The organism is Paraburkholderia phenazinium, assembly GCF_900100735.1.
In the GTDB taxonomy this organism is placed as follows: domain Bacteria; phylum Pseudomonadota; class Gammaproteobacteria; order Burkholderiales; family Burkholderiaceae; genus Paraburkholderia; species Paraburkholderia phenazinia.
The window spans coordinates 168,418-225,646 of sequence record NZ_FNCJ01000008.1 but is presented as its reverse complement, the minus strand read 5'-3'; the positions used below and the strand labels follow the sequence as shown (position 1 = coordinate 225,646).

General features: G+C 62.3%; 54 protein-coding genes (1 of these 54 cut by a window edge). 38 read left to right on the top strand and 16 right to left on the bottom strand.

Going from position 1 to position 57,229, the window contains the following annotated elements; genetic code table 11:
* The 6 genes from BLQ92_RS19600 to BLQ92_RS19575 form a co-directional block, all read right to left on the bottom strand.
* A protein-coding gene (locus BLQ92_RS19600; RefSeq protein ID WP_090686194.1) for an MFS transporter crosses the window boundary here: on the bottom strand, positions 1–824 show its 5' portion. The gene continues 439 nt to the left of window position 1, outside the view; 824 of the gene's 1,263 nt are visible here — the first part of the coding sequence; it begins with the start codon at positions 822–824; its stop codon lies beyond the left edge, outside the window.
* A 61-nt stretch (positions 825–885) separates the two neighbouring features.
* The gene (locus tag BLQ92_RS19595; RefSeq protein WP_090686193.1) at positions 886–1,701 is read right to left on the bottom strand and encodes a siderophore-interacting protein; all 816 of its coding nucleotides are present in this window, start codon (positions 1,699–1,701) and stop codon (positions 886–888) included.
* Between the two features lie 53 nt (positions 1,702–1,754).
* Positions 1,755–2,507: a PadR family transcriptional regulator gene (locus BLQ92_RS19590; RefSeq protein ID WP_090686192.1), complete on the bottom strand. Its 753-nt coding sequence runs from the start codon at positions 2,505–2,507 to the stop codon at positions 1,755–1,757.
* Positions 2,508–2,567: 60 nt separating this feature from the next.
* Positions 2,568–4,121 carry a pyridoxal phosphate-dependent decarboxylase family protein gene (locus BLQ92_RS19585; RefSeq protein WP_244106481.1) on the bottom strand — a complete coding sequence of 518 codons (1,554 nt, stop codon included), beginning with the start codon at positions 4,119–4,121 and terminating at the stop codon, positions 2,568–2,570.
* A gap of 157 nt (positions 4,122–4,278) precedes the next feature.
* Positions 4,279–4,650, bottom strand: coding sequence for a dihydrofolate reductase family protein (locus tag BLQ92_RS19580; RefSeq protein WP_090686190.1), 372 nt, complete (start codon positions 4,648–4,650; stop codon positions 4,279–4,281).
* A gap of 245 nt (positions 4,651–4,895) precedes the next feature.
* Entirely contained in the window at positions 4,896–5,549 is a 654-nt protein-coding gene (locus BLQ92_RS19575) for an ureidoglycolate lyase (RefSeq protein WP_090686189.1), read from the bottom strand.
* A gap of 258 nt (positions 5,550–5,807) precedes the next feature.
* On the opposite strand from BLQ92_RS19575, the gene BLQ92_RS19570 reads away from it, so the two are divergent.
* Positions 5,808–6,215, top strand: coding sequence for an ACT domain-containing protein (locus BLQ92_RS19570; protein WP_090686188.1), 408 nt, complete (start codon positions 5,808–5,810; stop codon positions 6,213–6,215).
* 57 nt (positions 6,216–6,272) lie between these two features.
* Here BLQ92_RS19570 and BLQ92_RS19565 read toward each other — a convergent pair whose 3' ends face one another.
* From BLQ92_RS19565 to BLQ92_RS19555, 3 genes are all read right to left on the bottom strand, one after another.
* On the bottom strand, positions 6,273–7,484 hold the full coding sequence (locus BLQ92_RS19565) for an ABC transporter substrate-binding protein (protein ID WP_090686187.1): 1,212 nt from the start codon (positions 7,482–7,484) through the stop codon (positions 6,273–6,275).
* A gap of 244 nt (positions 7,485–7,728) precedes the next feature.
* Positions 7,729–8,643 carry a glutaminase gene (locus BLQ92_RS19560; RefSeq protein ID WP_090686186.1) on the bottom strand — a complete coding sequence of 305 codons (915 nt, stop codon included), beginning with the start codon at positions 8,641–8,643 and terminating at the stop codon, positions 7,729–7,731.
* 101 nt (positions 8,644–8,744) lie between these two features.
* Positions 8,745–10,316, bottom strand: coding sequence for a DHA2 family efflux MFS transporter permease subunit (locus tag BLQ92_RS19555; protein ID WP_090686185.1), 1,572 nt, complete (start codon positions 10,314–10,316; stop codon positions 8,745–8,747).
* A 284-nt stretch (positions 10,317–10,600) separates the two neighbouring features.
* Between BLQ92_RS19555 and BLQ92_RS19550 the strand changes: the two genes are divergently transcribed.
* From BLQ92_RS19550 to BLQ92_RS19540, 3 genes are all read left to right on the top strand, one after another.
* Positions 10,601–11,269, top strand: coding sequence for an alpha/beta hydrolase (locus BLQ92_RS19550; RefSeq protein ID WP_090686184.1), 669 nt, complete (start codon positions 10,601–10,603; stop codon positions 11,267–11,269).
* Between the two features lie 204 nt (positions 11,270–11,473).
* On the top strand, positions 11,474–12,526 hold the full coding sequence (mreB, locus tag BLQ92_RS19545; protein WP_090686183.1) for a rod shape-determining protein: 1,053 nt from the start codon (positions 11,474–11,476) through the stop codon (positions 12,524–12,526).
* A 288-nt stretch (positions 12,527–12,814) separates the two neighbouring features.
* Positions 12,815–13,612, top strand: coding sequence for an alpha/beta fold hydrolase (locus tag BLQ92_RS19540; RefSeq protein WP_090686182.1), 798 nt, complete (start codon positions 12,815–12,817; stop codon positions 13,610–13,612).
* Positions 13,613–13,711: 99 nt separating this feature from the next.
* On the opposite strand, the gene BLQ92_RS19535 is transcribed toward BLQ92_RS19540, so the two are convergent.
* A complete protein-coding gene (locus BLQ92_RS19535; protein ID WP_090686181.1) occupies positions 13,712–14,113 on the bottom strand; it encodes a hypothetical protein in 402 nt (133 codons plus the stop codon).
* Between the two features lie 420 nt (positions 14,114–14,533).
* On the opposite strand from BLQ92_RS19535, the gene gltA reads away from it, so the two are divergent.
* The 21 genes from gltA (at position 14,534) to BLQ92_RS19435 (ending at position 36,943) form a co-directional block, all read left to right on the top strand.
* Entirely contained in the window at positions 14,534–15,835 is a 1,302-nt protein-coding gene (gltA, locus tag BLQ92_RS19530) for a citrate synthase (RefSeq protein ID WP_090686180.1), read from the top strand.
* A gap of 310 nt (positions 15,836–16,145) precedes the next feature.
* Complete coding sequence (locus tag BLQ92_RS19525; protein ID WP_090686179.1) at positions 16,146–18,419, top strand: amylo-alpha-1,6-glucosidase; 2,274 nt, start codon at positions 16,146–16,148, stop codon at positions 18,417–18,419.
* Between the two features lie 77 nt (positions 18,420–18,496).
* Positions 18,497–19,357, top strand: coding sequence for a MurR/RpiR family transcriptional regulator (locus BLQ92_RS19520; RefSeq protein ID WP_090686178.1), 861 nt, complete (start codon positions 18,497–18,499; stop codon positions 19,355–19,357).
* 299 nt (positions 19,358–19,656) lie between these two features.
* Positions 19,657–20,715, top strand: coding sequence for an NADH-quinone oxidoreductase subunit B family protein (locus tag BLQ92_RS19515; RefSeq protein WP_090686177.1), 1,059 nt, complete (start codon positions 19,657–19,659; stop codon positions 20,713–20,715).
* 35 nt (positions 20,716–20,750) lie between these two features.
* Positions 20,751–22,565: a nickel-dependent hydrogenase large subunit gene (locus BLQ92_RS19510; RefSeq protein WP_090686176.1), complete on the top strand. Its 1,815-nt coding sequence runs from the start codon at positions 20,751–20,753 to the stop codon at positions 22,563–22,565.
* The gene (locus BLQ92_RS19505; RefSeq protein WP_090686175.1) at positions 22,562–23,128 is read left to right on the top strand and encodes a NifU family protein; all 567 of its coding nucleotides are present in this window, start codon (positions 22,562–22,564) and stop codon (positions 23,126–23,128) included. The genes BLQ92_RS19510 and BLQ92_RS19505 overlap by 4 nt, the downstream gene beginning before the upstream one ends.
* Entirely contained in the window at positions 23,128–23,763 is a 636-nt protein-coding gene (locus tag BLQ92_RS19500) for a DUF5947 family protein (protein ID WP_090686174.1), read from the top strand. Before BLQ92_RS19505 ends, BLQ92_RS19500 begins: the two co-directional genes overlap by 1 nt.
* Entirely contained in the window at positions 23,756–24,454 is a 699-nt protein-coding gene (locus tag BLQ92_RS19495; protein WP_090686173.1) for a DUF6084 family protein, read from the top strand. Before BLQ92_RS19500 ends, BLQ92_RS19495 begins: the two co-directional genes overlap by 8 nt.
* On the top strand, positions 24,451–25,860 hold the full coding sequence (locus tag BLQ92_RS19490; RefSeq protein WP_090686172.1) for a hypothetical protein: 1,410 nt from the start codon (positions 24,451–24,453) through the stop codon (positions 25,858–25,860). Before BLQ92_RS19495 ends, BLQ92_RS19490 begins: the two co-directional genes overlap by 4 nt.
* Positions 25,857–26,405, top strand: coding sequence for a hydrogenase maturation protease (locus BLQ92_RS19485; protein WP_090686171.1), 549 nt, complete (start codon positions 25,857–25,859; stop codon positions 26,403–26,405). The genes BLQ92_RS19490 and BLQ92_RS19485 overlap by 4 nt, the downstream gene beginning before the upstream one ends.
* A gap of 51 nt (positions 26,406–26,456) precedes the next feature.
* A complete protein-coding gene (locus tag BLQ92_RS41425; RefSeq protein ID WP_425194933.1) occupies positions 26,457–26,558 on the top strand; it encodes a DUF6893 family small protein in 102 nt (33 codons plus the stop codon).
* Between the two features lie 22 nt (positions 26,559–26,580).
* Positions 26,581–29,076, top strand: coding sequence for a carbamoyltransferase HypF (gene hypF, locus BLQ92_RS19480; protein WP_218133044.1), 2,496 nt, complete (start codon positions 26,581–26,583; stop codon positions 29,074–29,076).
* A 34-nt stretch (positions 29,077–29,110) separates the two neighbouring features.
* Complete coding sequence (locus BLQ92_RS19475; RefSeq protein ID WP_090686301.1) at positions 29,111–29,386, top strand: HypC/HybG/HupF family hydrogenase formation chaperone; 276 nt, start codon at positions 29,111–29,113, stop codon at positions 29,384–29,386.
* Between the two features lie 10 nt (positions 29,387–29,396).
* Positions 29,397–30,086, top strand: a complete 690-nt coding sequence (locus tag BLQ92_RS19470; RefSeq protein WP_090686169.1) for a D-sedoheptulose-7-phosphate isomerase — start codon at positions 29,397–29,399, stop codon at positions 30,084–30,086.
* Positions 30,083–31,252, top strand: a complete 1,170-nt coding sequence (gene hypD, locus BLQ92_RS19465; RefSeq protein WP_090686168.1) for a hydrogenase formation protein HypD — start codon at positions 30,083–30,085, stop codon at positions 31,250–31,252. The genes BLQ92_RS19470 and hypD overlap by 4 nt, the downstream gene beginning before the upstream one ends.
* Positions 31,252–32,379, top strand: a complete 1,128-nt coding sequence (hypE, locus tag BLQ92_RS19460) for a hydrogenase expression/formation protein HypE (protein ID WP_090686167.1) — start codon at positions 31,252–31,254, stop codon at positions 32,377–32,379. Before hypD ends, hypE begins: the two co-directional genes overlap by 1 nt.
* An 88-nt stretch (positions 32,380–32,467) precedes the next feature.
* On the top strand, positions 32,468–32,788 hold the full coding sequence (locus BLQ92_RS19455) for a hydrogenase maturation nickel metallochaperone HypA/HybF (RefSeq protein WP_244106287.1): 321 nt from the start codon (positions 32,468–32,470) through the stop codon (positions 32,786–32,788).
* On the top strand, positions 32,788–33,705 hold the full coding sequence (gene hypB, locus BLQ92_RS19450) for a hydrogenase nickel incorporation protein HypB (protein ID WP_090686165.1): 918 nt from the start codon (positions 32,788–32,790) through the stop codon (positions 33,703–33,705). The genes BLQ92_RS19455 and hypB overlap by 1 nt, the downstream gene beginning before the upstream one ends.
* A gap of 216 nt (positions 33,706–33,921) precedes the next feature.
* The gene (locus tag BLQ92_RS19445; protein WP_090686164.1) at positions 33,922–34,971 is read left to right on the top strand and encodes a C45 family autoproteolytic acyltransferase/hydrolase; all 1,050 of its coding nucleotides are present in this window, start codon (positions 33,922–33,924) and stop codon (positions 34,969–34,971) included.
* A 34-nt stretch (positions 34,972–35,005) separates the two neighbouring features.
* On the top strand, positions 35,006–36,358 hold the full coding sequence (locus tag BLQ92_RS19440) for an aspartate aminotransferase family protein (protein ID WP_090686163.1): 1,353 nt from the start codon (positions 35,006–35,008) through the stop codon (positions 36,356–36,358).
* Between the two features lie 30 nt (positions 36,359–36,388).
* Entirely contained in the window at positions 36,389–36,943 is a 555-nt protein-coding gene (locus tag BLQ92_RS19435; RefSeq protein ID WP_090686162.1) for a carboxymuconolactone decarboxylase family protein, read from the top strand.
* Positions 36,944–36,951: 8 nt separating this feature from the next.
* On the opposite strand, the gene BLQ92_RS19430 is transcribed toward BLQ92_RS19435, so the two are convergent.
* On the bottom strand, positions 36,952–37,944 hold the full coding sequence (locus tag BLQ92_RS19430) for a GSU2403 family nucleotidyltransferase fold protein (RefSeq protein ID WP_244106279.1): 993 nt from the start codon (positions 37,942–37,944) through the stop codon (positions 36,952–36,954).
* Between the two features lie 374 nt (positions 37,945–38,318).
* Here BLQ92_RS19430 and BLQ92_RS19425 point away from each other — a divergent pair, with 374 nt between their 5' ends.
* Positions 38,319–38,744, top strand: coding sequence for an OsmC family protein (locus BLQ92_RS19425; RefSeq protein WP_090686160.1), 426 nt, complete (start codon positions 38,319–38,321; stop codon positions 38,742–38,744).
* Between the two features lie 65 nt (positions 38,745–38,809).
* Here the strand turns inward: BLQ92_RS19425 and BLQ92_RS19420 are convergent, their stop codons facing one another.
* The 4 genes from BLQ92_RS19420 to BLQ92_RS41100 all read right to left on the bottom strand — a co-directional run bounded on the left by BLQ92_RS19420 (position 38,810) and on the right by BLQ92_RS41100 (position 41,817).
* On the bottom strand, positions 38,810–39,424 hold the full coding sequence (locus tag BLQ92_RS19420) for a hypothetical protein (RefSeq protein WP_090686159.1): 615 nt from the start codon (positions 39,422–39,424) through the stop codon (positions 38,810–38,812).
* A 44-nt stretch (positions 39,425–39,468) separates the two neighbouring features.
* Entirely contained in the window at positions 39,469–40,260 is a 792-nt protein-coding gene (locus BLQ92_RS19415) for a molybdopterin-dependent oxidoreductase (RefSeq protein WP_090686158.1), read from the bottom strand.
* 2 nt (positions 40,261–40,262) lie between these two features.
* On the bottom strand, positions 40,263–40,856 hold the full coding sequence (locus tag BLQ92_RS19410) for a cytochrome b/b6 domain-containing protein (RefSeq protein WP_090686157.1): 594 nt from the start codon (positions 40,854–40,856) through the stop codon (positions 40,263–40,265).
* A 193-nt stretch (positions 40,857–41,049) separates the two neighbouring features.
* Positions 41,050–41,817 carry a helix-turn-helix transcriptional regulator gene (locus BLQ92_RS41100; RefSeq protein WP_090686156.1) on the bottom strand — a complete coding sequence of 256 codons (768 nt, stop codon included), beginning with the start codon at positions 41,815–41,817 and terminating at the stop codon, positions 41,050–41,052.
* Positions 41,818–42,058: 241 nt separating this feature from the next.
* On the opposite strand from BLQ92_RS41100, the gene BLQ92_RS19400 reads away from it, so the two are divergent.
* Positions 42,059–43,813: an NAD(P)/FAD-dependent oxidoreductase gene (locus tag BLQ92_RS19400; RefSeq protein ID WP_090686155.1), complete on the top strand. Its 1,755-nt coding sequence runs from the start codon at positions 42,059–42,061 to the stop codon at positions 43,811–43,813.
* Positions 43,814–44,334: 521 nt separating this feature from the next.
* Here BLQ92_RS19400 and BLQ92_RS19395 read toward each other — a convergent pair.
* A complete protein-coding gene (locus BLQ92_RS19395; protein WP_090686154.1) occupies positions 44,335–45,045 on the bottom strand; it encodes an autoinducer binding domain-containing protein in 711 nt (236 codons plus the stop codon).
* 70 nt (positions 45,046–45,115) lie between these two features.
* Here BLQ92_RS19395 and BLQ92_RS19390 point away from each other — a divergent pair, with 70 nt between their 5' ends.
* The 11 genes from BLQ92_RS19390 to BLQ92_RS19340 all read left to right on the top strand — a co-directional run bounded on the left by BLQ92_RS19390 (position 45,116) and on the right by BLQ92_RS19340 (position 57,204).
* The gene (locus tag BLQ92_RS19390; RefSeq protein ID WP_090686153.1) at positions 45,116–45,565 is read left to right on the top strand and encodes a DUF4902 domain-containing protein; all 450 of its coding nucleotides are present in this window, start codon (positions 45,116–45,118) and stop codon (positions 45,563–45,565) included.
* Positions 45,566–45,773: 208 nt separating this feature from the next.
* Positions 45,774–46,439, top strand: coding sequence for an acyl-homoserine-lactone synthase (locus BLQ92_RS19385; RefSeq protein ID WP_090686152.1), 666 nt, complete (start codon positions 45,774–45,776; stop codon positions 46,437–46,439).
* Between the two features lie 399 nt (positions 46,440–46,838).
* Positions 46,839–47,756 carry an alpha/beta fold hydrolase gene (locus tag BLQ92_RS19380; RefSeq protein ID WP_090686151.1) on the top strand — a complete coding sequence of 306 codons (918 nt, stop codon included), beginning with the start codon at positions 46,839–46,841 and terminating at the stop codon, positions 47,754–47,756.
* Positions 47,753–48,322: a methyltransferase family protein gene (locus tag BLQ92_RS19375; RefSeq protein ID WP_090686150.1), complete on the top strand. Its 570-nt coding sequence runs from the start codon at positions 47,753–47,755 to the stop codon at positions 48,320–48,322. Before BLQ92_RS19380 ends, BLQ92_RS19375 begins: the two co-directional genes overlap by 4 nt.
* Before the next feature lie 20 nt (positions 48,323–48,342).
* Positions 48,343–49,689: a glycosyltransferase gene (locus BLQ92_RS19370; protein WP_090686149.1), complete on the top strand. Its 1,347-nt coding sequence runs from the start codon at positions 48,343–48,345 to the stop codon at positions 49,687–49,689.
* Complete coding sequence (locus BLQ92_RS19365) at positions 49,686–51,266, top strand: DHA2 family efflux MFS transporter permease subunit (protein WP_090686148.1); 1,581 nt, start codon at positions 49,686–49,688, stop codon at positions 51,264–51,266. Before BLQ92_RS19370 ends, BLQ92_RS19365 begins: the two co-directional genes overlap by 4 nt.
* Before the next feature lie 22 nt (positions 51,267–51,288).
* On the top strand, positions 51,289–52,227 hold the full coding sequence (locus tag BLQ92_RS19360; protein WP_090686147.1) for a glycosyltransferase family 2 protein: 939 nt from the start codon (positions 51,289–51,291) through the stop codon (positions 52,225–52,227).
* Positions 52,227–53,780, top strand: a complete 1,554-nt coding sequence (locus BLQ92_RS19355) for an efflux transporter outer membrane subunit (RefSeq protein ID WP_090686146.1) — start codon at positions 52,227–52,229, stop codon at positions 53,778–53,780. The genes BLQ92_RS19360 and BLQ92_RS19355 overlap by 1 nt, the downstream gene beginning before the upstream one ends.
* Positions 53,781–54,980 carry an HlyD/EmrA/EmrK family protein gene (locus BLQ92_RS19350; RefSeq protein WP_090686145.1) on the top strand — a complete coding sequence of 400 codons (1,200 nt, stop codon included), beginning with the start codon at positions 53,781–53,783 and terminating at the stop codon, positions 54,978–54,980.
* A 69-nt stretch (positions 54,981–55,049) separates the two neighbouring features.
* On the top strand, positions 55,050–55,676 hold the full coding sequence (locus tag BLQ92_RS19345) for a TetR/AcrR family transcriptional regulator (RefSeq protein ID WP_090686144.1): 627 nt from the start codon (positions 55,050–55,052) through the stop codon (positions 55,674–55,676).
* Positions 55,677–55,707: 31 nt separating this feature from the next.
* On the top strand, positions 55,708–57,204 hold the full coding sequence (locus BLQ92_RS19340; protein ID WP_090686143.1) for an MFS transporter: 1,497 nt from the start codon (positions 55,708–55,710) through the stop codon (positions 57,202–57,204).
* Positions 57,205–57,229: the final 25 nt, after the last annotated feature.

Here is a 57,229-nt window from a genome sequence, read left to right as displayed (position 1 = left end):
TCGGCGAGGCGGCCGATGGCGCGCGAGGTAAAGAATGTCGCGAAGCCGCCGCCCATATAGATCCACGACAGATGCGCAGGCGGCACGCCGTGATTCAGCACCAGCATCGGCGCGATAAACGGGATCACCATCATATGCGACAACATCATGATGAAGGTGAGCGCAAACGCTTTCAGATGACGCGGATTGCTGAGCAGGCGGCCGAGATCGGGCAAGACCTGGCGCAACGGCGGCGGCCGGCGGCTCAAGTGTTCAGCGAGCGGCGGCACGATCCGCGCGCCGCCAAACCAGATCAGCACGGAGAGCACCACCAGCAGCATGAACGGCGCTGCCCAACTGAAGTGTGCCCCGAGCATTACGCCGGCCGGCACGCCGGCAATTGCGGCCAGCGAGAAGGAGGTCATGATGGTGCCGGTGGCCGCACCGCGCCGCTGAACCGGGATTACATCGCTGACGATCGCCATGATCACCGAGGCGAGCACGCCGCCCGTGATGCCGGCAAACGCGCGTGCCGCGAGCAACAGCGGATAGCTGCTGGCAAGGGCGCAACCCAGGTTGGAAAGCGCGAACAACGCATAGACGATGAGCAGCAATTTGCGCCGGTCGAAGCGGTCGATATAAGTGGCGGCGAACAGGCCCGAGAGTCCCGAACACCATGAATAGGCCGACACCGCCGTCGCGAACGCCGCCGGCGTGATGCCGAAGGTGTGCATGATCTGCGGTCCTAACGGCATCATGATCATGAAGTCCATGATGATGGTGAACTGCGTCAGCGCGAGCAGCCAGAGTAGACGCCGTTCGTGCTTGGTGCTGATGGAGTACATCGGCAAGATCCTTGAATAGGTAAAAGCCAGCCGTACGGCTGGCGACAGGCACTGCGCGGTTTCAGTCGTCGAGGTTTTCGTGAACCGCTTCGGCGCCCTGTTTCCAGTAGCTCGCTGCGCGGATCCGCGATTTGTCGACGCCGCGTTCGGTGCACAGGTGATAACGGACTGCGCGCATCGTCGCCGATTCGCCCGCTGCCCACACATAGCCTTCGCCGTCCGGCAGATAGGTGTCGCGCACCGCTTGCAGCAGCGCATCGCCGCGATACGGCGAATCGCTGCGGTAGCACCACACGGCATGCAACTCGGCGTCGGTGTCGAATTCCATGCGCGCCGACGGATCGGCCACTTCGAGCACCGCTGCCACGCGCGTACCGGCGGGCAGCTCCTGCAGACGCCGGGCAATCGCCGGCAGGGCGGTCTCATCGCCAATCAGCAGATGCCAGTCGAAGCCGGTCGGAATCACCAGCGAGCCGCGTGGGCCGCCCACGCCCAGATACTGTCCGACCTTCGCCTGGGCCGCCCAGCTGGCGGCCGGTCCGGCTTCGTGCATGGCGAACTCGATATCCAGTTCGCGCGCGTCACGGTCGTAGCGACGCGGCGTGAAATCGCGCGCCACCGGGCGCGGTTGATCCTCCGGGAAGACCGGACCGTTCGGGCCGGCGCTCGGCAACACAGGCTTGTCGGCGCCCGGTGCGGGGAAGAAGACCTTGATATGGTCGTCGAACGACGCCGATACGAAGTCTTGCAGATCGTCGCCGGTGAAGGTGACGCGAATCAGGTGAGGCGTCAGCGGTTGAACGCGCTTGACTTGCAGCAGACGAAATTTCAGGGGGTGACGTACGCGGGAGACCGCGAGATCGGACCTGGTCAGCATAAGTGTTCTCTCCAATTATGTCGGGTAGCGCTGGGGATGCCGGCCGCAGGGGCTCAGAGATCGCCCGCGCCGGTGTCGGGGGCGTTAGCTGTACCGGCAGCGCCTGGATTGCCTTCGATTTCAGCGGTGGCGCGCGCGAGAATGGCCGCGATGCGGCGTTGCTCGGCGGCCGGCACGTTGTCACGGCGGAACAAGGCATGCTTGAGCGCGCGGCGTGCTTCGATCAACTCCGGCAGCCAGCCGCCTTCGCTCGGGTCCAACGGCTCTTCGCCGGCAAACGCGCGCCGCACCGAATCCATCTTGCGGGCGATATGGGTCAGCTTGGCGAGCATCAGTTCGGCGCGTTCGCGGTTGTCAGCGAGGTGCTGGCGGCCGGGTTCGGCCAGTTCGTAGCGCTTGCGGTTGCCTTCGAGCTGGACTGTGACGTAGCCCAGTTCTTCAAGGTAGGTCAGCGCGGGATAGACCATGCCCGGGCTCGGGCTATAGAAGCCGTTCGAGCGCGCTTCGAGCGCCTTGATCAACTCGTAGCCGTGGCTCGGCTGGGCGTCCAGCAGGGCCAGCAGCAACAGTTGCAGATCGTCCGAGGTGAATTTGCGGCCGCGCGGGAAACCGTCGCCGTCACCGCCGCCGAAACCCCCAGGGCCGCCACCGAAGCCACCAGGACCGCCGCCGAATCGGCCGCCGCGCTCGCCGCCGCGGTGGTGGTGACGGCCAATTGCATGCCACAGCGCGTGCAGTGAGAAACGGTCGGGGGAATACTGGCCGTCGGTGTCGTGGTGACGGCGGGAGTGATGGGAATGACGCATCTGGGTACTCCGTGTTGTATCTTAAGATGTGTCGTAAGATATATATCTAAAGATAGTTTGTCAAACACGAAATGTGGGGCGGGATCGGGGGCTGTCGTGCCTGTCGCCACGATCGAGCTCTCGCAACGCTTGTGCTACAGCAGCAATCGCACGCGCCACATCCTGCCCGTTGGTCTGCCAGTTGCATACAGACACTCGCATGCAGCGCTTCCCGCGCCAGGTGGTGTTGCTGAATAATGCTTCGCCGCTAGCCAGAACCGCATTGGTGAGCGCATCAGTCCATTCGTCGTGGTCACTCTCCGTGGCTCCCGGCCGGGGATCCAGAAAGCGCACCAGCCCCTGATTGATTTGCGGCTCCCACATCAACTCGGCGCCGGGAAGAGCGGAGATGCCGGTCACGAGGCTATGCGCCGCATCGCAACAACCATCGATCAAAGCGGCAACGCCACGGCGACCCAGTTGGCGCAGCGCGGCATAAGTCGCCACGCCTCGTCCGCGTCTTGACCAATCCGGATTCCAGTCCTTTTGTTCGCGAACCTGATCGTTGTGCGATATGTAGCTTGCTTCGTAGGACATCGCATTACGATGCGCCTGCGGATGCGCAACGAAGGCAAAACCGCTGTCGTACGGCACGTTTAGCCATTTGTGCCCATCGGTCGACCACGAATCGGCATGCTCGACGCCCGACAGCAGATGTTTATAACGTGCACTGACGTTAGCCCACAGGCCGAAAGCTCCATCGACATGTACCCATGCGTTATAGCGATGCGCGAGTGGAATCAGGTCAGCGAAGCAGTCATACGCACCAATGTTGAGGTCGCCTGCCTGCAGCAAGACAATCGTGGGCGTGTCCGGGGAATTCTCCAGTGCCAGCTCGAGCGTTGCCGCATCCAGTTGACCGGCCTGGTTGGTGCGCAGTCCTGTCACCGAATCTGTTCCCATCCCTAGCAAGCGCGTTGCGCGCGTGATGCTGCCGTGAAATTGATCGCTGCTCAGGATACGGATCTTCGGCGCGCCGAAGAGGCCGTCCCGTTCAACCTGCCAACCCCGCTTCGCGAGCAATGCGTTTCGCGCTGCCGCCAAGGCGGTCACGTGCGCCATCTGGCAACCACTAGTCAACGCAAAGCTGGCGTGATCCGGCAAACCAAGCAAGTCTTTTAACCAGTCGCCGCATGCCTCTTCAATCACCGCTTCCGCGGGGCTGCATGCGTACGATGCGGCATTTTGGTCCCAGGCGCTGGTCAACCAGTCCGCCGCCAAGGCGGCGGGCAACGAGCCGCCTATCACCCACCCAAAAAATCGGCCGCCGGCACTGCCCATGATGCCTCCGGCGGTGTCGGCGACCAGTTCATCAATCACCTGCTCCGCGGGCATGCCCTCGCTGTTGAGCGGTTTCAGCAGGCGTTCGCGTAACGTATGCAAACTTGCGCGAGCCGCGACAGGGCTATGCTCCAGGCTTTCCAGATGCGCCAACGAGTGATTCAGAGCGTGCTCAAGTGCCGGGCGAAAAGCGGATGTCTCGTTCATGCGGAATTCCAGCGTAGAGGTGACTGGGTGATAACCACGCGTGCTGGCGCAGCTTGCGCTACAGGCGCGGGTTCGAATATTCGACATTCGCTCCAAGTTTAGCCAGGCAGCACGCCTTTGGTTGGCAGTTTCCTGAATCAGCGAACTCACACTACCGACCCATAGGACATTCGGCGGAAGGCCGTAGCCCTCCGCTGCTGCTATCGGGTCTCGCGGTCGTTTCTTGTCGTCCGCGCGCGACGATTCATGCCGGCTGGTAGACGGCCGCCACGACGCCAGAGCTGAAGGGAGTCGCGCTGATCAGGCGCAGATCAACCGGGCTGCGCAGTCCGGAGAACAGCTGTTGGCCTCGGCGCAGTGCAACCGGATGAATGACCATTCGATATTCGTCAATGAGGCCGGAGGCAACGAGGCTTTGGGCGAACCGAGCGCCCCCTTGCGCAAGGATGAAGTTGCCCGGCTGTTCCTTCATCTTCAACACGAGCTTTCTTTTTGTTGCCGTTGAGCTGGCCATAATGCCTCCTGAGTCTTTCGGTGGTTCCTGGAGCGAGGATTCCAATGTCGATTTTGGCCTCGTCGCATAGCTACGACGAACGACAGGGGCACGATTCGACATGGTCCGAAAAACAGGTTCAGAGGACCTGCGGTGGGTTCGACGCGGGGTTGATATCCGAGTATCCGCAAGCGGCTAACTGCCCGACGAATGGTTTGAATTTGCTCTCGAGTATCGCCAGTGGCCGCGATGCGACGGGGTATCGGCGCGTGTCTCAAGAGCTAGCAGAGGGCTCCTGAGTGACTGCTTGTGGCCGATAGCCTTGGGTGCCAGATATTCCAGCGAGGATCGCCGCCTCGACCAAACGGTTAGGCGTCGCTGGCGATCGGCGCCTCGAGAAGGCAACCAAACTCGCGGGCAAAGTCGACAGAGACGCGCGCATGGACTGCGCCTTGCTTGTCAAAGAACCGCTGCGTCCCGCCAAGACTGAACACACCTTCATGCCAGATGTTTGGGTGGATGTAGAGACCCTGCTGTCCATCGAAGCGAAAGCACACGAACTTCTCTGGCGCAATGTCGTCCCCGGGCAATGCCAGTGGAACGTAGAACGGACGATGGTCGAGCGGAAAGAACAGTTGCCCGCCATCCGGGTGGTAGTTCGCGTGCCAAAGCAACATGCGTTCCGGGGCATTGACGCTGTCTTCGCGGGCTGCTTCAGGCTCCCTTGCGTACGCAAGGATGTAGTGACCGCCCACGGCCTCGTTTCGACCGTAGAGAATATCTCCTCGCCATTCGCTCACAAATGTGCCCTCGGTTGTGCCGGCCTCATCACCGGTTCCGGGGTCGATGGGCCTGGTGCCCACCGCCGGCCACTGCACAATCTCGATCGGGCACTCGCTCGGGTCTGTCACAAGCCTCCCAAATCCTTCAAGCGTTGCAGGGGTCGCGTCGACCACAGGCATCGACACGCGCCGGAGGCCGGGAGGAAGGGCGGGCTTGAGGTAATCGATCTCTTGGGACATCGGCACACTTTACACGGGTTGAAGATGCTGACGCAGATGCTCGAACAAGGCGTTTAGCCGACCTTTGTACACCTGAAAACGGCCACTGCGGCAACGTCGGACCGAACGGCAGATACGGGTCGCGCGCCAACGATCATCGAAGGGTGGCGGTAGGCCCGTCCATTCATTCGACAATAGCCTCAAATCGGTCGACAATCCGCAACGTCCACGAACCAACGAAGGCTGAATGACTTCGAGCGATGTTGCACAGGAGCTTACATGAATCCAGTTTCCGATCTTTCTGTTTTATTAAAGACGTTGGAGCCGGTGCTTAATCCGGGCGTGTTTGTATTTGCTTCGGTCAAGGACGGTCATGCCATTGATCCGGCCGTCATCGTTGCTTCAATCCGGGAGCCTGAGGGTTTGTCGGTCATTGTGAGCGAGACGGACGCGGCGATCAGCGGCTTGAATGCGTTGTTCAAGTGCGCCTGGATTACGTTGACCGTGAATTCAGCCTTGGATGCAGTGGGGTTGACCGCTGCCTTCGCCAGTGCATTGGGTCACTCAGGCATTAGCTATAACGTGGTGGCGGGCGCGTACCACGATCATATTTTTGTTCCTCTCGAATCGGCACAGACGGCAATGCAGGTACTCCATCAGTTGCAGATGGATGGCGGCATCGCGTAACGACTAACAGGTTGAGGCGGAACAATCAGCGGTGCGGCCAACTTGAGACCGTCGAGTTCAGTCGCCGGCGATATCGCCGGTCGGCACCCATTGCTGCCCGTTGAAGCGGACGAGATAAAGCTGCTTGATCGGGCGATAGTCGGTAGGCGATGTCGAAATCCGAATGCCGGGCCGCAGCATGCCCAGCTCGAGGTTCAGGCTTGCGGCCTGCTTCATCACGTTCTCCCGGGTCAGATCGTTGCCGCATTGCTTGAGCACCGCGACCAGAGTCTGCGCGACTTCATAGCCGTAGACGTTGTTGGCGTCACGCTCGTTGGCTTCGGTGTTGTATTGCTTCATCCAGGCGAGAAACGCGCGCACGTCGGGGTCCTGCCTGGAACGAGGGTCGCTCCAGCCTTTCGAGCGCGCGTTCGTGATGATGCCGTTGGCTCTCTCGAGACCCGCAGGTTCGATAAACGCCGCGATGGACAGCGACCCGTTTGGAATGAACTGCAACGGGTGCCAATCGATGTCGTAAGCCTTGCGTATCGCTGCGGTCGCGAACTGGCCGAATGTCATGTTCAAGAACACGTTGGCGCCCGAGTCCTTGAGTGCGGCGACATGCGCGCCGATCCCGGCCGGATCGCCATACGAGAACACCTCTTCCTTGACGATCATCGTTGCCGCCTTTTCGCCCAGCGCTTCGCGAATGGCGCTCACATATTCGTGTCCTGCTTCGTCGCTACCGTAGAGCACGCCGATCTTCGCGTCGGGCTTGTTGCGCAGGATGTACCTGGCATAGGCGGCCGCCTCGGTGTGGCGCGAGGCTTCCCAGCCCATCGTCCAGGGGAAGTGCTGTGGATCGTCGAACGTCGATGCGTTGCTCGCGACGAAGAGCTGCGGCACATGTTTCTCGTTCATATACGGGCGGATCGCGAGATTGCTCGCTGCGCCGAACACGCTGACTAGCAGCAGCACCTGTTCTTCGTCGACGAGTTTGTGCGCGAGCGCGACCGCGGTCTGCACGTTCGAGCCGCTGTCGACGCTTACGAAATCTATCTTGCGGCCGTTGATGCCGCCTTCGTCGTTGATCTTCCGAAAGTACGCCGCCTCGGCGCGCGCGACCTGGCCGTATTCGGCGAACTCGCCGGTGTAGGCCGTCACGTTGCCCACTTTGATCTCGGTATCGGATGCGCCAGGATCGTATTTGCCCTGTGCCGATGCAACGGGGCACGCCATGCATGCCGCCATGAACGCGAGCGAGGCGAGGTGGAACATGTGGCTGTTCATACGGGTCGCCTCCGTTCGACTTATTGCGTGCTATGGCGAGACGGGCGCGGCGGCTGGTGATGCGCGCCGCCCCGCTTTCATCTTAGGGCGGGGCGTGAGGGCGGTCTAGCGCGCTTTGAGGGGTAGTCCTCGTTTCGGTGCAAAATCTGCGGTCAGTTCGACGATGCGAGGTAAACAGTCATTCGGCATCAGTCACTCATGTGATCAATAGAAACAAACCGGCGAGTGATCCGCGTCGGGGCGATCAAAAAATCGACTGCCCAGTGAGCGTGGTTAGCCATTCCAGCGACTTCACACCCGCAAGCGAGTTGCCGTTCGCATCGAGCCCCGGCGACCACACGCAAACCGCCATTTCCCCCGGCAGCACCGCGACGATCCCACCACCAACCCCGCTCTTCGCCGGCAAGCCAACGCGAAAGACAAAGTCTCCGGCAGCATCGTAAGTACCGCAGGTCAGCATCAACGCCGACAGGCGCTTCGCCGAGCTCGCATCGAGGATTTGCTCGCCCGACACCGGCGCCACGCCGCCATTGGCGAGGAAGAGGGCGGCTTTCGCCAGCTCGACGCAGCTCATCGAGATCGCACATTGCCGGCAATACGCGTCGATCACCGCGTCGACCGGCATTTCCATATTGCCGAAGCTTGCCATGAAGTGCGCCATGGCCTGGTTGCGGTGCGCGTGTTGCAACTCGGACTGCGCGACGCGCAAGTCGTAGTCGATCGTCACCTCGCCGGTGAGCCGCCGCATAAACTCCACCAGCGCCGTCTCCGCCTGTACGAAGCGGCGGCACAGCACGTCGGTCACGACCAGCGCGCCGGCGTTGATAAACGGATTGCGCGGCTTGCCTTGCTCCGATTCGAGCTGCACCAGCGAATTGAACGGCGTGCCCGACGGTTCGCGGCCGACGCGCTGCCACAGCTCGTCGCCGAGCAGCCGGAACGCCATCGTGCAGGCGAATAGCTTCGAGATACTCTGGATCGAGAAGCGGGTGTCGGCTTCGCCCGTGCGGAAGACCTCGCCGGCCGTCGTGACGATGGCCATGCCGAAGCTATTGGCCGGGACTTTTGCCAGTTCGGGAATGTAGTCGGCAACGCGGCCGGTTCCCAGATAGGGCTGCAGATCGCGATGAATCTGTTCGAGGATGCCTTGGTAGTTCATGAGCAGGAGCGAGCGTGGGAGCCGCGATTTTACTGGCAAGCCGCCGCAAATGGCGAATCGGCCAGAGCATGGCCCGGCCGATCACCTTGTTCGCGTCGTGCTCAGTGAGCTCCGGCCGCGTCTGCTCCGCCGCCGCCCTTGGAGGGCCGCGTAATCCAGATCAACGGAATGATCAGAATAAAGATAATCGCCGACACAAAGAAAATATCGTTCAGCCCCATCATTGCTGCCTGCGTATTCACCGTGAAGTCGAACAGCGCGTGCGCCGACTGGGTGTTCAGATGCAGCAGCGACTGGGTCGAATCGATCTGCTGGTTAAACACCGGATTGTCGATCGTGGCCTGCTCCGTCAGCCGCGCATGGTGGAGCACCGTGCGGTTATTCCACTCATTGCCGGCAATCGAGGTACCCACCGCGCCGCAAAACACCCGCGCAAAATTCGACAGACCCGCCGCCGCCGGGATCTTGTTTGGCGGCTGCCCGGACAGAATGATCGCGGTCAGCGGCACGAAAAACAGCGCCATCGGAATGCCTTGCAGCAGGGTTGGGATCACCAGATGCCAGGTGTCGATCTCGATCACGTACTTCGAGCGCATATAGAACACAATCGCAAAGCCGATAAAGGCAAGCGTGGCGATGATCCGGGCGTCCGAGCGGGGCAGAACCCGGCCCATGACCGGCGCGAGAATCACCGCGAACACGCCGAGCGGCGCGGTCACGAGGCCGGCGTCCACCGAGCGGTAGTTCAGGTACTCCTGCATCCATTGCGGTAGCAGCACGAGATTGCCGAAGAACACCCCATAGGCCACCGAGATCGCAATGGTGCCGCCGAGGAAATTGCGCTGCTTAAAGAGGCGTAGGTCGACGATCGGATTCTCCTCGGTCAGCTCCCAGACAAGGAAGAACGCAAAACTGATCACTGCGGTAATGCCCAGAATGACAATCACCGGCGAGGAGAACCAGTCGAGATCCTTACCCTTGTCGAGCATCACCTGCAAGGAGGCGACCCAGGTGACCAGCAGGCCGAGGCCAACCACGTCGATCGGCGGCTTGCGGGTGGCCGTTTCGCGGGTGCGATAGATCATCCACGTGACCCCGGCGGCGAAAATGCCCACCGGAATATTGATGTAGAAAATCCACGACCAGCTATAGCTATCGGTGATCCAGCCGCCGAGCGCAGGCCCGGCAATCGGGCCGACCGTGGCGGTCATGGCCCATAAGGCGAGGGCGGTGGACGATTTCTCCTTGGGATACGAGCCGAGCAGAATCGCCTGCGACAGCGGAATCAGCGGGCCAGCCACCGCGCCTTGCAGCACGCGTGCGAGCAGCAGGATGGGCAGCGTCGGGGCGATGCCGCACAGCCACGACGACAGCACGAACATCAGGATGGCGCCGACGAACAGCTTGACCTGGCCGATGCGCTGCGTGAGCCAGCCGGTCAGCGGAATCGACACGGCATTGGCCGCGGCGAATACGGTAATCACCCAGGTGCCTTCGTCCACCGACACGCCGAGGTTGCCCGAGATGGTCGGAATCGCGACATTGGCGATGGACGTATCGAGCACGTTCATGAAGGTGGCAAGCGCGACCGCGATCGTCGCCAGCACGAGCTGGCCGCCTTTGAGCGGCGGTGGCGGCGGGGGCGATGCGGGCGCAGTGGCGGGCTGGCTCAATCGATTCTCCGGAGCAGGGTAATGAGGCGATGCGGTTGCGCGGTGCCGGCTTGCGGGAAGGCGAGCGACAAGCCCTTCGCCCAGCAGATGCAAAACAGCTACCGGCAGCCTACCAGCATTCCCTCAACAGGGTTGTCGGCGGCGGCACGAGTTAGCTTGGCAAAGGCGGCAAAAAGCGACGCGAAAGCGTATGCTCGCGGCTGTGAACTGAATGGTGTGGCGGGTGTGGCGTTTGCCAAGCACACGCCTACGCAGATAAAGGATCGGAAAGAAAAGGAATCGCGATGGCCTGGAAACAATTCGAACACGGCTGGCGCCTCGCGCCCGCCGCTGCTCCCGCAGACAAACCGGCGCGTGCGCTGGTCGTGCTGCTGCACGGCGTGGGCAGCAACGCGCAGGACCTATTGCCGCTAGCCGATAGCTGGAGCAAGGCGCTGCCGGATGTTGCCTTTACCTCGCTCGACGGTAGTGAGCGTTTCGAGGGCGGCTTCGGCGGCCGGCAGTGGTTCAGCTTGCGCGATGTGAACGAGGCCAACCGTATTGGCCGTGTCGCCGACGCATATCCGGCGCTGCGCCGCATGCTCGACGCCGAACTGGCGCATTGGCAGCTAGCTTTCGATAAGCTTTCGCTGGTGGGCTTCTCGCAAGGCTCGATGATGGCGCTTCATCATGCAGCGACCAGCAACGACGCGCCTGCTGCGGTGGTTGCCTACTCCGGCCGGCTCGCCTCGCCGATCACCACGGCGGCCCGCACACCGTTGACGCTGGTGCACGGCGTCGAAGATCCGGTGATTCCGGTGCTGGAGCTCGAGCGCGCGGCCCACGCTTTTAGCGACGCGGGCTTTGCCGTCGGCGCATTTGCGCTGCCGGGTATTGGTCATACGATTTCGACCGAAGGCTTGATACTGGGACGCGATGCACTGGTGCGTGCACTCGGTGCGAAGGCGGCCTGAAAAATGCGGAAATGAAGCCGCAATTGTAAAGTCGCCCTAAAGAATTTGATCTGCTTGCCGTTAATGGTTCATTAGCGTGAAAATCACGCGCGCCGTATCGGAATCCCGCCACGCCCTCAAAAGCGTCAAGTGGATCGCCGTGCGGCACGGGGAAATCATCGCAGCGTCCCACAAGGGCGATAACGACCAAAGCAGAGCCTATATATGGCCAGATCGAAGCCGCACCATTCGTTGTTCAGGGGCTTGTTCCGTCACACCGTGGCGGTCGACCTCGGCACGGCTAATACGCTTATCTATACCGACGACGGCGGCATTGTGCTTAATCAGCCGTCCGTGGTGTGTTTCCAGAAGCGTCTCGACGCGGGGCGGAAGCGGGTCGCGGCAGTCGGCAGTGAGGCCAAACAGCTCCTCGGCCGCGCACCCAACAATCTCGAGACCGTACGGCCGATGCGCCACGGCGTGATCGCCAATTTTTCCGCAGCCGAACACATGATCCGGCAGTTTGTCGATATGGCGCGGCCGCGTCCGTTCTTCGGCCGCCGCGCGGCTTTCACGATCTGCGTGCCGGCCGGCGCGACCCAGGTGGAGCGGCGCGCGATCAAGGAAGCGGCGGTCGCGGCGGGCGCATGGAAGGTCAGCCTGATCGGCGAATCGCTGGCTTCTGCTGTCGGCGCGGGCTTGCCAGTGACCTCGGCTACCGGCTCCATGGTGGTCGATATCGGCGGCGGCACGACCGAAGTCGGTGTGATCGCGCTGGGCGGCATGGCCTATAACGGCTCGATCCGCGTCGGCGGCGACCAGTTCGACTCGGCGATCGTCAACTATGTGCGTAACCTGTATGGCGTGGTGCTGGGAGAACAGACCGCGGAGCACGTCAAAAAGACCATCGGCTCGGCGATGCGCGATGTGCCGATGGAGCGCATGAACGCGACCGGCCGCAGCGTCGACGACGGCTTGCCGCGCACGGTCGAACTGAATAACCACGATATCGCCGATGCTATCGACGGGCCGCTGCGCCACGTGATCGGCGCGGTGAAGTCGGCGCTCGAAAACGCGCCGGCCGAACTGGTGACGGATATCGCCGACACCGGCATTGTCCTGACCGGCGGCGGCGCGCTGCTTGCCAACCTCGGACGGCGTTTGACTGCCGAACTCGGGCTCGCAGTGCGCGTGGCCGACGAGCCGCTCACGTGCGCGGTGCGCGGCGCCGGGGCCGCTGCGGAAGCGGGCTTGCTCGACGAGCTCGTCTACGAATAAGCGTGACCACCAGCCTGCGGCCGCGGCCGGCGGGCGTGGAGGCGTGAAATAAAAGCGGGGGCGCACGGCACGCAGCGGCTGGGCGCGCGTCGCGACCTGTGTGACAATACTGCCTCACCCGCTGACCCTGTCGCCCCAACGGGGCTGCACGGCGCACTTCGTTCCACTTCACCTTAGAAGAACCGGCACGCCTGATGGGCGCTCGCCGTGTTGTCCCCGAATCGACCCGTGACTCATCCCACTCCTGTTTTATCCCCGTCGTTTATCGAATTGTCGAGCGGCTTGCGCATGCCTTATGTTGTCGAAGGCGAGGGCGAACTGCTGCTGTTCGTGCATGGCTCGCTGTGCGATTTCCGCTATTGGCAGCCGCAACTCGACGGGTTGGCGAAGCACTATCGCTGCGTCGCCGTCAGCCTGACACACTACTGGCCGGTCACCGATACCGAGGCCGACCTGCCGTTTAGCTGGAACGATCACGCGGATGAACTGGCCGAATTCATCGAGCGCTTCGGCGCAGGGCCGGCGCACGTGGTCGGCCATTCGCGCGGTGGCTGTGTGGCGTTTCATTTTGCACGGCGCCATGCGCAGCATCTGCGCACCTTGACGCTCGCCGACCCCGGCGGTCCCTTGCAGATTGCTGGGCGGCCGACTGCCGTTTTGCCGGAAACGGTCAATGCGTTGCGTGCGCGTGCCGCTCAGTTGATCGAGGAGGGGAATGTGGACGCGGGTCTGCAACTGTTCGTCGATTCAGTGAGCCGCCCGGGTTTCTGGGCGAAAAGCACGCAGGCGTTCCGCACCATGGCGATCGACAATGCGCACACATTGGCGCGCCAGTTCCGCGATCCGCTGCCCGCGTACGTGCCGGAAGAAGCCGCACAGGTGCGCTGCCCGGTGTTGCTGATCGACGGGGAAAAGAGTCCCGAGATGTTCCGGCGTGCCGCGAATGCGCTTGCTTCGTGGTTGCCGGAGGCGCGGCGCGAGACTGTGCGCGGCGCGTCGCACGGGATGAATCTCGCACACCCCGCGGCGTTCAATCGCTATGTCGACGAGTTTATCCGCAACGTAGGCGCGGCAGGTCAGGGCTGATCGAACGGCTGGTCCTGGACCAGGCGGCATGCTCCATGCCGCTGGCCTGCGCGGCTGGCCCATGCCGCCGCCGATCAGCTCGCGGCATGGCCGCGGCGCTTAACCCTTGCGGTGAGCGTCCGCGTCGAGCGCAACTTCGGCGGCTTCGCCGACCAGGCCGTGGTAGTACAGGTGCACGCCGATCGCGAGCGAGTCGTTGCGGATTTCCTGGAAGGCCTTCCAGGCCTTGACCGGGTCTTTGAACACCAGGTAGTGTGCTTCATTGGCCACGAGGCCCGCGACTTGATGCAGGCCATGGCCGTGCAGCTTCGCGACGAGTGCGTCGAGGCTGTGGTGCGTGCGCGCGTCCGTGCGCGGGTACAGCATGTGCAGCACCGCGACGTTTTGCGTCTTCAGTGCAGCCGACAAGGCCACCACGATGTCCTGATGGTTCAAGGCGGTGACGATGCTGTCTTCCGTGTGGTCGTGATCCGGAAACAGCGTTTCGAGAGAGGCATTCATCTGCTAATCCTGTTCTTCTGACTGGATAAAAAGACCTGCCGCGAACGGCAGGCCAAAAACATCGATGTGTGTTTTGCAGGGGAAGCAAGACACGGTGTGAGTATCGCAGACGGAGCGCGCTTATGCTGCGTAACCGTTGCAAAACATTGTTGCGCGAACCACGCTGCCTTTCATTTAGCTGGCAAAACGCGTGGCCGCAATAGATGGGGACCGGGTGCCGGTTTTAAAGCGGATTAAAAGCACATTCCAATTCGATTAACAACGAATGTTGCTTAGGTAGAGATGGATTGTTGCGGTCAATCGCCGCAATTAATTGACGCCGGAGCCGTAAAATGCGTAGCCATGAGCCGGAGCATGGCGAGCAACGATAGCACTCGTAGTCCGGCACGTGTGCGATGTGATAGCAAAAGGAAAGCGTAGATGAACGACTCGAAGACACACGCAACGCTGAAGTTTTCTGACAGCGACCAGACCATTGATCTGCCGATCTACAAGGGCACCCTTGGCCCGGACGTGATCGACATCCGCAAGCTGTACGGCCAGACTGGCAAATTCACGTACGACCCGGGCTTTATGTCCACGGCGGCGTGCAATTCGGCCATCACGTATATCGACGGCGACAAGGGCGAGCTGCTGTATCGCGGCTACCCGATCGACAACCTCGCGCAGAATGCCGACTTCCTCGAGTCCTGCTTCCTGCTGCTGAACGGCGAACTGCCGAACGCCAAGGAAAAGGAAGCGTTTGTTGCCAGCATCAAGCAGCACACGATGGTGCACGAGCAGATGCACTTCTTCTTCCGCGGTTTCCGTCGCGACGCGCACCCGATGGCGATTCTGGTGGCGGCAGTCGGCGCGCTGTCGGCGTTCTATCACGACTCGCTCGACATCAATAACCCGCAGCACCGCGAAATCTCGGCGGCCCGCATGATCGCGAAGCTGCCGACGCTGGTGGCGATGGCGTACAAGTACAGCATCGGCCAGCCGTTCGTGTATCCGAAGAACGACCTGTCGTACAGCGCGAACTTCATGCACATGATGTTCTCGAACCCGTGCGAAGAGTACAAGGTCAACGACGTGCTGGTGCGCGCACTCGACCGTATCCTGATCCTGCACGCGGACCACGAGCAGAACGCGTCGACCTCGACGGTGCGTCTGGCGGGTTCGTCGGGCGCTAACCCGTTTGCGTGTATCGCAGCCGGTATCGCCTGCCTGTGGGGCCCGGCACACGGCGGCGCGAACGAAGCGGCGCTGAACATGCTGGAAGAGATCGGCTCGGTCGACAACATTCCTGAGTTCATCAAGCAGGTGAAGGACAAGAACTCGGGCGTGAAGCTGATGGGCTTCGGTCACCGCGTGTACAAGAACTACGACCCGCGTGCCAAGCTGATGCGCGAAACCTGCCACGAAGTGCTGGAAGAGCTGGGCCTGCACGACGACCCGCTGTTCAAGCTGGCCATGGCGCTGGAAAAGATCGCGCTGGAAGACGAATACTTCGTGTCGCGCAAGCTGTACCCGAACGTCGACTTCTACTCGGGCATCGTGCAACGTGCACTGGGCATCCCGACCTCGATGTTCACGTGTATCTTCGCGATGGCGCGTACGGTGGGCTGGATTGCGCAATGGAACGAGATGATTGCCGATCCGGAGCAGAAGATTGGCCGTCCGCGTCAGTTGTTTGTTGGGGATACGGCGCGGGTAGCGAAGCCGGTCGCACAACGTTGATTGATTGAAGGGCTGGCTTGAGCACAACTCAAGTGCAGACCCATAGCGGGCGTTGTCTCCAGATAGGGGTACAGCGCCCGCTGTCCGTTTACGCCAGGATTGGCGCCTGGGGTACGCCGACACTTACGCCAAAACTGCATGACGCGTGCCACCTGCGCTTATGCACCGTCGCGGCGCCCCGCCCGTAGCGATTTGTTACGCCTTCGACCCACCCCACTAGCTCAAATCCACCACAGTCCTGTGTTAAGTTCATCCGACGGGCGCAGACCCTCTACAATCGGAACGAAGCCCATAGCACAGGAGCAAGCTGATGCAGCAACCCGAAGCCCTTGGTGGACTCTCAGGCGGCGTGGACCATGTCGAACACGAACCGGATGGCGCATTTATCCCGCCGGAAAACCTCAACGTCGCCAGCGCGAACCAGTTCGTGCTCAAGTCGGGCGACACCTTTATCGTTAACGACCCGCTCGGCGACATTACCGGTCATGACGACGGCCTGTTCGTCAACGACACGCGGGTGCTCTCGCAACTGCGGTTGACCTTCGGCGGACGCGCACCGTCGCTGCTCTCCGGCAGCGTCAGCAGCGACAACACCGCATTCACCGCGCATCTGACCAACCGGCCCTTGCCGCCGCTCGGTGGCGACAGCACCCCCGAGGGCGTGATTCACGTCGAGCGGGTGCGCGTGTTGTCGGGCACCGTGCTCAACGAAGCGATCGAACTGACCAACTACGGCACGAAAGACGCGGTCGTGCCGCTTTCCATTTCTTTCGCCAGCGACTTCCGCGACATGTTCGAAGTGCGCGGCCTGAAACGCGACAAGCAGGGCAGCATCGAACCGGCGCGCGTCGAGAACGGCGAGGTGCTGCTCGGCTACGTGGGGCTCGATAACGTCGCCCGCAATGTCGGGATCGCGTTCTCGCCGACCCCGGACAAGCTTTTCGCCAACCGTGCCGATTACACCGTGAACTTGCCGGCCCAGGCGTGCGTGTCGATCTACCTCGCGGTGGACGTGCAGGTGAAGGCCGAAAAGCCGGTTGCCAGCGCGGATGTGGCGAAGTCGGCCCATGCGTTGAGCGAGGCGCACCTGTCGCAGATCGACACGGTGCGTCCGCGCGTCGGTCGCGCCGCCGTGCGCGCGGCGCTGGTCGACGCCCACCTGGTGATGCGCGAGCGACGCCGGGCGACGGCGCGAGTACGCTCGAGCAATCCGCTGTTTAACGCATGGATCGACCGCTCGCTCGCCGATCTCGGTCTGCTCACCACCGATCTGGAAACCGGCCCTTATCCATATGCCGGGATCCCGTGGTTTTCGACCCCGTTTGGCCGCGATGCGCTGATTACCTCGCTGCAGACCCTCTGGCTGCAGCCGGGCCTGGCGCGCGGCGTCCTGCGCTTTCTTGCCGAGCATCAGGCGCGTGAGAATTCGGCGTTTCGCGATGCGGCGGTCGGCAAGATCATGCATGAGATGCGCAAGAGCGAAATGGCGGCTACCGGCGAGGTGCCGTTCGCGCTGTATTACGGCGGGGTCGACTCCACGCCCTTGTTTATCGTGCTGGCCGGCGCTTATGTGGCGCGCACCAACGACGTCGCCCTGATCGACGAGTTGTGGCCGGCGCTGGTGCGCGCGGCGCAATGGGTCGCGGGCGTGTGCGACAAGAACCGCTATGGCCTGCTCGACTATCAGCGCGAATCGGATGGTGGTCTCGCGAATCAGGGCTGGAAGGACAGTCACGATTCTGTCTTCCACGCTGATGGGCGTTTCCCTGACGGCCCGATTGCGCTCGTCGAAGTGCAGGCCTATGCGAGCGCCGCGTTCGACACCATGGCGCACTTCGCCACGCTGCGCGGTCAGGCCGACGATGCGGCCGGTTACAGCCAGCGCGCGAAGCACATCCGCGAATGCGTGGAAGAAAAATACTGGATGGAAGAGGCGGGTTTCTATGGCATCGCGCTCGACGGCCATGGCGAACTTTGCCGAGTGATGGCTTCGAATGCCGGGCATCTGCTGGCCTTCGGTCTGCCGTCGCGAGAACGCGGCGAAGCGGTGGTGCGCGGCCTGGAATCAACGCTGTTCCACACCGGCTGGGGCGTGCGTACCCTCGCTGCAGGACAGGCGCGCTTCAACCCAATGGCGTATCACAACGGCTCGGTCTGGCCGCACGACAACGCGCTGTGCGCCCGCGGCGTGGCGCGTTACGGCGGCAAGGCGACTGCGGTGAAGCTGCTGCAGGCGCTGTTCCAGGCGGCGGTCAATTTCGACATGCGTCTGCCCGAACTGTTCTGCGGCTTCCCGCGCCGGCGTGGCGAGCCGCCTACCGCGTATCCGGTGGCCTGCTTGCCGCAGGCATGGGCCGCGGGTTCGCCGTTCATGATGCTGGAAGCATGTCTGGGCGTCACGGTGGACGCAGCAAGGCGCGAAGTGCTGATCGAACAGCCGATGCTGCCTGAAGGTATCGACTGGCTGGAAATCGGCGATATGCGGGTTGGCGATTCGAGCGTGACCATCACGTTCCGGCGCGTGGCCGGCAAGGTGGTGGCCTCGGCCGAACAGGGCGACGTGCGGGTTGTGGCCTTGTTGTAAAGGTAAGGTAGGCGTCGTGGTGCATGCGGTAGCCCGGGTGGTAACATTTGTTGTCAACTTACTTCCCGGTCCATCGCATGCCCGACAGTTTCGACCAGCTCGCCGCCCTGATCCGGGCGCGCTTCTCAGAACTGAGTCCGCAATTCCAGATGGGAGCCGCTTTCCTGCTGGATCATCCCGACGAAGTCGCAGTCTCCTCCATGCGCAAGGTGGCCGAACGGGCCCAGGTGCAACCTGCATCGCTCGTGCGGCTCTCGCAGCAACTCGGTTTTCCAGGCTGGAACGAACTGCGTAACCTCTTCGTGGCACGCGTGCGCACGCGGCCGGAGCCGCTCGCCAGCCGTGCCCGTTCGCTCGTCAAGGCCAATGCCAAAGACGCGCTGGCGCACGATCTGCTGGTCGCGCAACAACACAACCTGGAAGTCACCGCGGCTCACAATGCGCGTGTCACGGTCGAGACAGCGCGTCTCCTGCGTCGTGCGCCGCATGTGCATGTGGCCGGGTTTCGCTCGTGCTATGCGGTGGCGTTCGGCCTCGTGTACGGCTATCGGTTGTTCCGCTCCTCGGTATCGCTGCTAACAGGTGAGGCGGGCACCCTGGAGATGCAACTGCGCACCATTGCGCGCGATAGCGCGACCATCGTCATCAGCTTTGCGCCGTATTCGGTGGAAGCTGCGCGGGTGGCCGAAGCTGCGCTCGAAAAAGGCAGCAAGCTGATTGCGATTACAGACAGCGCAGTGTCGCCGATCGCGCTGAACGCCGACAAGGTGCTGATCTTTTCTCACGAAAGCCCGTCATTCTTTCCGTCCCTTGTCGCGGCCACCGCGATTGCGGAATCGCTCGTCGCGCATCTGCTCGCGCTGGAAGGCGCCGATGCCGTCGAGCAGCTAGAAATTGCCGAACGTTCGTTGCATGCAAAGGGCGCGTACGTTCCTTAGACGCACTTGAGGTGCGCAGCGCGCTGCAATGGCGCGCTGCACCATCGGCGTCGAATTGGTAAGCCCCGATTTACCGCCGACTCCCGTCTTAGGTTATTTGGCATCCCTGACCTATACTCAAAAAAGCATTTTCGGCCCATCACGGTGGGCAAGATTCAGAAATACATGCAGCAAATATGATCATTTAACCCGTTTGTTACGGGAGTCGATCGACTGCTGGACACGTGACCTCCGTGCTTTCTCGCCACGTATCTTTTGCCGGCCTAAAAAAGAATGCGGTAAGGAGTGGAGGCTCGATCATGGCAGAAGCAGATGGCGTTCCCTATGGGCGCAAGACTCAGCATGCGCCCGCTCTCAAGGAAGTACACATTATCTGGATCACCGCGGGCCTTGGCTGCGACGGCGATTCGGTATCGATTACAGCCGCAACCCAGCCAAGCATTGAGGACGTGATTCTCGGTGCAATTCCCGGTTTGCCTAAGGTTCATCTGCACAATCCCGTGCTGGCGTATGAAAACGGCGACGAGTTTCTGGTTCCCTTTCATCAGGCCGCACGTGGTGAGTTGGAGAACTTCGTGCTGGTAGTCGAAGGCTCGATTCCAAACGAACGTATCAATCGCGAGGGATATTGGGCCGCATTGGGTACCGACCCGGATACGCATGAACCGATCACGATTCCGCAATGGCTCGACCGGCTGGCGCCACGCGCGCTGGCGGTGGTCGGCGCCGGAACGTGTGCAACTTACGGCGGCATTCATGCGATGGAAGGCAATCCTACCGGTTGCATGGGCCTCGCCGATTATCTCGGCTGGAAATGGAAGTCGAAAGCCGGTTTGCCGATTGTGAATGTGCCAGGTTGTCCGGTGCAGCCGGACAATTTTATGGAAACGCTGCTGTATCTGCTCTATCAGCTGGCGGGTCTCGCGCCGATGATTCCGCTCGACGATGCGCTACGACCCAAGTGGTTGTTTACTCGCACCGTGCACGACGGTTGCGATCGTGCGGGCTCCTACGAGCAGGCAATCTTCGCCACCGAATACGGCAGCCCGAATTGCATCGTCAAGCTCGGCTGCTGGGGGCCGGTGGTGCAATGCAATGTCCCCAAGCGCGGCTGGATGGCGGGGATTGGCGGGTGCCCGAATGTCGGCGGTATCTGCATTGGCTGCACGATGCCGGGCTTCCCCGACAAGTTCATGCCCTTCATGGACGAGCCGCCGGGAGCGGTCCTCTCGTCGAATCTCATCAAGACCTATGGCCCGCTGATTCGCAGTTTGCGCAAGCTGACCAACACGACGCTCAATGACGAGCCGAAATGGCGGCATAACCGCTCGGAACTTACCACCGGTTACCGTCGTTGAATGGCGGAATGCGACTTGTCAGCAGGGAGATATTCATGGCAACTATTACCGCACCCGAAACCACGACGCGCCCGAGTGCCGCGCCGGGCAAACTGGTCGAAATGAATTGGGATCCGATTACACGGATTGTCGGCAGTCTGGGGATTTACACCAAGATCGATTTTGCGAACCGGCGGGTGGCCGAATGCTACAGCACCTCGTCGATCTTTCGCGGCTACAGCATCTTTATGAAGGGCAAAGACCCGCGCGATGCGCACTTTATTACCAGCCGCATTTGCGGTATCTGCGGCGACAACCACGCGACCTGTTCAGTGTATGCGCAGAACATGGCGTATGGCGTCAAGCCGCCGGCGATTGCCGAGTGGATAGTCAACCTGGGCGAAGCGGCCGAATATATGTTCGACCACAACATCTTCCAGGACAATCTGGTCGGTGTCGATTTCTGCGAGCAGATGGTCAAGGAAACCAATCCCGGGGTCTGGGACAAGGCGCAGAAAGCCGCGGCGCCGCATGCTGACGCGCATGGCTACAAGACGATTGCCGACATCATGCGGGCGCTCAACCCGTTCACCGGCGAGTTCTACCGCGAGACGCTGATGGTGAGCCGTTATACGCGCGAGATGTTCTGCCTGATGGAGGGGCGCCATGTGCACCCGTCCACGCTTTATCCTGGCGGTGTGGGCACCGTGCCGACCATCCAGTTGTTTACCGACTACATCACGCGGCTGATGAAATATGTCGAGTTCATGAAGAAGGTGGTGCCGCTGCATGACGATCTGTTCGACTTCTTCTACGAGGCCCTGCCGGGTTACGAAGAAGTGGGGCGGCGCCGTATCCTGCTCGGCTGCTGGGGTTCGTTCCAGGACCCGAATGTGTGCGACTACAGCTACAAGACAATGACGCAATGGGGCCGCGGCATGTTCGTGACCCCGGGTGTGGTGGTGGACGGCGAACTGGTGACCACCGATCTGGTGGATATCAACCTGAACATCCGCATCCTGTTGGGCAGTTCGTATTACGACGATTGGGATCACGAAGAAACCTTCGTCAAGACCGATCCGCTCGGCAATCCGGTGGACCGCAAGCACCCGTGGAATCAAACGACGCTGCCGCATCCGCAAAAGCGCAAGTTCGACGGCAACTACACGTGGGTGATGTCGCCACGCTGGCTCGACAAGCGTACCGGCGACCATCTTGCGCTCGATACCGGTGGTGGACCGATTGCGCGCTTGTGGGCGACGGCGCTGGCGGGGCTGGTCGATATCGGCTATATCAAGGCCACCGGTCATAGCGTCAAGATCTATCTGCCCAAGACCGCCTTGAAGCCGGAAGTCGAGTTCGAATGGAAGATCCCGAAGTGGAGCAACGCGATCGAACGCGACCGCGCCCGCACCTATTTCCAGGCCTATTCGGCTGCGGCCGCTCTGTATTTCGCGGAGCAGGCGCTGGCCGAGTTGCACGCGGGCCGCACGCGCACGTTTAGCCCATTCACGGTGCCGGACGAAGGGATTGGTTGCGGCTTCCATGAGGCGGTGCGCGGTGTGCTCTCGCACCATCTGGTGATTCGCGACGGCAAGATCGCCAACTACCACCCGTATCCGCCTACACCCTGGAATGCCAATCCGCGTGATATCTACGGCACACCCGGACCCTATGAGGACGCAGTACAGAACACGCCGATCTTCGAAGAAAACGGTCCGGACAAGTTCAAGGGTATCGACATCATGCGCGCGGTGCGCAGTTTCGATCCGTGCCTGCCGTGCGGCGTGCATATGTATGTCGGCAACGGCAAGACCATCGATACTTCGCATTCGCCAACCTTCGGTGTCATGCAGGGAGCGCACAAATGACCGACGCCCGGACGATCGAAGCCCAACAACGCCGCATCGAAGAGCTGATTGCGGCGCTGGATGCGCTCGAAGATCCGCGCGCAAGGGAGCCGGCCAAGGAACTGCTGCAGGTGGTGCTCGATCTGCATGCCAACGGCTTGTCGCGCCTGATGGAGATCGTGGTGGCGGCGGGCGTCGTGGACGAGGCGCTGATCGCGGCGCTGGAGCGCGATCAGCAGGTGTCGGCGCTGCTGTTGCTGCATGGCTTGCATCCGCAGGACTTGCCGACCCGCGTGGCGCGTGCTGTCGAGAAGATGCGGCCGCTGCTCGGTGCCCAGGGGATTCAGATCGAACTGATCGATGCCGCCGAAGAGGTCGTGGTGGTGAAGGTGTCTGGACGCTTGCAGGGCAAGCATAACTCGGTGGGCGAACTACGCCAGGAAATCGAGCGTGCGTTGTTCGAGGCTGCGCCTGAGGCGATGCGTGTCGAGATTGCGGGACTGCCTGATGTGAACGTGCATGAGCTGCGTTTTGTGCCAAGCCACGCCGATGCAAAAAGCCGGATCGAGGCCGGCGCGCGGTGATGCCCGCCGGCGCCGAAGGACGCGGCTGGGTCGCGCGTCTGCACCAGTTCGCGCGTCAGGCGCCCGACGTGCGCTGCGAATTGTGCGCGGCGCCGATTCTGCCCGACCATCCGCATCTGTTCGAAGTCAACAAACGTCAGTTGTATTGCTGCTGCCGGGCCTGCGCGCTGTTGTTCGGCGGCCAGCAGGGCGCGCATTACCGGCCGGTGCCGCGCGATAGCCGTTATCTCGACGGCTTTCGCATGACCGATGAGCAGTGGGACGCGCTCGGCATCCCGATCGATATCGCTTTCTTCTTTTATGACAGCAGCGTGCGGCGCGTCGTCGCGCTGTACCCAGGTCCGGCGGGCGCCACGCAGTCGGCACTCGACCTGAGCGCATGGGACGAACTGGTGACCGGCAATCCCGTGCTTGCGCAATTGCAGCCCGATGTCGAAGCCTTGCTGGTGAATCGCAGCGAAGGTGCGCGTGACTACTACCGCGTGCCGATCGATCAGTGCTATGCGTTGACCGGCCTGATCCGCGCGCGTTGGCGCGGCTTGTCGGGGGGCGCTCAGGTATGGGACGCGATTCGCAGTTTCTTTACCGCACTCAAACGCCATGGCCGTGTGCCGGAGGGCCTGCTGCATGCCTGATCTGGCTTTCACTGTGGAACGTGCCGAGGTCGCGCCGTATGCCGCCGCGCCGTTGCTACTGTTCAAGCTGCGTATTGTGACAAACGCGGCGACAACTGCAACGACAAACGCGACTACAACTGCGGCCACGCCCCCGGCGAGCGAACCGGTTGCCAGCATTACGCTGCAATGCCAGATTCAGATCGAGGCCACCCGGCGCCGTTATGTAGAGGCCGAGCAGGAGGGCCTGCAGGATCTGTTCGGCACACCGCAGCGCTGGGGCGAGACTTTGCGCACGATGCTATGGACCCATACGACGGTCGTCGTGCCGCCGTTCGAGGGCGAGTGCGTAATCGATCTGCCGGTGCCATGCAGTTACGACTTCAATGTCGCGGCCACCAAATATTTTCATGCGCTGGAAAGCGCGGGTGAAATCCCGTTGATGCTGCAGTTCAGCGGCACGGTGTTCTATCGCGACGCGGACGATGCCTTACAGGTCGCGCCGATTCCATGGCACAAGGAAGCTGCGTTCCGTTTGCCGGTCTCGCTATGGCGCGACATGATGGAGCGCTACTACCCGAACGGCGCATGGTTGTGCCTGCAACGGGAGGTGTTCGACCGGCTCTCGCGCTACAAGACGCGGCATGGGCTTGCCAGCTGGGAGCAAACGGTCGATGGCCTGCTCGACGGCGTCGAGGAGGATATCTCATGACTCCAGTCGAAAGCGTCGTTCAGGCTGTGCTGTACGAGGGCTACATGCTCTATCCGTACCGGCCGTCTTCGGTGAAGAACCGGCAGCGCTGGACTTTTGGCGGCGTCTATCCACGTGCTTACTCGCAGGCGTCGGGCAGCGATCCGTGGCTGATGCAGAGCGAGTTCCTGGTGCGTGGCGATGCCCGCACCCGGGTCGCGCTGCGGCCGGGCTTTCTGCAGGTGATCGAGCGAATCGTACTGAATGCGCCGAGCGCGTCGCACGGCGCGCCTGCCTCCGAGGCGCTGGCGTGGCGCCAGGTGCCGATGCTCGATATCGACCAGCGCCGCTATTACCCCTGGCAGGAAGCCGTCGAGCGGCATATCCGGATTCCGGAGTTCGCGCTGGGCGAACTGCCTGGCGCACCTCGGGACATCGCCTTTTCATTCGATGCCGGCAGCGATGTCGAGACCCTGGCCGATAGCAAGCGCGTGGTACGCGGTGCATTGCGGCGCCACCGCTACCAAGTGAAAGGCCGGGTGGAAGTGGCAGCCGAACAGGTGGGCGCCGGCGCGTACCGGCTGACGGTCCGTATCCTCAACGAAACGCCGTTGAAGCAGGCGGATACGCTGAAACGCGACGCCGCCTCGCTTTATGCACTGGTGTCGTGTCACACGGTTCTGACCGTCAAGGACGGCGAGTGCGTGTCGTTAATCGATCCGCCGCCGGAACTCGAGGCGGCGGCTGCCCTATGCAAGAACATCGGCGCCTGGCCGGTGCTGGTGGGCGACGAGGCGCAGCCCGACACGATGCTGGCTTCGCCGATCATCCTCTACGACTTCCCTCAAATCGCGCCTGAAAGCGCCGGGGATCTGTTCGATTCGACCGAAATCGACGAAATCCTGACGCTGCGCATTCTCACCATGACCGACGACGAAAAGCGCGAGATGGCCGCCACCGACGAGCGTGCCCGGACCTTGCTCGCACGCACCGAAAGTCTCGACGCGCAGCAGATGCAGAAGCTGCACGGCACGATGCGCCAGATTCGCCCGCTTGGCGTGCCTGGCGTCCCGGCCGCATTTCCCGTGTCGGCGCAGGACGCGCACTTCGAGCCGGTGTCGCCGTGGGCCGAACTCGATGCGCGTCCGCATCTTGCGTGCGTCCGCGTGGCGGGTGTCGAGATCCAGGTGGGCGATCACGTGCGCCTGCATCCGCGTTGCCGCGCGGACATCTTCGATATTGCCTTGAGCGGCATGGTCGCGACCATCGAGTCGATCGAGCGCGATTTCGACGACCGTGTGCATGTGGCGGTGACGATCGACGACGATCCCGGCAAGGATCTCGGCATGGCGCGCATGCCCGGCCATCGCTTCTTTTTCGGGCCGGACGAAATCGAGCCGTTGACCGATGGTGGGAGGCGCGCATGAGCGGCATCCTGGTGGCAGGTATCGGCAACGTGTTTCTCGGCGACGACGGTTTCGGTGTCGAAGTGGTGCGGCGTCTCGAAGCGCGCGGCGGAGCACCGTTCCGCACCGATGGGACTGCTGAGGTGCGAGTGGTGGATTTCGGCATTCGCGGAATCGACCTGTGCTACGCGCTGCTCGACGGCGTGGACGCCGCGATCCTGATCGATGCGACCCAGCGCGGCGGTGCACCGGGCACGCTGTACCTGATCGAGCCGTCGCGGGACGAGACGGAGGGGGCGGCTGCCGATCCCTATGCGCCGCCAGTCCTGATGTCGCCGCATGAGATGGATCCGGTCAAGGTGCTGCAGACGGTGCGGATGCTGGGCGGCGGTTGCGAAGACATTGTGGTGCTCGGTTGCGAGCCGGCCGATTTCGGCTTCGAGCACGGTGAAGAGGGCCGCATGGGACTGAGTCCCGTGGTGGGCGCGGTGGTGGATCAGGCGGCCGATATGGTCGAAACGCTGATTGCGCAAACGATGGAACGGCTGAGCCTGCGCACGGTTTAGCGGATCGGCAGGACAGTGCGCTTTGATGGGATGTTCGACCAGGGAGGCATGATGAAAGGATTCCTAAAGTACCTCGTGTTACCGGCGCTCGTAGTGGGGCTGCTCGCCAATGTGAAGGACATTAAGCGTTACCTGCGCATGCGCAGCATGTAGCCGATTGCCAGGGGGAAAGGTGATGAGCACCAGCATGCATCCGCCGGGCGGCCGGTCTGGCTCGGTCCGGCCTGTCGGTGAGGAAATTCGTGTGCGCGGACTGGTCCAGGGTGTCGGCTTTCGGCCCACCGTATGGCGGCTTGCGCACGACTGTGGGCTGCGCGGCGACGTGCGCAACGATAGCGACGGCGTGCTGATTCACGCCTGCGGCGACGTCTGGACCGTGGAGCAGTTTCTTGCGCGTCTGCAGGCCGAATGTCCGCCGCTCGCGCGAATCGATGCGATCGAGCGCCATGAATGGCTGTCGGTGGCGGAGATGGACGATTTCCGCATCGTGCCGAGCGCCGGCGGTCCGGTGCAGACCGGTGTCGTGCCGGATGCGGTGACGTGCGCGGACTGCCTCGCGGAGATTGCCGACCCGGCCAACCGGCGTTACCGCTATCCGTTTACGAACTGCACGCATTGCGGCCCGCGGCTGTCGATTATCGACGCGATTCCCTATGATCGCGCCAACACCACGATGTCGGCATTCGCGATGTGCGATGCGTGTCGTGCCGAATACGAGAATCCCGCGGACCGCCGCTTTCATGCGCAGCCGGTGGCCTGTGCGGTATGCGGGCCGCGCGTGTGGCTCGAAGCGCCGGACGGCGCGCCGCTGGAGACCTCGTCCGATGCGTGTGTGGCGGCCAGCGTCGCGTTGCAGCGCGGCTCGATTGTGGCGGTTAAAGGGCTGGGCGGTTTTCAACTGGCGTGCGATGCCTGCGACGAAGCTGCGGTTGCGCGCCTGCGGCGTCTGAAGCGCCGCGAGCGCAAGCCGTTTGCGTTGCTTGCCCGCGATCTCGAAGTGGTGCGCCGCTATGCGCCCGTCGACGATGTCGAGCGGGCCTTGCTGCAGAGCGCGGCGGGCCCGATTGTGATTCTGCGTACGCACGACACCTCCGCTAGCGCAGCAGCGGATCCGCTCGCGCCGATCGCCCCGAGCGTCGCGCCAGGTGTCGGCACACTCGGCTTTATGTTGCCGTCCACGCCGTTACATCGTCTACTGGTCGAGTCGTTCGACCGGCCGCTGGTATTGACGAGCGGCAACACCAGCGACGAGCCGCAATGTATCGACAATGCCGACGCCCGGGCACGGCTTGGGCGGATTGCCGACCTGTTCCTGATGCATGACCGTGACGTAGCGCGGCGGGTGGACGATTCGGTAGCGCGTGTGGTGTTCGGCGCGCCTCGGGTAGTACGCCGCTCGCGCGGCTATGCGCCGGCGCCGCTGATGTTGCCGGAGGGCTTCGAGGACACGCCCGCGATTCTCGCGATGGGCGGCGAACTGAAGAACACCTTCTGCTTGAGCCGCGCGGCGCAGGCCATCGTCTCGCACCATATGGGCGATCTCGAAGACGCGCTCACGTACGCGGACTATCGCCGCTCGGTAATGCAGTATCTGACGCTATTCGAGCATGAGCCGCAAGTGGTGGCGCTCGATTTGCATCCGGAGTATCTGTCGCGCAAGATCGGTTGCGATCTCGCGCAGGCGCGGCAATGGCCGCTTGAAGAGGTGCAGCATCACCATGCGCATATCGCTTCGTGCATGGCGGAAAACGGCCTGCCTATCGACGCGCAGCCGGTGCTGGGCGTGGCGCTCGACGGTCTTGGCTACGGCGCCGACGGAACGTTATGGGGCGGCGAGTTTATGCTCGCGGGCTATCGCGACTTTATCCGTCTCGGCATGTTCAAACCAGTGGCGATGCCCGGCGGCGTGCGGGCGATTCATGAGCCCTGGCGCAACACCTATGCCCATTTGTTGGCGGCATTCGGCTGGGAGACGTTCGCGCAGCGTTATGCCGGACTCGACTTGCAGCGATTTTTTGCCGCGCGGCCGCGTGACATGCTCGATTCGATGATCGCGCAGGGCGTCAACAGTCCGCTTGCGAGTTCCGCTGGCCGGCTGTTCGACGCGGTGGCAGCCGCCACCGGCCTGTGCCGTGAACGCGTGCTGTACGAGGGACAAGCTGCGGTGGAATTCGAAGCGCTGGTGGACCCGCTGGCGCTAAGCGAAGAGGACGACGCGCGAGCCTATCCGTTCGGGCTGGCGCGTGAGACGCAAGGTGGTTTGCGTTGCCTCGACCCGCAGCCGATGTGGACCGCGTTGCTCGACGACCTGCAACGCGCGACACCGGTGCCGGTGATCGCGGCGCGTTTTCACAAGGGCTTGGCCATCGCCATTGTGCAGATGGTTGAGTTGCTGGTTGATGAGCTGATTCAAGCGGGCGCTGCGAGGGGCAGTGGGGCGGGCATGTCGCCTGGCGATGCACCCCTGGTTCCACTCAGCTTGCGTGCGGCGGCGCCGGACGTAGCGCTGTCCGGAGGCGTGTTCCAGAATCGCGTGCTGCTCGAACAGGTGGCGGCGCGTCTTGTTGCCGCGGGCTTGCGCGTCTTGTCGCATCGCCAGGTGCCCGCTAACGATGGCGGCCTGTCCCTCGGGCAAGCCGTCGTCGCGGCAGCGCGCAGGCGTGCGCCATGAACTTTTCTTCAATGCAAGCTTAGCGGAGCGTACCATGTGCCTGGGCATCCCCGGACAGATCGTCGAAGTCACCGATGCGGAAAACCACCTGGCGCTCGTCAATGTGGGCGGGGTGCGGCGCGTCATCAATATCGCATTTATCGTCGATGACGAGCGGCCCGTGGCGGCCTGTGTCGGGCAGTGGGTGCTGGTGCATGTCGGCTTTGCGATGAGTCTGCTCGATGAAGCGGAGGCCGCGCGCACCTTGGCCTTGCTGCATGAACTGGGCGTCGCGCAAGCCGAATTCGCGGAGTTGCGCGGCGCGTCTTAGGAGAAAGGCCATGCCCGAACATGAATCATTACAAGGGCTCTATCCATTCCTGCATGGAGGCAAGCAGGATCCGCACAAGCTCGATGCCGCGTTGCTCGAATCGGTCCAGCAGAAAGCGCAGGACAGTATGGACACCAAACGGCGCTTTTTCGAGGCGAACGGCGCCGCCGTGGTCGCAGTCGCGCATGCTATCGCCGGTGTCTATCGGCGCGACGGCCGTCTGTTCACGATGGGCAATGGCGGTTCGAGTTGCGACGCCGCCCATATAGCTGTCGAATTTTTGCATCCGGTCACTACTGGCAGGCCGGCGCTTACCGCCATCAATCTCGTCGCCGACACCGCCATGATGACGGCGGTGGGCAACGACGTGGGCTTTTCGCATATCTTCGTCCGGCAACTGGTCGCCCAGGCGCGGCATGGCGATGCGCTAATCGGCGTGTCGACCAGCGGCAACTCCGACAACCTGCTCGCGGCGTTCGCCAAGGGGCGGGCAATGGGCCTGCTGAACATTGGTCTCGCTGGCCATGACGGCGGCCGGATGGCGGCAAGCCCCGATCTCGACCATTGCCTGATTGTGCCGAGCGATAGCATTCATCGCGTGCAGGAGACCCACGTGGCGATTTATCACATCCTGTGGGACCTCGTACATACGCTGCTGGCCGACGAGCGCGGCGGTCTGGGGCTGGGAGGACTGCGATGAAATATGTCGACGAGTTTCGCGATCCCCACAAGGCCGAGACGCTGGCAAAGGAGATTCGCACCTTGGTGGCGCGGATCGAATGGGCCAAACAGCGCCCGCTGCAGATCATGGAAGTATGTGGTGGCCACACGCATACGATATTTCGCTACGGTATCCAGCAACTGTTGCCCGATACCGTGGAGTTCGTTCATGGCCCTGGCTGCCCTGTTTGCGTGCTGCCAATGGGGCGTGTCGACGATTGCGTGGCGCTTGCCGAACGTCCCGAGGTGATCTTTACGACCTTTGGCGACGCGATGCGGGTGCCCGGTTCCAGGAAAAGCCTGTTGAAGGCCAAGGCGGACGGCGCCGATGTGCGGATGGTCTATTCGCCGCTCGATGCGCTAAAGATTGCACAACTCAATCCGGCGCGCGAGGTCATTTTCTTCGGCCTCGGCTTTGAAACCACGATGCCGAGCACGGCGATGACGGTATTGCAGGCCAAGGCGCAGGGCCTGAAGAATTTCTCGCTGTTCTGCAATCACATCACGATCATTCCGACCATCAAGGCGATTCTCGATTCGCCTGATCTGCACCTCGACGGCTTTCTCGGCCCGGGGCATGTCAGCATGGTGATCGGCACGCGGCCCTACGAGTTTATCGCGCAGCACTATCACAAGCCGATCACCGTCGCCGGATTCGAGCCGCTCGACGTGCTGCAGTCGATGTGGATGGTGTTGCGGCAGATCGCCGAAGGGCGCTGCGAGGTGGAGAACCAGTATGGCCGCATCGTGCCGCAGAACGGCAACGCGCAGGCCTTGTCGGCGATCCAGCAGGTGTTCGAGTTACGCGAGTTTTTCGAATGGCGCGGGCTCGGCTCGATCGACCACTCCGGCGTGCGGATTCGCGAGGCGTTTGCGGCCTTCGATGCGGAGCGCAAGTTCGCTGTGCCGAACCTCAAGATCGCCGATCCTAAAGCCTGCCAATGCGGCGAAGTGCTGAAGGGCGTTATCAAACCGCATCAATGCAAGGTGTTCGGCACGGCCTGCACGCCGGAGGCGCCGCTCGGCTCGCTGATGGTGTCTAGCGAAGGGGCGTGTGCCGCGTACTACAACTATGGGCGCATCGATACGTCACGGCTCGAGCGCCGCGCCGCGGCGCGCGCGACGGTCGAACGGGGAGGTCGCTGATGAACGATCGGGCCTCTGGCCGTATCGATGGCGAGGCGGCGTCTACGGCACCCGCCGACGCATCGACGGGCGCTGCGTTCAAACCGCGCCGGGCCGCACACGTTCGCGACGTCTCGGTCAACCTCGCCCACGGCAGCGGCGGACGTGCGATGCGCGATCTGATCGAAGATGTATTCGTCTCGACCTTCGACAATCCCACGCTCTCGGCACTCGAAGATCAGGCGTTGATTCCGCTTGCGCAACTGGGCGCTTACGGTGACCGCCTCGCCTTTACCACCGATAGCTACGTGGTCGACCCGCTGTTCTTTCCGGGTGGCGATATCGGCACGCTCGCGGTATCCGGCACCGTCAACGACCTGGCGGTGTCCGGCGCGACGCCGCTGTTTCTGTCCTGCGGGATGGTGATTGAGGAGGGCTTCGCCGTCGACAGCTTGCGGCGCGTTGCAGCCAGCATGCAGCGGATTGCGCTGGAAGCGGGCGTCGTCATCGTGACCGGCGATACCAAGGTGGTGGAACGAGGGTGCGCGGACAAGCTCTTTATCAACACCGCCGGGATCGGCGTGGTGCGGCGCGATATCTCGATCTCCGCGAGCGGCGCGCGACCCGGCGACGTCGTGATCGTCAACGGCTATCTTGGCGATCACGGGGCGGCGATTCTGGTTGCGCGCCAGCAGCTTGCGCTCGAGTCCGATGTGCAAAGCGACTGTGCTCCGCTCAACGGCCTGATCGCCGCAATGCTGGCGGCATGTCCCGAGATTCATTGCCTGCGCGATGCGACCCGCGGCGGGGTGGCGACCGTGCTCAACGAGTTCGCGCATAGTTCGAATGTGACGATCCGGATTCGTGAGTCAGATGTGCCGCTGCGCGAAGAGGTGAAAGGTGCCTGCGAGATTCTTGGCCTCGATCCGCTTTATCTCGCCAACGAGGGCAAGCTGGTGGCGGTGGTGCCGCCGCAAGCGGCCGACAGGGTATTGGCTGCGATGCACGCCCATCCACTGGGCCGCCAGGCGGCGGCGATCGGTGAGGTGGAGGACGGCCCGAGCGGGTTGGTGGTGCTCCATACGGTGTTCGGCGGGCAGCGCATTGTCGATATGCTGGTCGGCGAGCAATTGCCGCGTATTTGCTAGTGCGCTGAGCGGTTGAGAAAAGCGGGGTTTGGCAAAGCGCGTCAGGGTGTAACGGAAGAGCCGGTTTGGGAGTCGCGTCGTGCATGAGATGAGCATAGCGAGCAGCGTCGTCGAGATCTGCGCCGAGCAGGCGGGAGGCGCGCGGGTGACGCGCGTGACGCTCGAGATCGGCCAGCTCTCCGCCGTGATGCCCGAGGCGATTCGCTTTTGCTTTGACGTGTGTGCGCGAGATACGCTGGTCGAAGGCGCAGCGCTGGAAATTATCGAAACACCTGGGCAGGCGCGCTGTCTTGCTTGCGGCGCCACGCTGGCGCTGGAGGAACCGTTCGGCCAATGCGAATGCGGCAGCGTCGATCTGGAGCTGATCTCCGGTCAGCAACTGAAGATCAGACAGATGGAGGTGATGTGATGTGTACGACCTGTGGATGCAACGGCACGCAAGCGGTGACTGTGACGGAGATGGAGGGGCAGGCGGGCGAACGGGGGGAGGCGCGAGATCATGTCCATGGGCATGAGCATACGCATAGTCATGAGCACAGCCATCCGCATGACCATGAGCACGCTGACGGGCATACGCACGATCACGAGCATGACCACGACTACCCGCACCCGCACGCTGCGAGCGAAGCCCTCGCGCTTAATCCCGCCGAAACCCACGCCCGCGCACACGGCACGTCAATCACTCTAGAGCAGGACATTCTGGCAAAAAACCAGCTTCTAGCCGAACGCAATCGCGGCTGGCTCGCAGGTCGCTCGATCCTGGCGCTCAATCTCGTCAGCTCACCGGGTGCCGGCAAAACCACGCTGCTCGAACGCACCATCCGCGACCTCGGCGAGACCTTGCCGCTCACGGTGATCGAAGGCGACCAGGCCACCCTCAACGACGCGCAACGGATTCGCGCGACTGGCGCTCGCGTGGTCCAGATCAACACCGGCACCGGCTGTCATCTCGATGCCGAGATGGTTTCTCGCGGCCTGACCCAGCTCGACCCGGCGTTGCGCTCGGTCGTCATGATCGAGAACGTGGGCAACCTCGTATGTCCCGCTCTGTTCGATCTGGGTGAGCAGGCGAAAGTGGTGATTCTTTCGGTGACCGAGGGAGAGGACAAACCGGTCAAATACCCTCACATGTTTCGCGCCAGTAGCCTGATGCTGCTGAACAAGATCGACCTCCTGCCACACCTTCGCTTCGAATTGGCGCGATGCATCGAGTACGCGCGCCGCGTCAATCCGGCCATCGAGATCCTGCAAGTGTCGGCGCAAACCGGCGAGGGGATGGACGCCTGGTATGACTGGCTGCGCTCGCACAGCGAGACTTGTCGCTAAGGGACCACGCCTGGGCTCCATTCGGTGTCGTGGCTTGTTAGTTGACAACATATGTTGCTGTGGGATATAAATCCGTATCGAGTGTTGAATCGATATCGTCGTGGCCACGCGTCCTGACGGCATCCTTTCAGCACCGCTGCACGGGGCAAGGCGGTTCGCGTTGTCATGTCCTTGCGGCGCCATCGCAAGCAGGTCATGAACGAGGCATAACCGTCAATGCAGGAATGGAGTCTTTTCCGGGTGACTGGCCGACCGGATGACATCGGTTACCGGTTGGGTGAGCTGGCGCGGCCGGTCATGGCGGCGTATATGGCACAGAGTGCCGCCTGGCAATGGATTAGCCAGTGGCGCGGCCACCCGTTAGTGGAGGGCTTGCGGCGTGCGGCCGAAACCCACTTCCCCTCGCTCATAGCAGAACTCGACGGCATGGCCGCGGGCTTGGAGTGGCCCGTGGAGGACGTGTTTCTATGGAACTGTCGAGGCGAGCTGATTCACAACGCGCCCGATGGCTGCACGACGCTGGCGGCCGTTTCGGGTAACGCGCGTTTCATCGCCCACAATGAAGACGGCGATCCGTATCTGCGCGAGCGGTGTTTCCTCGTAGACGTTCAGCCCGCCGGCAAACCGGGCTTCATCAGCTTCTACTATCCGGGTTCGCTGCCCGGGCGCACGTTTGCTGCCAACCGTGCCGGCCTCGTACAGGCCATCAACAATCTGCGCATCCGTGTGCCGGCCGTGGGCGTGCCGCGCATGATCCTCGCGCGCGCCGTTCTCGATACCCGCTCACTGGACGAGGCCGTCGCACTGTTACGCGAGCTGCCGCGCGCCAGTGGCTTTCATCACACACTCGGCTGTGTCGGCGATGCCCGGTTGTTGAGCATCGAGGCCACGGTACAGCGCTGCTCGGTCGCGGCTGTTACACCGCGGTTCGGCCATGCCAATCATCTGATCCACAACGGATGCGATAGCGAAGCGCAGATCGTGACCGATTCGTCCCGCGATCGCCAGGCACGCGTCGATGCCTTGCTGCCGTCGCTTCGCACACCGGTGAGCGACGATGCGCTGCTACGCGTGTTGCTTGACCAGGCTCCCGCCGGGCTGCCAATCTTTCGCGACGACCCGCTCGATCCCGACGACGAAAACACCTTGGCTAGCGCGCTGTTTCGCATCGAAGCAGACGGTGTGGCGATGCAGGTCTATCGCCAAAGCCATTGTGCGTTCGATACCTTCATCCCCAAGGCTGCGGGTCCGCAAGCCGCCTTCTGAGCGCCATCCTGCGAATCCTGCGATAAGGAACCGTATGTCTACCGTGTTTCACCGTGCCCCGAAGCAAACTCTGCCAGTCGCCGTAGCGGGGGATGGCATCGAGATTATCGATTCCACCGGCAAGCGCTATCTCGATGCATCGGGCGGCGCCGCCGTCTCGTGTCTCGGCCATAGCAACCAGCGCGTGATCGATGCGATCCGGCGCCAGTCGCAGCAGTTGCCGTATGCGCACACCTCGTTCTTTACGACGCAAGTGGCCGAAGAACTCGCGGATCGCCTCGTAGCGGACGCGCCGCAGGGACTCGAGCATGTGTACTTCGTCTCAGGCGGCTCGGAAGCCATTGAAGCGGCGCTGAAACTGGCACGCCAGTATTTCGTCGAAAAGGGCGAGCCGCAGCGCCGGCATTTCATTGCGCGCCGCCAGAGCTATCACGGCAATACGCTGGGCGCTCTGGCGATAGGCGGCAATGCCTGGCGCCGCGAGCCGTTTTTGCCGATCCTGATCGAGGCACACCACGTCAGCCCGTGCTACGCCTATCGCGAGCAACGTGCCGACGAAACCGAAGAAGCATTTGCGCAGCGTCTTGCGGATGAACTGGAACAGAAGATTCTCGAACTCGGCGTGGAGACGGTGGCGGCCTTCGTCGCCGAGACGGTAGTGGGTGCAACCGCCGGTGCAGTGCCGCCGGTGCGAGAATATTTCCGCAAGATTCGCGCGGTCTGCGACCGCTATGGCGTGCTGCTGATTCTCGATGAGATCATGTCCGGCATGGGCCGCACCGGTTATCTTTACGCGTGCGAAGAAGACGGCGTCGCACCTGACCTGCTGACTATTGCGAAGGGGCTGGGCGCCGGTTATCAGCCGATTGGCGCGACGCTGGTTAGCAAGCGCATTTACGACACGATCGTCGGCGGCTCAGGATTTTTCCAGCATGGCCATACCTATATCGGGCATGCAACGGCCTGCGCCGCCGCACTCGAGGTGCAACGTGTAATCGCCGAAGACAAGCTGCTGCAAAATGTGCAGGCGCGCGGCGAACAGTTGCGTGCGCAACTTCGCGAGTACTACACGCAGCATCCGCATATCGGCGATGTGCGCGGGCGAGGGCTGTTCGTCGGTGTCGAGCTGGTGCGGGAGCGGGACAGCAAGACCCCGTTCGATCCGCAGCTCAAGCTGCATGCGGCTATCAAACGCGAGGCGTTTGCGCGCGGGCTGATGGTGTATCCGATGGGCGGGACCGTCGACGGCCAGAATGGCGATCATGTGCTGCTGGCGCCGCCGTTTATCTGCACGGCGCAGGACATCGACAACATTGTCGGCCGCCTTGCGGATGCGATCGGCGCAGCACTTCATTCGACCGGCGTGCGCGCGGCATCGCGAGCGTGAGCCGCCGCTTCAATACTAGTGAGAGTTTCCATGAGCGACCGTTTGCCACCTTTCGATGCAGCGCATGCCACGCCTGAGCAGAAAGCCGTACTCGACGAGATCTTGTCCGGTCCACGCGGGAATCTGAATGGTCCGTTTCTGGGCTGGATCCGCAGTCCGGATCTCGCGCAACAGGCGCAGCGGCTAGGCGCGTTTTGCCGCTACCGGACCGGTCTGCCGCTGCGCTTGTCGGAGCTGGCGATTCTGGTGACGGCGGCGCGCTGGCAGGCCCAGGCCGAGTGGTATATCCACTATCCGATCGCGCTCGATGCGGGTATTTCGGAGGCCGACGCGGAGGCCATCCGTACCGGCCGGCGGCCGGTGTTTGCGGATCCCGACGAGGCGCTGATCTACGCCTTTTCGAACGAGCTATATGACACGAAGCGCGTCTCCGATGCCACTTATGCGGCGACGGTTGCGCGCTTTGGGCATGAGGTCACGATCAATCTGGTCGGCTTGCTCGGCTACTACGCGCTGGTCGCGATGACCCTAAATGTGTTCGGCATGCGCGCCGTTGGGCAAGTGACGTTGCCGTTTGCGGAGTGAGGCGAGGGCTATCCCTGCGCCCCCAACTCCTCCAGAAAATCCTGCGCCCGCTGCGACAGGTGAGGCGCAAGAATCAGCGCCCTGGCAGCGGCGACGGCCACGCGTGGGCGGGCCGCTTCCTCCAGTGAGTCACTCGCCGCCGCCAACCATTCCGGAAATTTTTCCATTAGCGCGTCGATCAGCACGGCCGCCTGGCGGCGGTCCTTGTCCGCCTTGAGCGCGTGCGACGCAGTGCGCAGCGTGCTGACGATCAGCTTGTGAAGCGCAAACCGCGCCGGGTCCGGCAGCATCACCGGAATCGCATGTTCCTTGCCGAGCACAAAGCCCTGTGCCGGGTTCGACACCAGGTATTTGAAGTAGGGCAGGCCGGTTGCGTGTGCCCGCAAGTGGGGTAGGGGCCTGGTCTCGTAAGCCTCGGTGCCCGGTACGAGCAGATCCACTTTGAGGGGCTGTCCACGGGCCTTGAACGATGTCGAGGGCCTGCGCGAATCCAGTTCGGGCACTTCGAGAAAGGGCAGGCTGCTGTCGCGCAGGATATCCAGAAAGCTGCGCTCCTCCGGAATGGCCACCGAAATGGTCCCTGCGCTGCCGATATCGATATCCTCGGTCCGGTAGTTCGTGGGCAGGTGAACCCCGAGGCTGTTCAGCAGCGCGCCGAAGGCATGGGAGCCCACCAGCACGCCGCCATGGCCGAAAATGCCCGCATTGAAAAGCGTCGCAATGGTGAGCGCAGACGAGTTGTCCGCCGCAGCAAAGCCTGCCTTGCGCAGCACCTGAACGTCGGCGCCGAGGGCGCGCATTTCCGCGCTCTCCAGCAGTCTGGCTTCGAGAGCTGCCTCGGTATCTGGCTCTCCCGCGCGGCCCAGCGAGGTTTCCTTGTGTTTTCCCGAGGCCAGATACACGCGCCAGTAGAGGTACGTTTTGCCGTCGACGGTCTTTTGCGCGGCCGATCCCGGGGAATGCAACGGAACGCGCGCTTGCGTGCCGGCGCGCTCGGTCACCGAGGAGTACAGCGTTTGCAATGCGTCGTTGTGAAAGTCGGCCATGAACGATACCGTTTATACCTTACGATCTTATCTTAGGGTATAAATCATGCCCGGTCAAACTTATACCTTGTTATTAAATGTTAAGGTATAAATTCGTGCAAGGTCGCTTGGTCGAGGGGACGCGGCGGCCTGCGAAACGCCCATCGTCCCTCGCCGCCGCCAACCCTCATAAGCGCCTATGATGAAGTTCGGTCTACGCCCGCGTCTGTCGCGCTGCGTGGCATGCATCGACCGCCGCCGAACCCGCAAGAACCCGGGCGTGACCGTGTTGCGGCAGGCGTCCAGGTGAGTAGCACAGCAGCGCCGACAGGGCACCTATGGAGAGAGCGATGAAGCGCAAGGCATCAGCGGTCTGGCAAGGCGGCCTGCAGGACGGAAAAGGCACGATTTCTACTGACAGCGGGGTTCTGAAGGACACCCAGTATTCGTTCGCGACGCGTTTTGAGAACGGCATCGGCACCAACCCGGAAGAGTTGATCGCGGCGGCGCATGCCGGGTGCTTCTCCATGGCGCTTTCGGCGGAGCTGGGTAAGGCGGGTATCAAGCCCGAACGCATCGGCACTACGGCCACCTTGACGCTCGACAAGGCCGACGGCGGCTTCGCCATCAGCGCGGTTCATCTCGACGTCAAGGTGAAAATCCCCGGCGGCGACCGGGCTGCGTTCGAAAAAGCCACGGCGGACGCCAAGGCCGGTTGCCCGGTCTCCAAGGTGCTGAAGGCCACCATCACCATGGATGCGACCCTCGAAACCTGAGCGCAGGACAGCAGATAAACCGTTCCACGTAGACAGGCACGTGGGCGCCGAGCCGGCGCCCACGCTCACATTGGCGGCGCGACCCCATCCTTTTCGACCACCACCCGTTGCGCCACAAACGCCCCCTGCGCCGCGGGCGTGGCGACCACGAACACCTTCTTCCCCGCCGTCAGATCGGTGCGGTTAGCTGGTGTAAAGGTCACGACCGGTACATTCGGCGGCACCGTCACCACGTTGTTGCCGCCCTTGTACGACAGCTTCAGATCGCGGCCGTTGGTGCCCTCGGCCACCTCGTCGACGTTCGCGTTCGTCATCGAGCTGTTAGGCCCCAGGTCCCACGCGTAATGACCTTCACCGGTGCCGCGCGCGGCTTCCGGAAACACCACCACTTCGGTGGCGGTCAGCTTGCCGTCGGTTCCCGTGGTGGCTGCCGTGCCGATGAACGAGCCGGGTTTGATATCGGCCAGTTGCATCGCCTTGACCGCCGAAATGCCGACGTTCGGCGCCAGGTCGATCGAGACCGTATCGCCGCTGCGGCGATGCACCTGCAGGACGTCGCCGTTGAGCGAGACGACTTCGCCGCGAATCCGCGTGGGTTTGACGGCTGGCGTCTGCGCAAGCGCAACGCCGGCGAATGCTAGCGTCACAAGGGTAACGCCGAGTTTCAGGCGAATGGACATGGAACCTCCGTGCAATGTGGTTGAGTTGAAAGTCAGGATGCCGCTCAGGAACCGCCGAACCAGTTGTAGCCCTGGTTCTCCCAGTAACCGCCGGGATATTCGTTCGTCACCGTGATCGCGACGATATGCTTGGGATTCTTGTAGCCGAGCTTGGTGGGCATGCGCAGCTTCATCGGAAAGCCATACTTCTGCGGCAGCACCTGGCCGTCGTAGGTGAGCGTAAGCAGCGTCTGCGCATGCAGCGCGGTGGGCATGTCGATACTTGTCCAGTAGTTGTCGGCGCAATGCAACGCGACGAAGCGCGCGGTGGTGTCGGCGCCGGCTCGCTTGAGGAAATCGGCAAAGCGCACGCCGCCCCAGCGGCCAATTGCGCTCCATCCTTCAATGCAGATATGCCGCGTGATCTGATCCTGCTGCGGCAACGCGTGCAACTCATCGAGCGTCCATACGCGTTTGCCGTTCGCGAGACCGCCTACCTGGAGGCGGTAGGTGGCGGCGTCGACGTCCGGGACATCGTCGATGTCATAGAACGCGTTGAAGGGAAACGGCCGCGTGATCATCGACTCCGGATAGGTCGGCGCCATCCGGTTCGGATCGAACAGCAGGGCCTGCACCTCGTCGTTGAAGAACGAGATCCGGCGCAGCATCGTATTGACCGACTTGTCGGTATTCAGATCGCAGCCGGATAGCAGGGCGAGCCCGCCGAGCGAGAGAATCCGCTTGCCGAGCAGGCGCCGCGCCGGATCCTTCAATGCCTTGTGGGCATCCTTGAGGATGGCATCGCCATGCGACGCTAGCGTGCTGCCCGGTTTGCCGTGAGGTTTGCGTAGCGCCATGTCTAGCGTCCTCGAATCATCAGAAGCAGCGAGCGCGGCACCAGCGCGACCATCACGACATGCACGGCGAAAAAGGCCACCAGCACGCTCATGCAGACGAAGTGCACGACGCGCGCATTGTCGTAGCCACCCATCACTGTGCGCAGCAGAGGAAATTGCACCGACTTCCACACCGCCAGCCCCGACAGCACCAGCAGCACGATATCCACGATCACCACCAGATAGGCGAGCTTCTGGATGGCGTTGTAGCGTGACAGGTCGTTGTGGGTGAGGCGGCCGCGCAAAGCCGCGAGCGTATCGGCGGCGAGCGCCCGAAAACTGAGCGGCAGCAGTTTGTCGCGCAGCCGTCCTGAAACCAGATTGAGGCCAAGGTAGACGAGGAAGTTCGCCACCAGCAGCCACATCACCGCGAAGTGCCAAAGCAGCGCACCGCCGAGCCAGCCCCCCAGGGTGATCGCTGCCGGAAACTGCAGGGCAGGAAAGATCGGCGAGGCGTTATAGACCTGCCAGCCGCTCATGACCATCAGGATGACGGCCAGCGCGTTGACCCAGTGCGTGATGCGGACCCACACGGGTTGAATCGTGGTGTGACTCAAAGGTCTCTCGCGGTTGGTGGCGTTGCGCGTGGGGCGGGGCGCCCACGCGGGCCGGCCGCGCGTCGACGCCCGCGCGGGCGCGTCGCAGCTAGCTCGGCTTCAAGACGGCGAACACCGTCCGGCCACGCTTATTCCAGCGAAGCGAAAAGAATTTTTCTTACGGAAGGATAACGGCCTGGATGCGCGGAGGATCTTACGGACGCGTGTCTTGCTGAGCCATGCGAATCAGCGTGGAGCGGTTGCCGACACCGAGCTTTTGGAATGCGCGGTCGACGTGGGTGCGCACGGTGGTGTACGAGATGCCGAGGCGCTCGGCGATCTGTTTGTCGAGCAAGCCTTCCATGATGAGGCTCACCACTTCCTGCTCACGCGCGGTCAGGGCTTTGAGAACGCGCTCTGAAATCAGACGGGTCTGAGCCGGCACGGCTCCACTCAAACCGGCCGTCGCGCGAGCGCGGGCAAGCGCGGTCGTGAAGGCTGGGCGAATCAGTTCGGCCAGCGCGAGATCGTGGTCCGAGAAATTGTCGCGCTGCTTGCCGCGCCAGATGCGCAGGTCGCCAATGTTCGTATCGCCCGACCACGCAAAAATGTCCATGCCCCAATGCAGCCCGTCGCGGCGCAAGAAGTCGTTGAACAGCTCGGTGCGGACGAGTTCCTGCTGGGGAATCACATCGGTTACGCGCACCGCTTGCCGGCAATCGTGCAACAAGGGGGTGACCGTGTCGTGATACTGGTAGTAGAGCTCGTAGTCGGACAGGTTGTCATCCGACATATTGAGTGCGACGCGATTCACATACTCTTTCTTCGTCGCATCCCATACGTACGAGCCGAGGTAATCCGCGCGCAGCAGATCCAGCATTCTGACGCCGACTTCCCGGCGCATTAAATCCTCCGGCAAGGCGTCGGCAAGAACGGAGAAGATGTCTGAGACCACAGCGGTCTCACGGCTTGTCAGATACATGGTATTCCGGACCGCTCGAAAATCGGCGTGGAGCCTGCGCCAGCTGTCGTCTGGCCTGAAAGAATCAAATTAAGAAACAATTGCCGGCCAGCTTACACGGCCAAAGTTAATGATTCAAGCAGCCAGCGAAAATGCCGTTAAACCGTGAGCGTGATAGTTTCCTGGCGGCCGGGAACGTGCGTGAATGCGGGTCCCGGCTCGCCACCATTTGCACGTTTATTTTTAGCCATCGAGGAGCAGTATGTCGTTTATTCCGAATCTTCGCCGTCGCCCACATCCTGTTGCCGCCGATTTCACCGCCGCGGCGCTAAAGAGTCCCAGTTTTGGCTACATCGATACGCTGTTCGACTACGGCGCCTATCTGAGTGCTGCGCCCGACGCCCTTGGGCGGGTGCCGCCGGCAGCGGCGAACGGCACGATCGCGATTATCGGCGCGGGCATCGCCGGGCTTGTCTGCGCGTATGAACTGCTGCGCGCAGGCGCGGCGAATGTGGTGCTGTTCGAAGCCTCGGAGCGCATCGGCGGCCGTGCCTGGAGTTCGCCCTTTACGGAAGCCGCGCCCGAGTTTCTCGCCGAGTTGGGCGCGATGCGCTTTCCGCCCAGCGAATATAGCCTGTTCCACTATCTCGACCGCTTTGGCATCCAGGCCACCTCGAGCTTTCCGGACCCCGGCGCGGTTTTGACCAACCTCGGCTATCAAGGCAAGACCTATACGTGGCCGGCACACGGCAATCCGCCCGATATGTTCGCGACGGTCAACGCCGGCTGGAGTGCCTTCATCAGCCAGGGCTTTACGCCGGAGACCGGACCCGCGCTGATTGCGCCGGTGGCAATTACCGAACTGCTGCGCAGCGGGCAAAGCGCGGCGGCACGCGAAGCCTGGCAGGCCTATATCGATGCGTTCGGCAACGAGAGCTTCTACAGTGCGCTGTGCCGAATGTTCGGCAGTGCCAACCCGCCGGGCGGCAAACGCTGGAGCTTTCCTCAAGACTACGAGCTGTTCGGTGCGCTCGGCGTAGGGTCGGGCGGTCTGGGGCCGATGTACCCGGTCGCCTTTCTCGAGATCGTGCGGCTGATGGTGGATGAACTCGAAACCGACCAGCTGTTCATTCCCGCGGGGATCGAATCGCTCGCGCGGGCATTTTCGTCACAGGTTTTCGGGCGGCGCTCGATCGCACAACGCGTGATCAAGACGGCGGTTTCGCGGATCAGCCGTGACGCGACAGGGGTGAAGCTGTGGCTTGCGGACGGCACCACGCACTACGCTGAGCGCGTAATCGTGACTGCTAGCACACGTGCCATGCAGATCGACATGGCGCTCAATGCAGCAGGCTCATCGCTTTCGCCGCAACAGTGCACGGCAATCAGCGATGTGCATCTGACGAGCTCCTCAAAGGTCTTCGTGATGACCCAGCGCAAGTTCTGGCTGGACGAGAGCCTGCCGGCCAACATTCAGACCGACACGTTGGTGCGGGGCGTCTATTGCCTCGACTATGCGCCGCAGAACCCCAATTCAGCCGGCGTCGTGCTGCTCAGTTATGCGTGGGAGGATGACGCGATCAAGCAGCTGGCATTGGGCGAGAACCGGCAACGCGTGCAGCGGCTGGTGACGGATCTTGCGCAAACCAACGCGGCATTTGCGCGGCATGTGGTGCCGATCGACAACGACTACGACACCTATGTGCGAGTGATCGACTGGGATCTGGAGCGCGGTTACTACGGTGCCTTCAAGTTGAATTTTGCCGGTGGCGATGGCTATAGCCAGCAACTCTTCTTCCAGTTCCAGGCCAGCCGGGACGCGTCGACCGATCCCTACATCTACCTTGCAGGCGACAGCTGCTCGTTCACGGGAGGGTGGGTGGAAGGGGCCTTGCAGACCGGGGTCAATGCGGTTTGTGCGGTGATTCGCAGCCTCGGCGGCGAATTATACGGCCCCTCCAACCCGCTCGACGACATGACGCCGCAATACGATTACGGCGGGCGCGCGGCGAGCTGATTGACGCTTTTAAGCCGTGCCAATCGTTTGCGCAGCCCATTTTAGATAAAAAAAGACCCGCGCAAGGCGGGTCTCATCTCTCAGGTTCTGCGGCGCCCTATGTATCAGGTGTTGTGTATGCAGTTTCGCCGGGTCCGGCATCTGCTTTGGATCCGGTACTCCAAACGAATATACCCGATGCATATTCTGGCTCCATCCTCATTTCTGAGGACAAAAAAACGCCAGCTTACGCTGGCGTTAAAAGTTCTGGCTATTCCGAGGGCTGCCAGAACCTGAGAGACGGTGCCGCGCGACGGGCGCACAGATGCGTGTGTCGCAGCGATGAGTGAAGATGATTCAAAGAACTGCACGTCCCCTAATCTTACTGCTAAATCGTCTTCAGGAAATCAAAATCAACAAGCTGTCAGATTTCACAGCTATTTGTATCAACTTCAATGCACTATAAATACGCTGCGGGCGCGATGCGCAGTTATCACGCAGCAATCTTGTGCGGCTTGCATGTGAACGCGTGGAGCGGATCGCTAGATCAACCCGGTAGCGACGGCCTTGACCACGGCTTGCACCTTGTTGGTCGCGGCCAGTTTCAGCAGCACGTTGTTGACGTGAAAATTGACCGTCCGCTCGGAGATACTGAGGATCTTGCCGATTTCGTATGAGGTCTTGCCTTCGCCAGTCCAGCGCAGTACCTCGCGCTCGCGGGCGGTGAGCGGCGTGCTCACTTCAGGCACGAGTTTGCTTTCGAGGAATTGACCCATCCGCATGTGACAGAGATTCGATAGCCAGTTGGCCGGCAACTGAAGGTTCTCTACCTCGCTGGGCGATAACGGGTCCGCATGGCGCGACATGGTTAGCAGTCCGAAGGCACCATGGGCCGTCCAGCTGGATTGGGCAACGCCGACCTTGATGCCGAAATCCCCGGCGTCGGACCACAAGCGTGGTGCTTCGTCGTACATGGCGTAGGGCCAGACGATCAGATTAGTGTTGCGCATGCCCTCGCGCACGGTTGGGTCGATCTCGAGAAAGCCGCTGGTTTGATAGTGCGTCATCCAGCCAGGTGGGTAGGAATCGAAAATCTTGACCGCCGGTTTCGACACCGGCAGCGGCATGCGAATCCCGTAGCAGCAGTATTCGAATCCAAGCTTCCTGGCGAACGACGTAATTTCCTTGAATAGTGCGTATTCGTCTCTGGCAGCGTAAAACGATTGGTAAGCATCCTGAAAATACGATTCCATTTCAGATCCCCCGATCTAACAACCTTTTATCGACAAAAGCCCGTCCGATTCCGCCAAAGACACAGGCCCGATGAAACTTTCTGCGCTGCGTTTCCATCTCCCATCGTCCGACGGCTATATCCGTGTTCCCGAGGCCATGTTGAGCCGCCTGACGCTGGCGCATGTGTCGTCGGGACTCGACGCGGAGTTGTTGGCCGATCTGCGCGCGGATGCTATTGAAGCGTTTAATGCCGGTTACACGGAATGGCAGGGCGCAATTCACCCCCTGACATCTCACTTCTCAGTTGCTTGGGATTGGTATATCGAACGCACGTCAGGTGCGTTCTTGATCGCCTGGGGCGACGTGAGAAGCAACCTCATGGGCGTCGATCGCTCAGGTACCGATCTGGGAATGGTATGCACCGCGCAAGCGCTCATACGCCGGCTCATCCGTTTGAACTGGTCGCATACAGTGGCAGCCACCGTTGCGCCGCACACAGGTATACAGCAGGAGGTTTTCCCCCCTGTTTACCGTCACTAAGTGCCGCGGCAGCCATGCATCGGTTACGAATATCCTGCTGTTTATTTATAAGCAAAAGGGCCGCGCTTTGCAATCGTAAATTCGTTTTTCGGTAAAGCATTTCAGCGGCCGAAAATTTTTTGTCATAAAGCCCTGTCAACTCTGTCAGTTACCGCGTGCTTTTCCACGGGCTCTAATTCGCTCGATAAAAAGAGACCCCGGGGGCATCATGCGGACTGACATTCACGACGATGGACGGTTGCCCGACGGGGTGGGCGACGCGCTTGCTCAGTATCGGCACGAGATCTTCGTCAAGCAGCTCGGCTGGCAGCTACCGATGGCGGATAACTGCTACGAGCGCGACCAGTACGACCGCGACGATACGGTCTATGTGGTCGGACGTGACGAAGCCGGTTCGATTTGCGGCTGTGCGAGGCTGCTGCCGACCACCCGGCCGTATCTTCTCAAAGAGCTGTTTCCCTTTCTGCTTGCGCAGGGAATGGACGCGCCCGAATCGCCGGAGGTCTGGGAACTGTCGCGCTTCGCGGCAAGTCCACTGGCGGCTGGACAGCCCGAGGGCGAGCCGCTCAGCCGGGCGTTTCGGCCGATGCTGGCGTCGGTCGTGCGCTGTGCAGCACAACTCGGCGCGCGGCAAATCATTGGCGTCACCTACCTGAGCATGGAGCGGCTGTTTCGCCGTGTCGACGTGCACGCGCACCGGGCCGGACAAGCACAATGTATCGACGGCCGGATGGTGGTTGCCTGCTGGATCGATATCGACAGTCAGACTCTTGCGGCGCTCGATATCGAACTCGCGTGTGATGAGGCCGGTGAACCGGCTGGATGCCTGCGGCCGCAGCGTGCGCGTCAAATGGCGATGCGGCAGGCATCGTAAAAATCCGTAACGGTCGCATTCGATTTTTTTGAAAAATCTTGAATTCTTCCGTATCGACATATTAGTATCACACCCGAACGCGACACTTTGCTCGGCTGTGTGTCCTGGACGCACATAGCTTTTGCACTTTATGAGTGCACACATATAAAGAGAATAAACGAGGCATCGAATACCCGATTGGCGTCGCCTGCCTTGTTGGCGTGACGTGCAACTGGGGGTTCGCATCGCAGACTGTGTGATGCGGGCCGCGATGGCGCGGTGGCCGTCATGGATCGCATCTGCCCCGGGGGGGGGCAGGTGGCATGGGCCCGATCCAATGGTTGTACGGCCCCAAAGCGTCCGCTCAGACGGGCGCGGTATCAGTGCGCATCTGCTCAGGCAGGTGTACGGGATACGCCCATGCCCATCGAAAAACAGGTTGTTCCGCTCCCGACAGGCCGGAAGGTCTACCTCGAGCATCACGTATTCAATCCGGCTTTCGAAACCGTCATTCTGATCAACGGCGCATTAGCGACTACCGCGTCGTTTGGGCAGACAATCAAATATCTAGGCGAACGCTATAACGCGATCTGTTTCGATTTACCTTATGCGGGGCAATCGAAAGCTTTTAACGTAGGCGATTTCGTCCTGACCAAGGACGATGAAGTCGACATTCTGTTGCACCTGATCGGCGTCTTCGAACCGGCTTTCCTGCTTTCGGTGTCGTGGGGCGGGGTGGCCTCGCTGCTGGCGCTCTCGCGCAGGCAAACCAGCGTGCGGCGAGCGGTGATCGCGTCGTTCTCGCCGCTGCTCAACGCGGCCATGACCGGCTACGTGAGCTGCGCGCGCGATTACATTGCTGCGGGCGAAAACCTCAAAGCCGCACAGCTGCTTAACGATACCGTCGGCCGTCATCTGCCCCGGATCATGAAGCTCTACAACTACCGGTATCTGTCGACGCTGCCGCGCCAGGAACAGGAGCAGGTGGCGTTCCACGTCGACCAGATTCTGGCGATTCGTCCGGAGCATTACCTGCACGAATTCCGCAACATCCGCTGCGAGCTGAAGTTCATCAATGGCGAGCTGGATGAGTACACCACACCCGACGATGTGCGGACGCTGGCGATGCATCTTGCCCGCGCCGAATTCGCCACCATCGAGCAGGCCGGTCACTTTCTCGATCTGGAGGGGCGTCATCAGTTGCGGCAGGTGCGCACGGCGATCTTCGATTTCCTCGGCGAAGCGGCCTGCGGGGTGGCGAGCGAGGCGTTCGCACCGTTGCGCGTTGCGGCCGAGCGGGCCGTTGTCACTCATTCAGAACAGGTTGCGCTACCGTGAATATCGTTCAAAGCATTGCCATTGTGATTCCGTGGACGCTGTGGCTGATCTATTGGATTGCCACCTCGAAGCGGGTCAAGCAGACCGCACAACGAGAGACGTCGAATTCTCGTACCCTGCAGTCGATTCCGCTGATTGTCGGCGGCGCGCTGATCATCGTGCCGGACCTGACTGCCAGCGCGTGGGCACCTGACTGGCAGCAACTGCAGGTGGCGCAGTTCGCGGGTATCGGCGTCCTGCTTGCCGGTCTCGCGTTTTCGGTCTGGGCGCGTCTGCATCTCGGCACCAACTGGAGCGTCTCGGTCACGCTCAAGGAGGGCCACGAGCTGGTGCGCAGCGGCCCGTACCGGCTGGTGCGGCATCCTATCTATACGGGTTGCCTGCTGGCGCTTGCCGGAGCCGTGCTGATCGGCGGAGAGTGGCGCTGTGTGGCTGGCCTGTTGCTGATTTTTGCGTCGCTCGCCTATAAGGTGCGGGTCGAGGAAAGCTGGTTGACGCGTTACTTTGGCGCTGCCTATACGCAGTACCGCCGGGACGTGGCCGCGCTGATTCCCGGTCTCTACTGACGCGCGCCGGACATACAGTCATGGCCAAACTCATCATTACCGCGATCGGCTCTGCCGGCGACGTGCATCCGCTGATCGGCATCGGCGCGGCGCTGGCGGCGCGCGGGCATCGGATCATCTTTTGCACGCATGTACCGTTTGCGGAGCTGGTCGAGCAGCGCGGCTTCGAGTTCGTCCCGATCGGCACGCATGAAGCCTATGCGACGGCGATGGCCGACCCGGCACTATGGAATCCGCGCACCTCGTTTCGAACTTTGTGGAACGTGATTGCTCCGACCTTGCGCACGCATTTCGATACGCTCGCCTCGCTCGCCGACGCCGATACGGTGCTGGTGGGCACGCTATGGGCGTTTTCGGCACGGCTGATGCAGGAGGTCCACGGGGTTCCGTTGGTCTCGGTGCAGGTGTCGCCGTCGACCTTGTTATCGGCCCACGCGCCGCCTACCCATAAGCGGCTGACGATCCCGCGACGCTTGCCGCTCGCCTTGAAGGCCGGCTTGCTGAGCCTCGTGGAGCATCATGTGCTCGACAAAGTGTGCGGCCCGGCGCTAAACGCGTTGCGCGGCGAACTCGGCCTTGAGCCGGTGCGACGCATCATGGGCGACTGGTTGCATTCGACCGACGGCATCTTGTGTCTCTTTCCCGACTGGTTTGCGCCGCCGCAGCCCGACTGGCCGAAGCCGCATCTGCTAAGCGGCTTTCCGCTGTTCAACGATCTCGGCGGGTTGCCGCCCGACCCCGAACTCGAAGCTTTTCTCGCTGCGGGCGAGCGTCCGCTGGTCTTTACAGCGGGCTCGACACTGATCGATCAGGCAACCTACACACATGCGGTGCAGGAGGCACTGCGCCTGAGCGGGCTGCGTGGGATTCTGCTCACGCCGGATGCGGCGGGGTTGGGAACGCCTGGGGGCGCGAGCGATGCAACGCCCGTTGTGCACGGCGCGCTGCTCAAACGCCGTTATGTGCCCATGGGGACCTTGCTGCCGCGCTGCCGTGCGCTGGTGCATCACGGCGGCATCGGCACGGCGGCGCTCGCCTATGCCGCAGGGGTTGCACAGATCGTCACGCCGTTTGCCCATGACCAGTTCGATAACGCGCAGCGCGTGGCCGACAGCGGTTGCGGCATGCGCGTCGATGCGCCCGTCAACGGCTGGACGCTGGCGCGTGCCATCGACAAGGTGTTGAGCAACCCATCGATGGCGCTTCAGTGCGGCCGCATCCAGGAGCGCCTCGGCGTTGCCGCGGACGGCTGTGAGGTGGCCGCGGCATATATCGAGCGTTTCGTCCAGCGACCCGCTGCGTCGGCCTGCGCGCCTGGGCAGGTGGAGCGCGCGTGGTCAGAAGCGTATCAGGTGCAAGGCGCATGAGCGCTTCGTCTACCCCGGCGCAAGCCATCGCCACCGGGCCGGGCGAGAGCGGGGCGCCGCCTTCCATGCGCGGCGCCAGGCTCGCGCTGCTGACCTTCGCCTTGTCGCTGGCGACTTTTATCGAGGTGCTGGATTCGACCGTCACCAACGTCGCGGTCCCGGCGATCTCGGGCGGCCTCGGTGTATCGAACAGCCAGGGCACGTGGGTTATCAGTTCCTATTCGGTCGCGGCAGCCATTGCCGTGCCGCTGACCGGCTGGCTGTCGAGGCGGGTAGGCGAGACACGCCTGTTTGTCACTGCCGTGATCCTGTTTACGCTGACTTCGCTACTGTGCGGCATCGCCGGCGATTTCCACCTGCTGGTCGTGTGCCGTACCCTGCAGGGGCTCTTCTCCGGGCCGATGGTGCCGCTCTCGCAGACGATCCTGCTGCGCACTTTCCCGCCCGAGAAGCGCGTTGTCGCACTCGCGTTATGGGCGATGACGGTTCTGTTGGCGCCGATCTTCGGGCCGGTGGTCGGGGGCTGGATCATCGACAATTTCTCGTGGCCGTGGATATTCCTGATTAACCTGCCGATCGGCCTGTTTTCGTTTGCGGTCTGCACTGCGCTGTTGCGGCCAACCGGACGTCGAACGAAACCGGAGCCGATCGATCTGGTCGGTATCGCGCTGTTGGTGGTGGGCGTCGGCTCGTTGCAGGCCATGCTCGATCTGGGCCACGATGCGGGCTGGTTCGATTCGTCGCTGATCCTCGCGCTGGCCATCGTCGCGGTGCTCGCGATCGGCTCGCTGCTGATCTGGGAGGCGGGCGAAACGCATCCGGTGGTCGATCTGAGCCTCTTCAAGGATCGAACCTTTTCGTTCTGCGTATTGATCATCTCGCTCGGCATGATGAGCTTCTCGGTGGTCGGCGTGATCTTTCCACTCTGGCTGCAGGCGGTGATGGGCTATACCGCCTACCACGCGGGGCTCGCCACCGCCCCACTGGGCATTCTGGCGCTGGTCTTCTCGATTCTGGTGGGGCTATTCTCGGCGCGCTTCGACGCGCGGGTGCTGGCAACCTTCGGCTTTCTCGTGTTTGCCGGCGTGCTGTGGTGGGATGCGCATTTCACCTTGACGATGACCTTTACGCAAATCATTACGCCGGGCTTGATTCAGGGCATCGGCCTGCCATGCTTCTTTATTCCACTGACGGCCGCCACGCTCTCGCGCGTGCCGGACGAGAAGCTCGCGGCCGCCTCCAGCCTGTCGAACTTCCTGCGCACGCTATCGGCGGCGTTCGGCACCGCGATGAGCGTGACCTTGTGGGACAACCGCGCCAGTTACCACTACGACATCGTTGCGCAGTCGGTGACTCATGCGTCGGCCAATACCCAGCGTTTCGTGCAAGCGCTGCACGGTATGGGTATCCAGGGTACGCGCGAATTCACCACGCTGCATCAGATCGTGCAACAGCAGGCCTACATGATGGCAACCGGCGACATGTTCTTGATGGCGAGCCTCACCTGTATCGTGCTGGCCGCCATGATGTGGTTGACCCGGCCGAGACGCGGCGCCGCCGCGACGCTGGGTCACTGAGCCTATGATGGAGCGAACTGCGATGACAACCCTTGGCGCCCTGGTGGTTCTGTTTCATCCGACGGCCGAAGAACTGGCGCGGGTTGTCGCTCTGCGTGAGCGCTGCGATAGCCTGACGGTAGTCGACAACTCGCCGCAGCCGGATCTCGCTGTCGCGGCGCGTCTTCAGGCCTGCGGCATTACGCTGCTGCATAACGGTAATCGCAATGGCATTGCCGGTGCGCTCAATTGCGGACTTGCCAGCCAGTTCGAGCAGGGGGTGGATGCCGTCGCCTTGTTCGATCAGGACTCCGTGGTGCCCGGCGGTTATTTTCCCGTTATGCGTGCCGCGTGCATCGCGCTCGGCACGGGTTCCTTCCTCGCCGGCCCGCGTATCTTTGACGAAAACGATCAGCGCTTCCTGCCTGAATTGAGCACGGACGGCCTTACGGTGCAGCGTCTGAAGCTGCACGAGGGGGCCGTGCCGCAACGCTGCGCCTTTCTGATCTCATCCGGTTGCGTGATTTCGCGCCAGGCGTTCGAGACGCTCGGCCGCTTCGACGAACCGCTCTTTATCGATCATGTGGATACGGAATACTGCCTGCGGGCCTTGGCGTGCAACGTTCCGCTGTATGTCATACCGTCGTTGATCCTCTCGCACAAGATTGGTGAACGGCGCCGCCATCAGCTTGGGCCGTTCCATATGACGGCGACCAATCATCCCTGGTATCGGCGCTACTACAGCGCACGCAATGCCATGCAGATCGGGCTGCAGTACGGCATGCGTTTTCCGGTCGCCATCGTGCCGAATCTGCTGACGCTGTGGCAGATCGTGCAGGTGCTGTTGCTTGAAAAGGACAAACTCGCCAAGCTCAACGGAATTCTGCTCGGCATGTCGGATGGCCTGTTCGGTCGCCTTGGTCCATTGGAGCGCACGCGTCCGGCGCTTGCGGAGCGCTTCGCACATAGGACGCAGTGCTAATGAACAACGTTCTTCTTAAACAGTGGCTGGGGCAAGCGCTGGTGCTGCTGGTCGCGCTGACACTTGCCGGCTGCGTCGACGATGCCGGCTTGCACGCCAACGTGAAACCGTTGACGCCCGCGGCAGATGCGCTTGCGAAGACAACCGGTACCCAGACAAACGGGACGTGGCCCACGCCCGAGTGGGTCGCGCAGTATCGCGATCCGCAACTGGACGAACTGGTTGGCGAGGCGCTGCAGCAAAATCCGGACATGCAGATCGCGAAGGCGCGGATCGGCGTCGCGCAGTCGCAGCTTGAACAGTTCGCGTCGCTGACGGGACTCACGGGCACCGCAGGGGCGACCGTCACCAAGGCGCGCTTGCCGCAGCCGCCGAACGCGGCGAATGTGTCGGTGGCGGGCGAGACGATTCCCGTGCAACTCTTTAGCGATCCGACAGCGTCACCGTCAGCCCTGTTTGCAGGGCTGAGCTATCAGTTCGACCTGTGGGGCAAGAATGCCGCCATGACGCGTGGGCTATTGTCCGAGCGCGATGCCGCGCGAGTGGATGCGGAGCAGGCGCGGCTCTCGCTGACGGTCGCAATCGTCACGCTGTATTTCGAACTGGATCAGGCCTACGCCTTGCAGGACAACCTGCAGGAAAAGCAGCATGCAAGCGAATTTGTGAACGACGTGCTGCGCGAGCGGTTCGCGCGTGGCCTCGACAACGCGTACGACGCAGCGGACGCCGTGCTCAAGCAAAACCGCCTCGTCGCGCAGATGGAACTCAACGACGAACGCATCAAGCTCACGCAGTTGCAGCTAGGGGTGCTGAGCGGTCGCGGCGCGGAACGCGGACTCACGATCCGCCGGCCGCAGCTGGCTGACCTCGCGGACCTTGACGCAGCGGGACTGCCGGCTCGGTTGCCGGTCGATCTGCTGGGGCGGCGCCCGGATATCGTCGCCGCCCGCTTGCGCGCCGAGGCCGCGGTGGCGAACGTCGACTCGACGCGCGCACAGTTCTACCCGGATGTGAATCTGGTGGCCTTCGCTGGCTTAACGGCACTGACTCCTGCATCACTGTTTACCCACCAGGCGCTGACCGGCTCGGTCGGTCCGGCGATCTCACTGCCGATCTTCGACCGCAGCCGCCTGCGTGCCAAACTGGGTGGCGATTTTGCCAGCGTCGATGTGGCGCTCAGCCTGTACAACAAGGCCATCGAGCAGGCGCTAGGCGAAGTGGCGCAACGGCTGACGTCGTTGCGCACCGTCGACAAACTGGTGCAACAGCAGGCGCAGGCGGTCGACGCCGCCACGCGCATCGTCGCGGTTGCCGACCAGCGCCATCAGCGCGGCCTCGTCATGCAAAAGGACGTGATGCTGGCCGACCTGACACTGCTTGACGAGCGCGCCGAGCAGGTGGAGCTGGAGACGCAGCGCCGGATGTTGCAGGTTCAACTGGTCGCCGCGCTAGGCGGGGGCTTTGACGAGCAGAAAATTGCGGGGCCGCCGATTTCCCATTTTCAGGCTGCCTTTCCTTCACACGGCCGGATCACGGATACGCACTTCGACTGAATGTACAACGACAAGAACGATATAGACCGGGCTGGCCAGTCCCAGGCTGCCGCGCTGCGGCATGATCAGGATGCGCGGCGTGCGACGCGGCGCCGCCGGCTCGCCGTCTTTCTGGGCGTGGCCGCCGTGGTGGCGCTGGTCGCGATTGGCTGGTGGTTCTTCAATGCGCGCTTCTACGAGGAGACCGACGATGCCTACGTCGCCGGCAATATCGTACAGATCGCCGCGCAGATTCCCGGCACCGTCACGGATATCCTCGTCGACAACACACAGCGCGTGAAGGTTGGGCAAGCGCTGGTGAAGCTCGACGATACCGAGGCAAGCGTCGCTTACACCCAGGCGCAGGCGCAACTCGCGCTGGCGGTGCGGCAGGTGGCCAACGCGAACCTCTCGCGCGGCTTATATGTGGAGGCGATCAAGGCGCGCCGCGCGGAGCTGGCGCTGGCGCAGCAGGTGCTGGCGGCGCGCGATCACTCGCCAATCGAGATCGTTGCCCCGGAAGAACTGGCGCGTGCCCGTGAAACCGTGGCGGTGGCCGAGGCCAATCTCGCTTCGGCCCAATCGCAACTGGACGCGGCGCGCGCGCTCGGCAGTGGGCAAGCGGTCGAGGCGAATCCTTCCGTGCAGCAGGCAGCGGCGCAACTGCGGCTCGCGTTTCGCAATCTGCAGCGCTCGACGATCGTCTCGCCGGTCGACGGCACGGTGGGGCAGCGCTCGGTGCAGATGGGGCAGCAGGTTGGGCCGGGCGTGCCGTTGATGTCGATTATTCCGCTGGAGCGGCTGTGGGTTGAGGCCAATTTCAAGGAAGGGCAGATCCGCCATATGCGGGTCGGTCAGCCGGTGCGGATTGTCTCGGACGTGTATGGCTCGCAGGTGGTGTATCGCGGCCGGGTGGAGGGCTTCTCGGCAGGGACGGGCAGCGCTTTTTCGATGCTGCCTTCGCAGAACGCGGCCGGTAACTGGATCAAGGTGGTGCAGCGCGTGCCGATTGTGATCTCGCTTGACCCGGACGATTTGAATGCGCATCCGCTGCGTTTGGGGTTGTCGATGCAGGTGTCGGTGGATACGCATGTGCGCACGGGACAACTGATCGGCAAGGATACGCCGGCGCCGCAGCAGAATACGCGGGTGTATGAGAAGGGGGCAGGGGAGGCGGAGAAGGTGATTGCGAGGGTTATTCGGGAGAATGTGGGGTTGTAATGGGGGAGCCAGAAACCCCACCCCCAGTAGGCTTGATTTGTTGAATGGATAGTCATAATATCCATTCCCATGAGCCAAGCCACCACCTCGAAGAAGACCCGCACTACGAGCGCCCGCGGGCGCCCGCGCGAATTCGACACGGCCACGGTGCTGGCACATGCCAGCGAAGTGTTCTGGCGCCACGGCTACCACGCCACCTCGATCGACGACCTCTGCAAGGCCACCGGTCTATTGCGCGGCAGTCTTTACGGCGTCTTCGGCGACAAGCACGGCATCATGCTGGCAGCGCTCGATCATTACGCGGACGGCTCGATTGCTCGCCTCGCCGAGCGCCTAAACGCGCCGTTGCCGCCTCAGGAAGCGCTGCGCAACGCGATTCTGCATTACACCAAGGTGTCGTCGGCGCTTGCGCCGCAGCGCAGTTGCCTGATTACAAACACCACGCTGGAAATGCAGACAGACGACGAGGCGCTGCGCACCCGCATTGCCGCGATCCAGCGCCGCATGGCAACGCTGCTCGCCGCCGCCGTGATTCGCGGCCAGGCGAGCGGCGACTTCAACTCCACACTCGACGAAAAGGCCGTCAGCAATTTTCTGCTGTGCATCATCCAGGGGCTACGTGTACTCGGCCGGGTCGCGCACGACGAGCAAGAGCTAACAGCAATCGTCGACGTAGCGATGCGCGCGCTCGTGTAAATTTTTTTACCTAATTATTGAACGATCAGTCATGAATAGCGAATGCATGAAATCTACGCCAGTGGCGTTTGCCGTGCCGCGGGCGAGTGCCGCACCTGGCGCCGGCGACGTGGCCGAAGCAGCTCCGCGCTTCGAGCGTCAGGGGCTCGCGCTCGCTGTGTTGTTCGTCGGTGCGTTTCTCGCGCCGCTCGATTACTTCATTGTCAATCTGGCGCTGCCGGCGATCCATACCGGGCTCGGCGCCACGGATGCGCAGTTGCAGCTAATCGTCTCGGCGTATGCGTCCGCGTATGCCGTGCTCTTGATCACCGGCGGCCGGCTGGGCGACCTGTTCGGGCGCCGCCGCATGTTTATGACCGGCATGGCGGGCTTCGTGGTGGCGTCGGCCTTGTGCGGTTTTGCGCCGGGCGGGCACATGCTGGTGATCGCGCGGATCGTCCAAGGCATGGCCGCCGCCGTGATGGCGCCGCAGGTGCTGGCCACCATTCGTGCGGTGGTGCCGCTCGCACAACAAACCCGCGTGATGAGCTTCTACGGATTCGTGTTCGGGCTCGCCTCCATTGCCGGACAACTCGGCGGCGGCGCACTGATTACCTACCGGCCGTTCGGTCTCGACTGGCGCGCCATCTTCCTGATCAACATTCCGGTCGGCATCCTCGCGTTTATCGGCACCTGGAAATTCGTGCCGGAAAACCAGCCCGCCGTGCGTACCGGCGTGGACCTGAAGGGTGTCGGTTTGCTGTCGCTATTGCTGCTGCTTGTGATCTATCCGATGACCCACGGCCGCGAGGCCGGCTGGCCTGCCTGGACCTTTGTGATGTTTGCGCTGAGCGTGCCGGCCTTCGCGCTCTTCGTCGCCACGGAGCGGCGAGCCGAGCGTCGCGGCGGTCATCCGCTTGTCGACCTGCAATTGTTCCGCAATCCGGCGTTCGCGCTGGGCCTCGTGCTGGCCTTTCTGTTCTACTGCAACAGCGCCTTCTTTCTGACCTACGGCATCTTCCTGCAGACCGGTTTGCACTGGACACCGCTTGCCTCGGGCCTCGCCATCATGCCGTTTGCGATCGGCTTCGTGGTCGGGCCGCTGACCTCGCCCGCGGTGGTGCGGCGCATGGGTGGCCATGTGCTGACGCTTGGGTTTTCGATGATGACCGTCGGCTTTACGGTAACCGGCTGGTCGGCCACCCATGCTGCCGCGCCGGATCTGCTGTTCTATTGCGGGCTGGTGTGCGCCGGTGTCGGCCATGGCTTGCTGCTGCCGTCGATCATGCGCACCGTGCTCGCGGAAGTCGTGCCGCAGAAGGCGGGGCTGGCTTCGGGCGTGGTCACGTCGACCCTGCAGATCGGCTCGGCGTTCGGTACTGCGGCCATCAGCGGCGCGTTCTTCGGCGTGCTGGGCGGCCGGGCGACACCGGATGCGTACGCGCATGCCTTCCAGTACAGCCTCGGCATCAATGCGTTGTTGATGCTGGTGTGTATCGGCCTGAGTGCACTACTCGTGCGCCATCAGCGACTCGCTATTCACCATTAAGGTGACAATTGCAACCACAGGAATA

Coding starts and splice junctions, on each gene's coding strand:
- BLQ92_RS19595 (WP_090686193.1), bottom strand. CDS start 1,701: ATGCTGACCAGGTCCGATCTCGCGGTCTCCCGCGTACGTCACCCCCTG.
- BLQ92_RS19590 (WP_090686192.1), bottom strand. CDS start 2,507: ATGCGTCATTCCCATCACTCCCGCCGTCACCACGACACCGACGGCCAG.
- BLQ92_RS19585 (WP_244106481.1), bottom strand. CDS start 4,121: ATGTCGAATATTCGAACCCGCGCCTGTAGCGCAAGCTGCGCCAGCACG.
- BLQ92_RS19580 (WP_090686190.1), bottom strand. CDS start 4,650: ATGTCGAATCGTGCCCCTGTCGTTCGTCGTAGCTATGCGACGAGGCCA.
- BLQ92_RS19575 (WP_090686189.1), bottom strand. CDS start 5,549: ATGTCCCAAGAGATCGATTACCTCAAGCCCGCCCTTCCTCCCGGCCTC.
- BLQ92_RS19570 (WP_090686188.1), top strand. CDS start 5,808: ATGAATCCAGTTTCCGATCTTTCTGTTTTATTAAAGACGTTGGAGCCG.
- BLQ92_RS19565 (WP_090686187.1), bottom strand. CDS start 7,484: ATGAACAGCCACATGTTCCACCTCGCCTCGCTCGCGTTCATGGCGGCA.
- BLQ92_RS19560 (WP_090686186.1), bottom strand. CDS start 8,643: ATGAACTACCAAGGCATCCTCGAACAGATTCATCGCGATCTGCAGCCC.
- BLQ92_RS19550 (WP_090686184.1), top strand. CDS start 10,601: ATGGCCTGGAAACAATTCGAACACGGCTGGCGCCTCGCGCCCGCCGCT.
- mreB (WP_090686183.1), top strand. CDS start 11,474: ATGGCCAGATCGAAGCCGCACCATTCGTTGTTCAGGGGCTTGTTCCGT.
- BLQ92_RS19540 (WP_090686182.1), top strand. CDS start 12,815: ATGCCTTATGTTGTCGAAGGCGAGGGCGAACTGCTGCTGTTCGTGCAT.
- BLQ92_RS19535 (WP_090686181.1), bottom strand. CDS start 14,113: ATGAATGCCTCTCTCGAAACGCTGTTTCCGGATCACGACCACACGGAA.
- gltA (WP_090686180.1), top strand. CDS start 14,534: ATGAACGACTCGAAGACACACGCAACGCTGAAGTTTTCTGACAGCGAC.
- BLQ92_RS19525 (WP_090686179.1), top strand. CDS start 16,146: ATGCAGCAACCCGAAGCCCTTGGTGGACTCTCAGGCGGCGTGGACCAT.
- BLQ92_RS19520 (WP_090686178.1), top strand. CDS start 18,497: ATGCCCGACAGTTTCGACCAGCTCGCCGCCCTGATCCGGGCGCGCTTC.
- BLQ92_RS19515 (WP_090686177.1), top strand. CDS start 19,657: ATGGCAGAAGCAGATGGCGTTCCCTATGGGCGCAAGACTCAGCATGCG.
- BLQ92_RS19510 (WP_090686176.1), top strand. CDS start 20,751: ATGGCAACTATTACCGCACCCGAAACCACGACGCGCCCGAGTGCCGCG.
- BLQ92_RS19505 (WP_090686175.1), top strand. CDS start 22,562: ATGACCGACGCCCGGACGATCGAAGCCCAACAACGCCGCATCGAAGAG.
- BLQ92_RS19500 (WP_090686174.1), top strand. CDS start 23,128: ATGCCCGCCGGCGCCGAAGGACGCGGCTGGGTCGCGCGTCTGCACCAG.
- BLQ92_RS19495 (WP_090686173.1), top strand. CDS start 23,756: ATGCCTGATCTGGCTTTCACTGTGGAACGTGCCGAGGTCGCGCCGTAT.
- BLQ92_RS19490 (WP_090686172.1), top strand. CDS start 24,451: ATGACTCCAGTCGAAAGCGTCGTTCAGGCTGTGCTGTACGAGGGCTAC.
- BLQ92_RS19485 (WP_090686171.1), top strand. CDS start 25,857: ATGAGCGGCATCCTGGTGGCAGGTATCGGCAACGTGTTTCTCGGCGAC.
- BLQ92_RS41425 (WP_425194933.1), top strand. CDS start 26,457: ATGAAAGGATTCCTAAAGTACCTCGTGTTACCGGCGCTCGTAGTGGGG.
- hypF (WP_218133044.1), top strand. CDS start 26,581: ATGAGCACCAGCATGCATCCGCCGGGCGGCCGGTCTGGCTCGGTCCGG.
- BLQ92_RS19475 (WP_090686301.1), top strand. CDS start 29,111: ATGTGCCTGGGCATCCCCGGACAGATCGTCGAAGTCACCGATGCGGAA.
- BLQ92_RS19470 (WP_090686169.1), top strand. CDS start 29,397: ATGCCCGAACATGAATCATTACAAGGGCTCTATCCATTCCTGCATGGA.
- hypD (WP_090686168.1), top strand. CDS start 30,083: ATGAAATATGTCGACGAGTTTCGCGATCCCCACAAGGCCGAGACGCTG.
- hypE (WP_090686167.1), top strand. CDS start 31,252: ATGAACGATCGGGCCTCTGGCCGTATCGATGGCGAGGCGGCGTCTACG.
- BLQ92_RS19455 (WP_244106287.1), top strand. CDS start 32,468: ATGAGCATAGCGAGCAGCGTCGTCGAGATCTGCGCCGAGCAGGCGGGA.
- hypB (WP_090686165.1), top strand. CDS start 32,788: ATGTGTACGACCTGTGGATGCAACGGCACGCAAGCGGTGACTGTGACG.
- BLQ92_RS19445 (WP_090686164.1), top strand. CDS start 33,922: ATGCAGGAATGGAGTCTTTTCCGGGTGACTGGCCGACCGGATGACATC.
- BLQ92_RS19440 (WP_090686163.1), top strand. CDS start 35,006: ATGTCTACCGTGTTTCACCGTGCCCCGAAGCAAACTCTGCCAGTCGCC.
- BLQ92_RS19435 (WP_090686162.1), top strand. CDS start 36,389: ATGAGCGACCGTTTGCCACCTTTCGATGCAGCGCATGCCACGCCTGAG.
- BLQ92_RS19425 (WP_090686160.1), top strand. CDS start 38,319: ATGAAGCGCAAGGCATCAGCGGTCTGGCAAGGCGGCCTGCAGGACGGA.
- BLQ92_RS19420 (WP_090686159.1), bottom strand. CDS start 39,424: ATGTCCATTCGCCTGAAACTCGGCGTTACCCTTGTGACGCTAGCATTC.
- BLQ92_RS19415 (WP_090686158.1), bottom strand. CDS start 40,260: ATGGCGCTACGCAAACCTCACGGCAAACCGGGCAGCACGCTAGCGTCG.
- BLQ92_RS41100 (WP_090686156.1), bottom strand. CDS start 41,817: ATGTATCTGACAAGCCGTGAGACCGCTGTGGTCTCAGACATCTTCTCC.
- BLQ92_RS19400 (WP_090686155.1), top strand. CDS start 42,059: ATGTCGTTTATTCCGAATCTTCGCCGTCGCCCACATCCTGTTGCCGCC.
- BLQ92_RS19395 (WP_090686154.1), bottom strand. CDS start 45,045: ATGGAATCGTATTTTCAGGATGCTTACCAATCGTTTTACGCTGCCAGA.
- BLQ92_RS19390 (WP_090686153.1), top strand. CDS start 45,116: ATGAAACTTTCTGCGCTGCGTTTCCATCTCCCATCGTCCGACGGCTAT.
- BLQ92_RS19385 (WP_090686152.1), top strand. CDS start 45,774: ATGCGGACTGACATTCACGACGATGGACGGTTGCCCGACGGGGTGGGC.
- BLQ92_RS19380 (WP_090686151.1), top strand. CDS start 46,839: ATGCCCATCGAAAAACAGGTTGTTCCGCTCCCGACAGGCCGGAAGGTC.
- BLQ92_RS19370 (WP_090686149.1), top strand. CDS start 48,343: ATGGCCAAACTCATCATTACCGCGATCGGCTCTGCCGGCGACGTGCAT.
- BLQ92_RS19365 (WP_090686148.1), top strand. CDS start 49,686: ATGAGCGCTTCGTCTACCCCGGCGCAAGCCATCGCCACCGGGCCGGGC.
- BLQ92_RS19360 (WP_090686147.1), top strand. CDS start 51,289: ATGACAACCCTTGGCGCCCTGGTGGTTCTGTTTCATCCGACGGCCGAA.
- BLQ92_RS19355 (WP_090686146.1), top strand. CDS start 52,227: ATGAACAACGTTCTTCTTAAACAGTGGCTGGGGCAAGCGCTGGTGCTG.
- BLQ92_RS19350 (WP_090686145.1), top strand. CDS start 53,781: ATGTACAACGACAAGAACGATATAGACCGGGCTGGCCAGTCCCAGGCT.
- BLQ92_RS19345 (WP_090686144.1), top strand. CDS start 55,050: ATGAGCCAAGCCACCACCTCGAAGAAGACCCGCACTACGAGCGCCCGC.
- BLQ92_RS19340 (WP_090686143.1), top strand. CDS start 55,708: ATGAATAGCGAATGCATGAAATCTACGCCAGTGGCGTTTGCCGTGCCG.